Raw genomic sequence first — 54,454 nt, 5'->3', positions numbered from 1 at the left:
ACCGCGCGACGCTGGAGCGCGAAGCCAAGGCGCTTGGTTCCCGTTAAGCCGGAATCACCTGGCGCGGATGCGTCTGGCTGAAGCCGCCGGCGAAGGGAATGCGCGCGCAAAGCCAGTGTGATTGACCGAAGCGCCAACGCCTCCAGACGTGTCGTTGCAGCGCTTCAAAGAATTTCCACCTCCCTCTCATGGGTTAATGCGCGACCGTGAGACCGGGAGCATTCGTTGGCTGCAAGAGAAATAAAGCGCGGCTTAGGGAGGTGCGGCGTGATCAAATATCATCCTGTCCGTCTGAACGAACTCATCGAGCACTATATGGAAACGCGTTCCTCGCACCGCTCGCCGGTGTCGGTGGCCGCGGCCACGCGGGCCATCCTTACTGTCATGCCGGATTGCTCGGTAGAGTCTCCTCAATTGAGCAACATGATCGCGCGGTCGGCCGTCAAGCACGGACACGCCGTCAGCTTCGACTTGATGTCGGTTTAATCCGGCGAGGATCTCTCAAGGGGCCGCAAGGCCGGCGCGCCATGTCCAGCGGGTGACGCGCCGGATTGGTCGGCAGTGGGCTTGTCCAGCTGCGATTGGCAACACGAGAGGGGCGCGGCTGCGTCGTAGCCGGTGGCGGACACTCGCGGCAGCCGCTTCTCAGCGCTTGGCACACGACGCATGATCAATCGCGGCTCCGGCCCTCGAGATCGGTCATGCCCATTTCGACGCGATCTTGACCAGGCGCTTCCAAGGCCTCGTGGCTGGCCGCGACGGGATCGATAGCCGTGAAACCGAGCGCGAAAATCGCGGCTGTGATATCCTGCTCAGGAAAATACGCGTCTCCAGGACGGTGCACGAGCATCGGCGACTTTGTCGTCCATATGCGCTTCCTGCTCGCAGTCGTCCGCGGCAAACGGACGTTAACATAGGTAAGGTCGTTGCCCGATCGTTCTGTGTATCACGGACAAGAAGGATAAGGATGAGGCGGCCTCTGATCCGGAAGCTCGAGAAGTTCACGCGGCTCTCGCAGGCCGACAAGGACATGCTGCTCAGAATAGCGGCGCAACGGGTTCGACGTTTCGCCGCGCGCGAGGATATCATCCACGAGGGCGAGAAGCCCGAATTCATCAATCTGATCAGCGAGGGCTGGGCCTGCCGCTACAAGACCCTCGAAGACGGGCGCAGGCAGATCATCGCATTTTTCCTGCCTGGGGACCTGTGCGATCTGAATGTCTTCGTCCTGAAGGAAATGGACCACTCTATCGGCGCCATCACGCCGGTCGTGGTGTCGGAAATCTCGCGCACGGCCTTCGACGAAATGATGATCGGGCATCCGCGCATCACCCAGGCACTGTGGTGGGAATCGCTCGTCGCAGCGGCGATACAGCGCGAGTGGACGGTCAATCTCGGGCAGCGCGATGCACTGGAGCGCATGGCGCATCTGTTATGCGAGCTGTTCATCCGGCTGGAGGCCGCCGGCTGCACGAGCAATAGCAGTTGCGAGTTCCCGTTGACGCAGACGGAACTGGGCGAGACGCTGGGCATGTCGACGGTTCATGTGAATCGCACCCTGCAGGAGCTGCGCGCCTCGAACCTCATCGTGCTGAAGGACAGGACGCTGACCATTCCCAACCTTCAGGCATTGCAGGACGTCGCGCTGTTCAATCCCAATTATCTGCATCTCGATCGCGAAGGCAGGCATCTCGATGCCAATGAAGAGTGATGTCAAAGGGTCCGCCCAAAAAGCCGCTTGAACGCAGCCTGGCCGAGGTCAAGGCGGCCCTGCACGAGCATGCGAGTGCCGAAGCAGGGCTGCGCGCAAGCGAGGAGAACCTGCAGGATTTCGGAGAGGCCGCCTCGGACGTGCTTTGGATCCGCAACGCCGAGACGCTGCAGTGGGAATATCTGAGCCCGGCTTTCGACGCCATTTACGGCATGAGCCGTGAAAAGGCCCTGGCCGGCGACAACTTCGCCAGCTGGATCGACCTTGTCCTGCCTGAAGACCGCGAGCATGTGCTGGCCCAGATCGAGCGCATTCGCGACGGCGAAAGCGTCACCTTCGAATACCGTATATGCCGGCCGGCCGACAATGAGATACGCTGGCTGCGCAACGCCGATTTTCCGATGCGCGATGAAGGGGGAAAGGTCGCCCAGATCGGGAGCATCGGTCACGACATCACGCGTCAGAAGGAATGCGAGGAACAACACCAGGCCCGCTTCGCCGAATTGCAGCATCACGTGCGCAACACGCTGGCCATCATCCGCTCGATCGTGCGGCGCACGATGGAGAAGAGCGAATCCCTGGACGAAGCCGCGGCCCATCTGGAAGGCCGCATCAACGCCTTCGCCCGGGTCCAGGCGGCCATCACACGCCGCCCGTCGATCGGTATCAGTCTGGCATTGATCGTGGCGGAAGAATTGCGTGCTGCGGGCGGCCGGGAAGGCGAGAACCTGACGATCGACGGTCCGCCCGTGACGCTTGCGCCCAAGGCCGCCGAGACAATGGGGCTGGCCATCCACGAGTTAGCGACCAACGCCCTGAAATACGGAGCACTGTCTAGCCGCGCAGGCCGCATCGACATCCAATGGCAGCTGACAGAGGACCTGCTCCATTTCAAATGGATGGAGAGCGGATCCCACGATTTCAAACCCGTCGAGCGGCGCGGCTTCGGCTTGGAGGTCCTGGAGCGCACCTTGCCCTACGAACTCGGAGCGACAGTGGACTTGCGGCTCGCGCCGAGCGGGCTCAATTTCACGGCTGTCATCCCGCTTGGCGCCATAGGCGGCCAGTAGCACGACCACCGCTGTCGGCGACATGGTTGCCGCCCTCTTCCAGACTAGGCGCGATGTCCGTCAGCTGCTTCTGGAAAAGCGAGCCTCGTCCTCGTCCCTTTGCCGGCCGCCAAGCACTCCCGCAACGGCCGCGATGAAGGCGCCGATCACCAGCGACAATGCGCCAACCAGAGCAGTGGTGGCGCTTGCCTTGCGGGCCTTGTCGGCGGCCGCCTTGGCTTTGTTCTTGGCTTCCTCGACGCTGGCGAGGACCTCGTCCACCCGCTTCTGCGCATCGGCCTGTGGAAGGCCCGTCCGCGATGCCACCAGGCGGGCGAGATATGCCTTGTCATTCGCGCTCATTTCGCCGTTCGCAGCGCTGATTGCCAGTATGCGTGTCGCCTGCCCTGCGGCATCGGCATTGTTCTGAGGCGTGCCGGCCGGAGGTGTTGCAGCGGCTGCGTTATCGGCCGGCCGGAACAACGCGTCGACGAAATATCCAGCCAAATCATTGGCGGATGGCGACTGGGCCGACGAGGCCTGCGAAGCTGCACCGGCTGCGGCGCCGCTCAACAAGCCGGTCGTCGCCTGGGCGCCAGTGCCGACAATTCCCGAGATCGCCGAACCAAGGACGGTGGCCACCAGCAAGGTGGCAAGCGCCCAGGCCAGGAACCCGTGCGCGGTATCGCGGAAATACACCTCATCGGTATGAACGTTGACCCACTTGGTGCGAAGCCGTCCGGCAACATAGCCGCCAAGCGCGGATGACAGCCATTGCACTATGACCAGCCAGACCGCGGTCGACACGGCGAAAGTCGTCAGCGAAGCGCCGCCCCAGGGCGACATCATCGTCAGACCAAGCCCGGAACCGACGAGCATGAGAACAAGCGTCAAAGTGGCCGCGGCGAAAGCGCCTGCCACGATAGGTCCCCAATTGACGGCAGACGAAGATGTTTCGATCGCGGCTTCGTCGACCGCGGAAAAGGCATTGGTCATTGTCCGCTCCTACCGCGCGAAAAGCATCAAAAGGATGATGATCGGAATCGGAACGCCGAGCAGCCAGAGTAGAATACCTCGTCCCATTTCTTCCTCCTGCAAGTAATCTTCAGTGCTTGTAGGTAATTCCCGGATTCGGCTTTCGTTCCACCCACGAGCAGAGCTCTGAGACAAAGGCCGGTTTCGCCTCGACTCCGAGCGCTTGATTGAGGCAAAGGCCCGTCCCCGTTGTGAAAAAGGGCCGATCCTCGTCGACGAATTCACCGGCTCCTCTCTTGCCCGCTGACCGGGCTTCGCCATGGTCGACCGATCAGAAACCCGCCCGGCCAGAGCTGGCGGATTCCATTTTGGCCTTTTGAAACGGCACAAGTCTGTCGCGGAACAAAGGCCGGGAATAGCGGTTCGGGCCCCATCAAACAGCAAGGAGCCTTCAGCCATGAGCTTGCGTATGTTGCTCGTTCCATCGACGGCCGTCGCGTTGATGCTTGCCCTTCCGGCCTTCGCGGCCGACGACGCGCAGACCTTCGTCGACAAGGCTGCCATCGGCGGGATGTTCGAAGTGGATTCCAGCAAGATCGCGCAAGACAATGCGAAGGATCAGCAGATCAAGGATTTCGCCAAGCGGATGATCACCGACCACGGCGCGGCGAACGCCAAACTGCAGAAGATCGCCGCCGAGCAGAAATTGCAGGTACCGACGCGCTCCGATGCGGAGCATAAGAGCGATCTGGAACGGTTGCAGAGCACGACGGCCTCGCTGGATCAGCCTTACGTGGAGATGCAGCGCAAGGCACATGCGGACGCGGTCGGCCTGTTCGAGGCCTACGCCAAGGACGGAGACAATCCCGCGCTCAAATCTTTCGCGGCGGAAACCCTGCCGACACTGAAAATGCATCAGGACATGATCGAGAAGATCGCCCGCGCCAGCGCGAGCATGCCGGCGGTCAAATCGGCATCGACACCCAAACCACCCGCTCCGGTTCCCGGCGCAAACAGCTTCACCGAGGCGCAGGCGAAGAAGCGCATCCAGGATGCCGGTTATGCTGACGTGTCAGCGCTCGCCAAGGACGAGCAGGGCATCTGGCGTGGCCAGGCGACGAAGGACGGCAAGGGCACCTCCGTTGCACTCGATTATCAGGGCAACGTCTTCGCCGGCCAACAATAGACAGGAGAACCGACATGCAAACGATGACCGCGCTGTTCGACGACTATGACGACGCCGCTGACGCGGTAGGCGAGCTGGAATCCATTGGCGTCCCGTCATCCGACATCAGCATCATGGCCAACAATGCCCGCGGCTGGTATCGAAACACGCCATCCCCGGCCGCCGAGGATGCCGCCAGCGGCGCCGGTATCGGCGCGGTCGTGGGCGGCGCCGGAGGCTTGGCAACAGGCCTAGGCGCCATGGCGATACCTGGCGTCGGGCCGGTCGTCGCGGCCGGCTGGCTGGCGTCGACAGCCGCGGGCGCCGTCGCCGGAGCGATTGTGGGCGGCGCGGCCGGCGGCATTATCGGCAGCCTGACCGATGCCGGCGTGCCGGAGGAAGACGCGCATGTCTATGCCGAAGGCGTCCGCCGCGGCGGCACGCTAGTGACGGCTCGCGTCGAGGACGACCTCGCTTCGGAAGCCCGGGAAGTCCTTCACAGCTCCGCGTCGGTCAACATCGCCGACCGCCGCAGCGAATATGAAGCGGACGGGTGGGCAGCCTTCGATCCGGCTGCCGGCGATTACTCGGCTGAGGATGTCGAGCGGGAAGCGGCGCGCCGAAGGGCGACCTAACCTCGCCGTCGGCGGCCACAACAGACGCAAAGCCAGCCAGGAGTTCGACATGAGACGGGTGCTTCTGCCACTGATATTGGCTGCGGTGGTCCTGGTGCTCTGTTATTGGGCCTTCGTCTATGTCGGCACAGGCTGGCAAACAGCGCCCGTCAAACGGACGCCAGAGCAAAACCAGGGCGGGAACGCGCCGCAGGATACCTCGCCGGCCGCCGGCATCACGAAGAATCCGCAGGATGCCAGCAAGATGCCGGGGGCTCAGTGACAGTTCGAGCGCGATATCCGTTCTTTCCTAGAGGCCTATTCGCGCGCGATGAATTTGTTGAAGCGGCTGATGGTACCCTCCGCGGTCATGTCCTGGTGGACGAACGCCAAATTGTCGTCGTCCAGCACTTTGAAGAAGTCTTCCCATTCGATCGGTCTCAGATCTTCGTCGCCTGCGCCGAAATCGACCCGCAGGATCGCGCCCTTCCCCGCCCCGGCGACGACGGCAGGCCTGCCCTCGCGCGCCTCGATCCAAGCTCGGATCACTTCGTGATTTGAGGTCGTCATAGCCTCGCTCATTGCGGCCTCCTGGTTGACAGTTCCCGCTATCTCAGAGGAACCCGAAGATATCCCGCTTGTTCCCCTGCGCCCGGTTCGGGAGCGACGCGGCGATCCAGACGAAGAAGGCCCGCTGCCTGCATGCGGCAACGGGCCATGGGCCTGATGGGACCCTGGATCGCTAGAGGGAGGGCGATCGGCTTTCGAACCGGCAGGCGACAGAAATGTTCCGGAGAAAGTTTCACGTTTCCAGCGCGTCGGGTACTGGGAAAACTTTCTTCGGCATTTTCGGTGTCGCCTCGCGCCCGCTGAAATGATGTTGCCGAACGGCAATCGGGACGAATGTTTCAGCCGCCGGAGCGGGCATGCCCTGGCTTGGCTATCTTGGACCTTCATCCGATACTTCCCCTGCCCCGGTCGCTTGGGAACTGTCCGATTTTACCCGCGAGAACACACGAACCGGCGCTTGCCTCGGTGCCGGGGCGCGAGATTTTCGGCGCCACCATCGCGGCAGGAACTCGGCAATCAGGCTTTGAATTATGCCCTTCATCCGATCGCCTCATGGAAGGTTTGGAGACGAACAACTGCCGGCCATGATTGTTCCGCATCGTCGCGATCGGAACGTCGCAGTCGACAATCAATTCGGGCGGGTCTTGCGCGTCCGCAACGCTATCGCGGCGTCGAGCTTACGCGCCAGTGCCAACATTCGAGACGGTGCATTCTCGCATCTCAGCGCCTCCAACGCGACGCTCGTCTCGCGCTCCGGCGTCGTGATCTTGGAGGGCTCCTCCTCCGATCCGAGCACTTGACGAATCTTGCGTGTCACGGCCGTTCCCCTAACATGGGTTAATGCCTTTCTCACTAACCCACTGATGGGAAAAAGGTTCCTGTCTCGCCAGTCTGCTGGACCGACGAACTTCCTCTCGGGGCAGCTGTCCCGAATATCGTCGGCGCAGCCTATTGCCTGCCGAAGCTTGTCAGGAAGCTCTCCAGCGCCTCTCGGGTCTGCTCAGGCGCCTCGCGGGTCGGAAAGTGGCCGACGCCCGGCAGAAGCTCACGTTCGTAGCTTGCCGAGAAATACTCCTCCTTGCCTTCGGACGAACCCGGCAGAACGACGCGGTCGTCATCGCCATGAAGGACCAGTGTCGGCACCGAGATGACCTTCGCCTCAACCTGCTTGCGCGCGAGTTCAGCGTAGCGCGGATCGGGATCCGCCTCCCCCCAGCGCACGCGATAGGAATGCAGCGTCACATCCCGCCAGTCCGGATTTTTGAAGGACTTCGCCACACGTTCAAACAGCGCGTCGTCAAACCAGCCTGGCGGGCTCCAGCTGCCCCATTGGAATCGCGCGAAGGAATGGCCGTGCTGTCGCACGAACTCCTCGCCGCGCTCGGTCGCCATGAACCAATGGTACCAGAAGGCCCTCGCCTGCTCCAAAGGGGGCGTCGGAAGCGAGCCGGGTTGCCATCCCAGCGAAAGCGCCGCGCAGCATCTTATCCTCTGCGGAAAGACGGAGGCGAGCAGGTAGGCGATGCGTGCCCCCCAGTCGTGGCCGACAACCGCGAATCGTTCAAGGCCGATGGCATCGGCAAAGTCGAGCGCGTCCTGCGCCATGGCGGCGATCTCGCCTGAGCGCATCGTTTCGCTGGAGTGGAACACAGTTCCTCCAAACCCGCGCAGCCATGGCGCGAAGGTGCGAAAGCCCGCGGCGTGAAGAAATGGCGACACGTCCACAAAAGTGGTCGCATCGTCGGGCCAGCCATGAAGGAGCAGCACAGGCGCTCCGTCCTCGGATCCGCCGCTCACATAGGCGACCCGCAGCAGCGGCGTGTCGCAGAAAACAGGCTCTTCCACAGACCCTCCTCAGAGCAGCACATTGCAGTGGCCGCCCAACCCCTTGCAATCGGGTTTGTTCCTTGTGACCGCCGGCCCGGCCCGATCCGACGAGGGAACCAACCGTGGTCTTGCCGGTTCGGAAGCCAACAGCGGAGCCTCGCCATGCCCAACGCAGCCGAAATCCTCGTCGACACCCTGATTGCCTGGAACGTCGAAGTCGTGTTCGGCCTGCCCGGCGACGGCATCAATGGCGTCATGGAGGCGCTGCGCAAAAACCGGGACAGGATATCCTTCGTCCAGGTGCGGCATGAGGAATCGGCCGCTTTCATGGCTTGCGCCTACGCCAAATGGACAGGCAAGCTCGGCGTGTGCCTCGCAACGTCGGGGCCCGGCGGTACTCACCTTCTCACCGGCCTCTACGACGCCAAGCTCGACCAGGCGCCGGTGCTGGCAATTACCGGCATGCAGTTCCATGACCTGATCGAGACATTCACGCAACAGGATGTCGATCTCACCCGCGTCTTCAACGACGTCAGCGTCTACAACGTCCAGGTCTCGGACGCGGCGCATATGGAGAACGTGGCAAGCCTCGCCTGCCGCACCGCGCTCGCCCGCAAGGGCGTCGCCCATCTTTCAATCGCCAGCGATATCCAGGAACAGCCCGCCGACGCGGCCAAGCGATCCAAGCGCAACCGGCCGGCGCACACGCCGCAGGGCATGTTCGCTCCTCACTGCGTCGCGCAAGACGCGGAGTTGGACAAGGCCGCGGCCATTCTCAACGACGCAGCGCGCGTGGCGATCCTTGCGGGACGCGGAGCGATCGGCGCGGCGGCCGAGCTTGAAGAATCGGCGCGGCTGTTGCAGGCGCCGGTGGTCAAGGCGCTGCTGGGCAAGGCGGTGCTGCCGGACGACCATCCTTACACCACTGGCGGCATTGGCATTCTGGGCACCTTGCCATCGCAGGAGGCGATGGAAGCATGCGACGCCGTGCTCATCGTCGGCTCGACCTTCCCCTACATCGAGTACTACCCCCGGCCGGGCAAGGCGCGTGGCGTCCAGATCGATTGCGATGCGCAGCGCATCGGCCTGCGCTTTCCGGTCGAAGCCGGTCTGGTCGGCGATGCGGCGGAGACCTTGCGCGCCCTCAACAAGCGGCTGAAGCAGAAAGCTGACGGCGGGTTCCTGGCGACGGCGCAAAGCTCGATGCGCAAATGGCGCGAGATGATGCGCCAGTCCGAAGACGCCTTGGCTCATCCTCTCAAGCCGCAACGCGTCGCGCGCGCCTTCGGCGAACGTCTTGCGGAGAATGCGATTCTGGCCACCGATTCCGGTCAGAACACGGAGCTTGCCGCCCGTCATGTCGATCTCCGCGCGGGGCAAGCCTTTAGCGTTTCCGGTGCGCTTGCCTCCATGTCCTGCGGCCTCAGCTATGCGATCGCCGCCGGGATAGCCTTTCCCGGCCGCCCTATCGCGGCGATCGTCGGCGATGGCGGGCTCGCCATGCAACTGGGCGAGTTTTCGACGGCCGTGCGCTATGGCATTCCGCTGAAACTCCTGGTCATCAAGAACAACATGCTGAACCAGATCGCCTGGGAGCAGATGATGTTCCTCGGCAATCCCCAATTCGGCTGCGAGCTGCAGCCGATCGATTTTGCCAAGGCCGCCGAGGCGATGGGTGGAAAAGGGTTCAGCATCGAGCGGGCGGAGGAGGTCGAGCGCGTGCTCGACCAGGCTTTCGCCGCCAGCGGGCCGGTGATCATAGAAGCGCTCGTCGACGCCTATGAGCCGATGATGCCGCCGAAAATGCCGCCCGATTACGCCAAGAACTTCCGCAAGGCGCTGCCTCGGACTCCGGGCCGCGACCAGATCGAGGAAAACGTGGCCCAGGAGCCAGCCAAGACGATGATGGAGGCCGGCGAATAGGCGGGAATTCTGACACTCGACCATTCCCGCCAGCGCCGTCGAATGTCGATGTGCATCTCGGCCGCCGCGGCACCCCGGATCGGGAAATCCTGGCGGCGATGCGGCAGGTTCCGCGTGAAGTCTTGATGGACCGGGCTACGAGGAATGGTCATCAGGGAAACCAGCGCCTGAAATCCAAAAAATCCGAGCGACGCTGATATGAAATGATCCCGGCATCGGCACCTCTAAGGGCACTTTCAAGGAGCCATCGCGGGACACGGTCGAAGGCGATGTGAAACGACTTCACATCGCGGCCTGGATCGACCCGAGGCAGAAAGTTCGAACAACAAATAAGCCTAGTTGTTCTATGACGCGCATTCGATATGGCAGCATTGTTGGTTTCAGGTGTAATCGACAAGAAGTTATGGATAGCACCTGCCACTCTGGAACATCGACAGGGATTTCTTGTTTGAGACATATCGCAATCAGGCGATCAAACAGGAGACTTCCCCATGATTAGACTTCTCTCGGCTTCCGCTGTCGCAATTGTCCTGGCTACATCCGCAATGGCCCAATCCAGCGGCTCTGGAACCAGTGGCAACGGGTCTGGAACAGGCACCACGACCGGAACCAACGGCATGAACAACAACGGCAATGGCGGCACGGTCGATCCCAACGCCACAAACAGCACGACCACAAAACCGTCCGGCGGCATGGGCGACCGGTGCAAGGACGCGGCTGGCAACGACATCGACAACAATACCGCTAGCGGCAACACCACATCCAACATGCAGAATTGCAACAAGTAGCCGTTCGTGCCTGTAGCTTTCGCACACCGAGGAGGTCCGCCTGTGTCGAGGACGGGCCTTCTTGGTCGCGATTTGGGATCTAACCGCTGCGCCTCACATCCCGCGGTCCGGAACATAAAGGCAGAAGGAGTGCTGGGAACTGGTGTCGCCCCCGGGCTTGCACTCGTGAAAATATTCGTCACGTGATCGCTTGATGCGGTGGTCGCTGTAGGGGATCAGCTCGCCGGTCGAGAGTTGGTAGCCGTATTTCGTCTCTTTCACGTCCGAAGGTGGGGCCTGATAGCAATCCACTCCGGCGCAGCAGGAAGGATCGTACTGCCAGCCCGCCGGCGCCTGGTGCGCCGATGCCGGGGCACAAAGAGAACCTGCCAAGAGGCTTGCCGGCAAAACCAGCCAAGCCGTCGTTCGGCGCTGAACAGGCGGGCGACATGTCATCGCGCCCGCTCGTTTCCGGAAATGTATGCTTGGGGCTTTTCTGTTCATCGTCGGTCCGCCGTTTTACAGCAACCGGATGGTCTCGGAGCCTGGCTACTCGCCGCCTCGATGCCGGAACCGGCGGAGACGATTGCTACCGAACTTAGAATTCAAAGCTATGTTCCAGGGGGCGCGCCGCCGTTCATTCCTTTACATACGCGCCGGGTTGACGGCCGCTCCTGGGCGCCTTGGCGTCCTTGGAATGCTCCGCGACAGCGGGACCTGCCCCTGAGCTCTTTTCCGTCGCCGTGCTTGGCGTCGGCTGTCGCGGCGGATTGCGGCCCTCAGATTGACGGGTCTTGTCCTCGACCTCGCCCTGCTTGCGGCTGAGGCCCGGATCGACAAGGGGCCTTTCATTGCCGGCGGCGTCCTGGGAAAATTCGTCGCTCGGATCCGGATCGGTATTGGCGGGATATTTCGTGGCGCCGGTCTCGCGACGGTTCTGACTGTTCTTCATGACTCTATCTCCGGTTGGATGAAAGATAACACCGGCGCGAGAGCGGCGTTCCCAACTGCCGGGCAGTCCGTTTCAAGTCCGGTGGAACAAACCTCCAGGCATCCGATTAGGCGCAGACAATGCAGTTCAGCCGTGCGAGAGGAGCCAGGCATGGACAGGGAAGAACGCATCAGGCAACGCGCCCATGAGATCTGGGAGCGTGAAGGCCGCCCCGAGGGCCGCCAACAGGAACACTGGGATCAAGCCGTGCAGGAGATCGAGTCGGAAGGTTCGGAAGTCGAGCGCGGTCCGGTGGCACCCGATCCCGCGGTTGGCGCCGGCTCTGATCCGGCCGCCAACCGGCCAGGCGGCTGAAGCAGGTCGGCCCGGGGATGCGTCGTATCCTAATTGCGCTCGGCATTCTGGTGATCGTTCTGGTCGCCGTTTGGGTCTGGGCTGACCAAAACGGCGGGCGCCCGAGCGGTGGCGCCCAGCAGCCCTCGCCGCACGCTATCGACCAGAATGGCTGAGAGGATCAGCCAGCCTCAGCGCGTCGCCGTATCGCCGGGCTCATGCCGCCTCGCCTTGTCAGGCACCAACCGGCCTGAGTTGGCGCGCAGGCCTCTGAAGAACTCTTCCACATAGGGCAGCAGCTCGAACAGCACGATCACGATCATCACGACGGCAATGTATATCACCGGCAGTTGCTGTTCTTTCCAGGTCAAATCGAAGCGAGCCTTTTCCGTTCCGGCGCCGAACAGCGCCAGGAATTGGCCCCAATGCAGCGCCACCACTATGACCAGCCCCATCAGCGGAATCATTTCCAGAAAGCTGTGCACGTGCTGCTCGACGGGACTCACCGTGCGAGCCGTGATCGCATAGCGGACGTCCCATATCGCCGTCGCTTCGTGAATGAAGAAGGTGACGATCATCACGGCGATGACCAGGGCGTTTACCTCCAGGAACATTGCCGCAAGCAGCGGGATTCCAACCTCGGCGAACATCAGCAAGTGAATGAGCGATTCCTTCGCACCGGTCGTCGATTCGATATGGGTGGCGCGATGGCAGAGCCAGTCGGCAAAGCCCGCAACCAGCCAGACCGGCAGGATGAAGTACATCAGGATGAGGACCATGGGATCGGCCACAACACGCCGCAGCTCCCTGTCTGCCGCCGTTCTTCGCGTCGCGCCTGAACTTTGCAGCCTCGCGATCGAGCACGTTCGGCTCGTTGCCGTATTTCAGGATCAGCGCCAGCGCCAACCCGCTTGGAATTCTCGTTCTTTCCGCAAGGTCGCGGATACGGTCGGTATCTTGGCGCTCGCTGTCTTCCCTGGAAGCTTCGCCCTGCGGCGTCATGGGTCCTCGTTCCCGGCCGACTCCCGCCTGGTGTCGAACCGCCGGCCGGCGGAATGGTTCCATAGCTGTCAGATCCGGCGCGGCGAACCGCCGGAACGGTTCACCCATCGCCGCGTTCTACCAGTTGGCTTTCCTGCGACCTCATGAATACACGCGTCGGTTGCGACGCGACCACTGAGATCTCACCAACGTCAAAACATGAATTTCAGAATATGAACTAAGGAGCTTCGTGTGCGAAACCTCAGGGGACTTCACCTCTTGATCGCGGAGGACGAGTGGCTGCTGGCCAGCGATCTGGCGACCTTCTTCGCTGGGATGGGCGCTATCATCCTCGGACCGGCAGCGACAGTGGAGCAGGCCGGGCGACATGCAAAAGCGGCGGACGCAGCGATTCTGGATGTCAACCTGCATGGTCGCCTCGTCTTCCCGGTCGCGGACGAATTGATGCGGCGCAACGTGCCCTTCGTCTTCTTCAGCGGTTATGACGAGATCGCCATCCCCGAGCGTTTGCGTTTCGCGAGCAGCCTGAGCAAGTCGTCGAACGGCGCCGTCGTGGTCGATGCGCTGTTCCCGCCGGAACCCTTTGCGGAGCCGGTGACCGTCGCGCAGCCGGCGCCCGCGGCGGAGGACGTCGTTGCGCTGCTCCCCAAGCTCCGGCTCACCGCGCGTCTGCTGCTGGACGATGCCGGCGCTTCCGACCGCCTTGTCGAGCACACTTTGGAGCAGGCGCTTGAAGATATCGACAAAAGGCCCGCCGGGTCATCGATCGCCGACTGGCTGAACACCATCATGCGCAAGATAGCGCGGCTGCGCGGAGCTTGTCTGCTGCACTAATCGCAAGCAGCCGAGCCGCCGGCGACCTGCGCTCGCCTGGCGACCAGCATTCTCAATGCGTCAGGCGGCTTCTGAGCCAGGCAATGATCCGGTTGCCTTTTATGATCCGACGGACCCGCGCGGCAGCCCAGCTGGCCTGCATCGTCGCGCCGGCATGGCAGCTGCACACGACGTCATGCAATTGCCAATCGGACAATTCGAAAAAGCGCTTCGCCTCGCCGTAGGTGTCGGACTGCAAACCGGCCGCGCGCAGCAACGGATCATCGAAAGCAACCGCGAGCGGCGATCCGTCCGCCCGCACCTTTTCGCGAACCTCGGGATCGACATATTCAGTGCCCGTCAGCGCGGAGAGACACCGAAGCGGATTGCGGTCCAGCAGTTCCGCCCACCGCTCGATCCGCTGCGTTCTCGTGGCAAGGGGGATCAATCCAAGCCGGTCGACGACCGCCACCGATTGAAGTTCATATGAGGTTTGATGCTTCATTGCTGTCTCCTGTGGTTTTGGCGGCGACATCTGTACAGCGGCGCGGCAGGCCTGCCGGGCCTGAAGCCCGCGCTTGCAAGGGACAGGCGCAGACCGATCAGGTGTTGCCCACCGATCTTCGACAAACGCCTGGCATGGCGTCTGAGGCGAACCCCAACTGCCAGTCATCCCCTATGTTCCCGCCATCCTTCGCGACGAGCCTGGGCCGGCAGCGAACGGAACTTCGTGCAGGTTGCAGGGTTAAACATCTGACCTGTCGCTGAACCGCGATGATGCCGTCACCCCAACGGAACACTTCTTACAGCCCAGTTTGGAGGCTCGTAGCGGAATGGCCCGTTCCAAAGGTCTATCCAACCATAACATCATCGTCATCGGCGCGTCGGCCGGCGGAATCGAGCCGTTGAAGCAGATCGTCGCCAACCTTCCGGCCGATCTGCCGGCGGCCATCTTTGTCGTGTTGCATATCGGCCAGGTCAGCTGCCTGCCGGAGATCCTGGACCGCGCGGGCACGCTCAAAACGCAGCCGGCAACGAACGGCGAAGAGTTCAGGACCGGCTGCATCTATGTCGCGCCGCCCGGGTTCCATCTTCTCCTTCACGATGATCATATGATGCTGCGGCGCGGCCCGCGCGAGAATCTTGCCCGGCCGGCCATCGACCCCTTGTTCCGCTCGGCGGCGCTGAGCTACGGCGCGAGCGTCATCGGGGTTCTGCTGTCGGGCGCGCTTTCTGACGGCACCGCCGGGTTGAGGGCCGTCAAATCAGTCGGCGGGCTGGCAGTCGTCCAGCACCCCAAGGACGCGCTGGTGCCGGCAATGATTGAAAGCGCGCTGCGCTATGTCGAGGTCGACCACTGCCTGCCCGCTGCCGAGCTCGGCCCTTTGCTGGCAAAACTTGCGGTCGAGCCGGCCGGAGAATCCTTTCCTCCCCCGCCGGCGGTTAGATTGGAAGCGGCCATTGCCGCGCAGGAGCATTCGACGATGCAGGAAGCGGATCGACTTGGCGAATTGTCGGTGTTCACATGCCCGGAATGTCACGGGCCGTTGTGGGAGATCGAAGACGGTGACATGCTGCGCTATCGGTGCCATACCGGGCATGCCTTCACCACCGACGCGGTGATGGAGATGCAGGCGGTGGAGGCCGAAGAGATCCTGTGGAGCCTGCTCCGCTCGCATCAGCAGCGGGCGGCGTTTGCCAGGCGTATGGCAGAGCGGGAGCGGGCGAAGCGCCGCTCCGGACTCGCCGCCGAAATGGGCAGGCGGGCGAAGGAATATGAGGCGGATGCCGCTGTGATCGAACGCATCCTCGGAAGCAGGCGGGTTTAGGTAAGGGGCAATGGCGAAGTCAGCGCGGAAGGCAAGTACTCACAAGGCAAGGGTTAGTTCGCGCGACGACGAAAAGCAGCCGGCGTCCTTCCCCATTGTCGGCATCGGCGCATCGGCGGGTGGCATCGCGGCATTGCGGAGCTTTTTTCCCGAAGTGCCCGCCGACAGCGGCTTCGCCTATGTCGTCATCCAGCATCTCGACGCCGAGCATGAAAGTGCGCTTGCCAGCATCGTCCAGCGCTCAACCGCGATCGCAACGCAAACAGTTGCCGAAAGCGTAGAGGTCAAACCCGACAACATCTACGTGATCCCGCCAGGTGTTTCGGTGAGGATTGAAGAGCGGCGCTTTCACTTGGTCAAGATCGCGGCCGCGCGCGACAGACGGGCGCCGATCGACGATTTCTTCATCTCGCTTGCGCAGGAGCAGGCCGAGAACGCCGCCGGGATCATTCTTTCCGGAACCGGCAGTGACGGCACCGTCGGCTTGAGGGCCATCAAGGAGCGCGGCGGGCTGACGCTTGCGCAAGAGAGCGCCGAATATGACGGCATGATGCGCAGCGCCGTCCAGAGCGGCCTGGTCGACATGGTGCTTCCGGCTGAGGAGATGGCCGGCAAGCTGGTCAGCTATTTCACCCACGCGAGCCGCACCGAAACCGAGCGGGACCGGCGCAAGCGCGAAGTGACCGAACAGCTTTCGCGCATCGCCGCCCTGCTTCGCTCGCGCACAGGACATGATTTCAGCGGCTATAAGGACAACACCATTTTGCGGCGCATCCAGCGCCGCATGCTGGTGCTGCAGATCGACGATCCCACCGTCTTCTACCAGCGGCTACGCGAGGACCCGCAGCAGGTTGATCTTTTGTTCCAGGACCTGCTGATCGGCGTCACCAGCTTCTTCCGCGACCCGCAGGCTTTCGACGCTCTCGAGCGTGTGGTCATTCCCCGGCTGTTCGAGAACCGCAAACCCAGCGAGACGATCAGGGTATGGGTGCCGGGCTGCGCCACAGGCGAGGAAGCCTATTCGATCGCCATGCTCTTGAAGGAGAACGCGCCGCGCGGCGCCGCCTCGCCTAACCTACAGATCTTCGCCACCGACATCGACGAGCGCGCGCTGGAAGTAGCGCGCGCCGGCCGCTACTCGGCGACGATCGCGCCGGACATAACGCCGAAGCGGCTGAAGGAGTTCTTCTCGCGCGAGGACGGTACGTACCGCATTTCCGCCGACCTGCGGGAGATCTGCCTGTTCTCAGTGCACAATCTCTTGCGCGATCCGCCCTTTTCAAAGCTCGACCTGATCGCGTGCCGCAACCTTTTGATCTATATGGGCCCGGAACTGCAGGAAAAGATCGTCCCGATCTTTCACTACGCCTTGCGCAACAACGGCTATCTTCTTCTCGGTTCCTCGGAGAACGTCACGCGCCATCCACAGCTGTTCTCGACGGTGGATAAGACAAGCCGCATCTTCCAGAGGCGCAACGGGGCCACGGCACATCGGTTGCCGGAATTCCCGCTTGTTACAGCGGCGAGATCGACGGATCCAAGTGCGCGCCGGCGGGCAACGGCCGGAACCCTGCAGGAAATCGCGGAGCGTTTGCTCGTCGAGCGCTATTCGCCGGCCTACGTGATCGTCAATGCCGCCGGCGAGATGATGCACAGCTCAGGCGGCACGGGCAAATATCTGGAGCTCGCTGCCGGCGCCCCCAGCCACAACGTCTTCTCCATGGCGCGTCGCGGGTTGCGCATGGATCTGAGGGCCGCGCTCCACAAGGCCGTAAGCACCGGACAGGTGGCGGTCCAGAACAAGATCAGCATCGGCACCAATGGCGGGCGTCAGACGATCAGCCTGGCTGTGCAGCCGCTTCCGGGCGATGGTTCTTCCGACCCGCTCTTTATGCTGGTCTTCCGGGATGTCGGCGGGATCAAGCCGGAAGCCGAGGACGAGGCCGTCCACACAACCGACGACGTCGAAAGCGCCAATGTCAGTCAGCTCGAAAGGGAGCTGAGGGAAACCAAGGAGCGTCTGCAGATCACGACGGAGGAGCTCGAATCCTCCAATGAGGAGCTGAAATCCTCGAACGAGGAGCTTTCCTCGATCAACGAGGAGCTGCAGTCGTCCAACGAGGAATTGGAGACCTCGAAAGAGGAGCTCCAGTCGATCAACGAGGAGTTGCACACCGTCAATGCCGAGCTCAGTCTGCGCGTCGACGAGCTCACCCGCGCCAACAACGACATGGCGAACCTGCTCGAAAGCACGCAAATCGCCACCATCTTCCTCGACCGCGACCTCTGCATCAAGAACTTCACGCCGACCGCGCGCGACCTGTTCCGGCTGGTGGAAAGCGATGTCGGACGGCCGCTGGCGCATGTCCGTCCGCGCTTCACTGCCGACGGCTTGCAGGCCGACATGGAACAGGTGCTGCAAAGGCTTGGCACGATCGAGCGGCAGGTCGAGGGCATGGACAACGGCCAGAGCTATATCATGAGGGTGCTGCCCTACCGGACAGTCGACAATATCATAGCGGGCGTCGTCGTCACCTTCGTCGACATCACCCAGATCACGCAGGCCGAGAAAAGGATCGGCGCGCTCTCGCATGACCTGCGCAACCGCGGCGAAAGCCTGGGAGCCCTGCTCGATCTCGTGCCGATCGGCATCTTCATCGCCGAGGATGGCGCCGGCGTGGAGATCCGCGCCAACCGGCGCGCGGCGGAGCTGTTGGGTCGGCCCGCTACCGGCACCAAGCTGATATCCGTGCCCGCGATCCTGCCGCTGACTTTCAATGGAACCAAGGTAGGCACCGATGACCAGCCGCTGCTCAAGACAATGCGCACCGGCAGGGCAATTCCGGGCTATGAAGCGAGGATCCAGCATGAGGACGGTACCGCAATCGACGTTATGATGTCGGCCAACCCGCTGTTCGACGAAAAGGGCAAGGTCCGCGGCGCCATTGCGGCGCTGGTCGACATATCCAGTCACAAGGAGGCCGAGCGCAGCCAGGAAAGGCTGCTGCACGAATTGCAGCACCGCGTGAAGAATATCCTGGCCACGGTCACCGCGCTGACGTCCCGCATGGTTCGCACATCCAGTTCGATGGGCGATTTTTTCACGTCCTTCCAGCAGCGGCTGCAGGCAATGGGTCGAACGCACGACGTGCTGTCTTCCTACAACTGGACGGATGCCGATCTCGAGCAGTTGCTGCGGGCAGTCCTGTCGCCTTACAGCAGCAAGGAGCGCCAGAATATCATCATCCTCGGAAGCCCTTTGCAGCTGGGCGCGAGCGCGGCCGCGACACTCGGCATGGTATTCTTCGAGCTTGCCAGCAATGCCGCGAAATACGGAGCCCTATCGACAGAGGACGGTCGCGTCGAAGTAGCCTGGAACACCGACAAACCGGGCATTCTGTCAATCCGCTGGAGGGAAATCGACGGACCTGTCGTCGAAGAGCCGCTAAGGAGGAATTTCGGAACGACCTTCATCCAGCAAAGTTTGGAGTACGAGCTGGGAGGGAAGGTCGATCTGAGGTTCGAACGCTCCGGACTTGAATGCGACATAGAAATTCCGCTGGCGTCAGGCACGGGTCGCTGACATTTGCCGCTGAGCGATGAGGAGTGGACACAACATGCTCTTGTCCGGCTTGAATGTCCTTGTGGTCGAGGACGTGTTTATGCTTGCGGAGGACCTCACCGACCAGTTGACCCAAGCAGGATGCACAGTGATCGGCCCGGCACCCACGGTCAGACAGGCGCTTGCACAAATCGAGGGCGTTGCTCTGGACGGAGCCGTGCTGGATGTGAATCTTCGAGGCGAGCAAAGCTTTCCCCTGGCCGAGCATCTCACGCTCGGCGGTGTCCCTTTCATTTTCCTCACCGGCTACGACAGCGTCACCGTCTTTCCCGACCGGTTTCGCGACAAGCCCAAGCTGTCGAAGCCAGTCGATTACAACCTGTTGATCGAAGCGGTGTCGCGGTTCCGCAAGAGCGATGCGCCGGACTGAGAAAGCCTCACCTACGACATGGTGCGATCGCCTATCAACCGGCTCGCAAGCTCGACCAGATGCCGGATCGGCGCAGGCTTCAGCAGAAAAGGCGCGCCATGGAAGACAGGCGACTGGAAGGCCGGATCGTAGCCCGAATGCACGACGAAAGGCACACCCGCCTCCTTGAGTCGAGCGGCGGCGGTTCCCCTTTGGCCGTCGAGCAATTGGATGTCGATGATGGCCAGATCGGGCTGGTTGTCGTCCAGCCAGGTCGCGGCTGCCCGTTCCGAGGCCACGCAGGCCACCTCGTAGCCGAGCGCTTTTAAGCCATCCGCCACGTCGCAAGCGATCAGATATTCGTCTTCAATGATCAGTGCCAGGGGCGCTTGCATGACGATTTCCTCTGACACGCTTACCTCCTCCTGGCACACGGCTTGTTGTACTCCGCCGGCCCGGGAAGCGCACGACGTTTCGTCCGCAAACGGCTGCGCGGCTGCCGATAGGATTCGGGCCGGCTTGGTCCAGGCCTGCGTCCTCGCCCCGGCTGAGCCGGATCACATCGAGGTCTGACAAGGCCGCGCGGGCCTCGAACAGGCGAAGAAATTCCGGCCTCAGCCCATCGCCGCGTGCGGCGGCAATCGCGTGCAGGGGCATAAAGGTCTTTATCGTCCGATCTTTCACAGACTTGCCTCCATCACAATGCGGCGGCCTTTTCCCGCCTTGCCTCATCGAAATCGACCGACAAGATTACGTCGCCGTCGCCGCCGCGAACCCGAACCGCCCAGCCGTCCCGCCGAGCTTCGGTAGCCGGATCGTCGAGAAGATCGATCGCCGAGCGCAACGCTTCATCATGAACAGCTTCGAGATTGGGCAATTCCACCCCTTCAAGCCGCCTCAAACTGCCACCCTCGCGATATTCGAATGTATAGAGATCCTGGCCCACGTCGGTTGGCCTCTCGACGGCGGGCCGGACGGCATCCACGGACCTGTCCTGGCTGCCTTGCGCAGACCGGCCGCCGAATGCCGCGCACTGAATCATCAACTCTTTGGCGCGATCGACAAGCGCGGCATCGCCGGGCAACGGGTCGGACACAACCATGGTGACAGCGATCTTTTCCCCGCCCTCGCCGAGAAATTCGATCGTCACGTTTCCAGGACCGGCATGTATCGCTGTGTCGAGAACTTGCATTCCTGCCTCTTCATCTCCCTGTCGAGGATACAAAGCTCCCCTGCTCCTGAAAGTTCCGCCGGAGTTCACGAATCGACTTGGATAGCAGCGCCCGACATCCCGCAACGCTCGCGATGAACTGCAAGGCAGCGCCTTATCGATATCCGTCTTAATGGCGCGGTTGGAACAGCGGGGCGGGAAGCAGGTTTGGAAACAAAGGAGGCGCCGAATGTCACCCAACCAACGCACGCCCGCCGAAGCCCGCGGCGAAATCCAGGCCGGCAGGACTCAGGACAAGACCCCTGGGTTCGACCCTGCGGCGGCGCCGCAGGAGACGGATGCCGAGGCCGGCGATGTCCCGACTTCCGCCAAGCCGGCAGGGCCGCGCGAACCGAGCTTCACCAACCAGGCAAGCTTTGCCAACGCGATGCGGCCGCCAGAGAACGCGCCCGGCCTGCAGCCGCGAAGGAACGGCCCGGTGCTGGTGATCGTGGCGCTGGTCGTCCTGGCCGCGGTTGTGTTTCTGCTCGCCGCGATCTTCCGCCAGGTATGAAAGGAACATCGTTCCCCGTCCCAGGTTTGATAGCGCAAGGAGGTAATTGCGATGCCGCGCTTGAGAAGTTTGTTTCGTCATCTATGGCGCTGGAAAGCGCAGCCGACCACGGACCCGTCTCCGGTGGACGCCATCGTGCGGCTGCTCCGCGACGCCGAAAGGCAAGGCAGATCCCGGCGTTCGGGATAACGGCTGAAAGCGTTCCTCGGCTAGCGTCTCCGGCGGATCGAGCAATCGCCGCAGTCAGTCCTCGTCATAGATATGCTCGTGGATGATGCCGAGGATCTGCAGCTTCACCGTTTCGCGGGCCTCCGGCCGCACGAAGGGCATTAGAAGGTTGACCGTCTCCTCCACCCGCCGCGGCAGGTCGGCGCTCGGATCGCTCAGATAACTGCCATGGGCGTACAGGTTTTCGGTCAGCTTCTTGTTCAGGTCGGAAAAGAGTCCCATGGTCATTGCTCCTTGCTGATCCAACAGCCGGAGCGCCCACGCGGTTCCCACTGCCGACGCCATTCGGGAACCCCGCGCCGGGGATGGCTACGATCTTGGAGCGACGCCCAGGCCGACGGACAGCCGCTCGATTGAGCGCAGCGCGGAATAGATGCGGCAGCCCGACCCCGCCTGCCGCGCGCCATTATAGGGCCTCCTCCCCCCAACGGCGCCAGGTTTTCGGCCTCTCAACCTTTCTGGCTGCGCTCGACGAACTTGTTGAAGCGGCTCGTTCCACCGCTGCCGGCTTTATCCTGATGCAGGAAGGCGAGATCGTTCTCGTCGAAGATGCGGAAGAATTCGTCCCATTCGATTGGCTCGAGCGTGTCTTCGGGCTCGCCGAAGTCGATGCGCAGAATGCCGCCCTTGCCTTTCGTGCGAACGACAGCCGGCTGGCCATTCCGTTCTTCTACCCACTTGCGGATTTCGTCGTGGTTGGTGGTCGTCTTGGCCTCGGACATGGACTTTCCTTTCTGCAGCGGGGACCCATGAGCGGTCCTAACGGCAGCCAAAAGGCAATGTTCCAGATGGTGGAACGGCTCCCTGTCGAAGCTGCGGCACCTCCTGCGACGGGAACTTTGTTGAAGCAGGGAACAAACCTTTTGCCGCGCAGTTCGGGGCGCCGGAGCCAAGTCCACAAGGGAGTCATCGTGAAACGTGTATTGGTTACGGGAGGTTGCGGCTTCATCGGCCGCCACGTCGCCCAGGAACTCACCGACCATGGCTATCAGGTGCGCCTGCTCGATGCGCTTATCGATCAGGTGCACGGCGCCGAAGCCATCAACCTCCCTGCGGGGGCGGAACTGATCAAGGGCGACGTGCGCGACCGCGACACTGTCGCCGAAGCGGTTTCCGACGCCGATGCCGTGATCCATCTGGCGGCCGAGGTTGGCGTCGGCCAGTCGATGTACGAGATCGCCCGCTATGTCGGCGCGAACGATCTCGGCACCGCGGTGCTGCTGGAGACATTGATCAAGCATCCGGTCGAGCGGATCGTCGTGGCGTCTTCCATGAGCATCTATGGCGAAGGCCTCTATCAGACTCCGGACGGCGAGCGGATCGACAATGCGCGCCGAAAGCCTGCCGATATAAAGGAGGGCCGCTGGGATTTGGTATCGGCGACCGGCCGACCACTGTCGCCTCTTCCGACGGACGAGGAGAAGCGGCCCGATCTCGCCTCGATCTACGCGCTGACCAAATATGCGCAGGAACGCGCGGTGCTGATCTTCGGCCAGGCCTACGGCGTCGATGCCGTTGCACTGCGCCTGTTCAACGTGTTCGGCGCCGGACAGGCGCTTTCCAATCCCTATACCGGGGTCCTCGCCAATTTCGCTTCGCGCCTCGCCAATGGCAAACAGCCGACGATCTTCGAGGACGGCGAGCAGAAGCGCGATTTCGTCCATGTGCGCGATGTCGCCACCGCGTTCCGCCTGGCGCTGGAGCAACGCCAGGCAGCCGGCCACGCCATTAACATCGGCAGCGGCCGCGCCTATTCGATCAGCGATGTGGCCCGGCTGCTTGCCAAGGCCATGGGCGTTCCGAAGCGCCCCGCCGAAATTCTCGGCAAGGCGCGCTCCGGCGACATACGCAACTGCTTCGCCGACATTGCCAAGGCGCGCGAATTGCTCGGCTTTGAGCCGAAGCATCGACTGGAAGATTCGCTCGGCGAATTCGCGGCATGGGTTCGCAACAGCGTCGTTATCGACCGGGGCGCCGACATGCGGCGCGAGCTGGAAGAGCGGGGATTGGTCTCATGACCCAGGGCCACCGGCATCCGCGCAAGGCACCGATAGCCGTCATTGGCGGCAGCGGCTTCATCGGCTCCAACCTGGCCGACAGCCTGCTATCCGACGGCGAGGCCGTGCTGGTCGTCGACAATCTCAGCCGCCCGGGCGTCGAGCAGAATCTCGACTGGCTGGCGCAAAAGCACGGCGACCGGCTGAGCGCCAAAATCGTCGACATACGCGATGCCGGCGCACTGGCAGCGGCGCTGGCGCCGGCAAAGGCGATCTTTCACCTCGCCGCCCAGACCGCCGTGACGACCAGCCTGACCGATCCCGCGCAGGATTTCGACATCAATCTCAAGGGCACGTTCAACGTGCTGGAGACCGCTCGCAGCACCGGCGCCCCGGTAGTCTTCGCCAGCACCAACAAGGTCTATGGCAGCCTGCCCCAGATCGCGGTGCGGCAAGCCGATGATCACTACGAGCCGCTCGACGAGAAGGTGCGTGCGAGCGGGGTCGATGAGAAGGTAGGCCTTGATTTCTGCACGCCCTATGGCTGCTCGAAGGGCGCGGCCGATCAGTATGTGCTCGACTATTCCAAATCCTACGGACTGCCGACAGCGGTGCTGCGCATGAGCTGCATCTACGGGCCGCGCCAATTCGGCACCGAGGACCAGGGCTGGGTCGCGCATTTTCTTCTCAGCGTCTTGTCCGGCCGGCCGATTACCGTTTACGGCGACGGCAGGCAGGTGCGCGACATCCTGCATGTGTCCGATGCCGTAGCCGCCTATCGCGGCGTGTTGGCCAGGATTGAGGCCCTCAAGGGCCAGGCGTTCAACCTGGGCGGCGGCCCGAGCAATGCGGTCAGCCTGCGCGTGCTGCTGGCGGAGATCGCCGACATGACGGGCAGCGATGTCGCGCTTCGCCACGACCGCGAGCGCGTTGGCGACCAACCCTTCTTCGTCGCCGACACGCGCAAGCTGCAAGCAGCGATCGGCTGGCAGGCGCGTGTCCCATGGCGCGAAGGCGTCAGCGATCTCGCCAGCTGGCTGCTTCGGCATCGGCTCCAACCGCACCCCGAAGCCGCGAGGTACGTCGCATGAAGGTAGCGCTGGTCAATCCTCATTGGACATACGAGCACAGCATCTATTTCGGCTGCCGCCAGCCGCATCTGCCGCTTGAGCTCGGCTATTCGAAGGCGATGCTGGAAGCCGAAGGGCACGACGTGCTGATGCTGGACGGCTTGCTGCAAGGGCTGGACAACGCCGCCCTTGCGGAAAGCGTTGCGGCTTTCGGACCGGACATGACCGTCGTGACAACCGCGCCGACCTATCTGTTCTGGCGCTGCGCGCCGCCCGAGCTGCGCGTGCCGGCGGAATTCCTCAATCATCTCGCCGGGCGCGGCGGACGCACGGTGGCGGTCGGACCGCATGGCTCGGCAACACCGGCGCCGACCCTGCGCAAGCTCGGCGTCGATGTCGTCGTGCGCGGTGAATGCGAGGAGGTCGTGACGGAGCTTGCACGGCATAGCGACTGGAGCAAGGTTGCGCATACGGCCCGGCTCCAGGACGACTTTCCAGTGTGCAATGGCGGGGTCCATGCCAGCCCGTTCGTCGATCATCCTGCGCTCGCTTGGCCATCCGACTGGATCGCCGCGCATGGCCACCACCACCACAGGTTCGATGCCCACCAGAAGGGCGCCGGCGCCGAGGTGGAAGCGTCGCGCGGCTGCCCCTATAATTGCAGCTTCTGTGCCAAGATCGATTTCCGCGATGCGTATCGGCGCAGGAAGCACGATGCCGTCATAGCCGAGATCGACGGTTTGATCGCTCAAGGGGTCGGCTACATCTATTTCATCGATGAAATCTTCCTGCCGCAGAAGGCGTTGCTGGAAGCGCTGGTCGACCGCGATATCCAGTTCGGTGTCCAGACCCGCATCGACCTGTGGAAGCCGGATCTGCTCAAGCTGCTCGGCGAGGCCGGCTGCGTCTCGATCGAAGCCGGCCTTGAAAGCCTGACCGTCGAGGGCCGTGCGATGCTCGCCAAGCGATGCCGGCTCGACACGGAGGATCTGGCCGCGCTTTTGGTCGATGCCCGTCGCCACGTGCCTTTCGTTCAGGCCAATCTGATCGGCGTGGTCGAGGACGACCCGGCGCTGGTGGACCATTGGCGCAAGCACCTCATCGATCACGGCGTTTGGGCGAACGAGCCCGTGCCGCTCTATCCCTATCCGAGTTCGCCCAGCTACCGCGAACTCTGGGGCGAGCCCGACGATATTGCCTGGGAGCGAGCGCATGAGCACTACCTCGCCTCCTTCCGATCCTTCAGCGACATCCAGGACCAGCGTCCGCATGCGCTGGCTGAGTTGGAGTCCTCATGCTGCAATCACTGACCCATCGTCCGCGGCGCATTCTGATGACGACCGACGCCGTCGGCGGAGTCTGGCGCTATTCGCTCGATCTGGCGCGAGAGCTGGCGGCCAGCGGCGACAGCATTGTGCTTGCCGGGCTGGGACCCGAGCCTTCCCCCGAACAGGCCCGGGAGGCGCGGTCCTTCGCCACGCTGGTTTGGCTGAAATGCCCGCCGGATTGGATGACGCGCGACACGAAAGATCTCGACCGGTTGCCCAGCGAATTGCAGGAGCTTGCGTCGGACTATGCAATCAATCTCATACACCTCAATGCGCCGGCGCAGGCAGCCGGTCTCGAACTGACTTGTCCGATCGTCGCGGTATCGCATTCCTGCGTGGTCACATGGCTGCATGCAGTGCGGGCGCAAGCGCCCGAGGGCGATTGGGCTTGGCAACGAGAGCGCAACCGGGCCGGATTCGACCGCGCCGAAGCCATTGTCGCGCCGAGCCGAAGCCATGCCGCCATGCTCGGAGCCTGCTACGGCCCGATCGCGGGCTTGAGCGTCGTCCACAATGGCGCGCTCCCCGGGCCGGCAGGCGCGCATCGCGAGTCCTTCGTTCTCGCTGCCGCCCGCTGGTGGGATGAGGGTAAAAACGGGTTGGCGCTCGATGCCGCGGCTGCCTTGTGCGGCCCTCCCGTTTTCGCCGCAGGCGAAACGGAAGGCCCGGACGGACAGCGCCTGTTCTTCGACAATTGCATCTCGCTCGGCTCGATCAGCCATTGCGAGGTTCGGCAATTGATGGCGCGGGCCAGCATGTTTGTCTCGCCGTCCATCTACGAGCCTTTCGGGCTGGCCGCTCTGGAGGCAGCCTCTGCGGGCACGCCCCTGGTGCTGGCGGACATCGCGACCTACCGCGAGATCTGGGACGGAGCAGCGACGTTCTTCGACGCGCGCGATCCCCATGCGCTTGCCGGCTGCATCGCCAGGCTCTCGCATGACGAAAGCTTGCGGCGCCATTTCGGTCAGCGCGCCGCCCGACGAGCGCGCAAATTCTCGCTCAGCGCCCAGACGGCGCGGATGCGAGAGGTCTACGATCGGGCGGCGACGGCCATGGCAGGGCTTTGACCATGCGCTTCCTGTTTTACACCCACTCCGCCGTTTCCGACTGGAATCACGGCAACGCGCATTTCCAGCGCGGCATCATGCGCGAGCTCGTCGCGCGCGGACATGAGGCGGTCGCGTTGGAACCCGCCGACGGCTGGAGCCGATCGAATCTGCTCGCCGAGCAAGGCCCTTTCGCTGTCGAGCGTTTCCGCAAGGATTTCCCGGAGCTGATGGCGCTGACCTATGGCCCCGGCTTCGCGCATGAAGCCTGGCTCGCCGGCGCGGATGTCGTGATCGTCCACGAATGGACGGACAAGGATCTTGTCGCGCGCATCGGACAGGCGCGAGCCTATGGCAATTTCACGCTCCTGTTCCACGACACTCATCACCGCGCCGTATCGGCGACGCAGGCGATAGCGGCACTTCAGCTCGAGCATTATGACGGAGTGCTGGTCTTCGGCGAGGTGCTGCGCGAGAGCTATCTTCGCGCCGGCTGGGGCAAACGGGTCTTCACCTGGCATGAGGCGGCGGACGACCGGCTGTTCAAGCCGTGCCCGGATGTCGAGCCCGTCTCCGACCTCGTCTGGATCGGCAATTGGGGCGACGACGAACGCAGCGCCGAGATCGCCGAGTTCCTGATCGAGCCGGCGAGCGCTCTCGCGCTGTCGGGAACCGTGCACGGCGTGCGCTATCCGACCGACGCCCGAGCTGCGCTTGCCGAGGCAGGGCTGCGCTATGATGGCTGGATTGCCAATGCCGACGTGCCGAAGAGCTTCGCCAGGCATCGCGTCACCATGCACATCCCCCGCCGGCCTTATCGGGAGAGCCTGCCCGGCATTCCGACCATACGCATGTTCGAGGCGATGGCCTGCGGCATTCCGCTGATCTCGGCGCCATGGTCGGATGTCGAAGGACTGTTCCGTGCCGGCACGGATTTCCTGTTCGCCCGAAACGGCGCCGAGATGCGGGATCACCTTCGCGACGTGCTGAACGACAGCCAGCGTGCGGAGGCGCTGGCTGCGTCCGGCCGGGAAACCATCCTTGCGCGCCACACATGCCGGCACCGCGTCGACGAGTTGTTCGACATCCTAGCCGCATGCGGCAATCGCGAGGTCGCTGAAATCAAACCTGCAAGGGAGGCCGTTGCATGAAGATCGCCTTTTACGGATCGAGCCTTCTGTCGTCCTACTGGAACGGCGCGGCCACCTATTATCGGGGCTTGCTCAAGGCGTTGTCGAAGCGCGGCTATGACATCGTCTTCTATGAACCCGATGTCTACGATCGCCAGAAGCATCGCGATATCGAGGCGCCGGACTGGTGCAGCGTCGTCGTCTATGAGCCGACAGCGCATGCGCTGATGCAGGTCGCCTCGCGCGCCGCGCAGGCAGACGTCGTGGTCAAGGCAAGCGGCGTCGGCTTCGAGGACGAGGCGCTGCTGCATGCAGTTCTCGACAACGCTCGCCCGGATGCGCTGACCGTATTCTGGGACGTCGATGCGCCGGCGACCCTAAGCGAGCTGCGCAATCATGCCGAACACCCGCTGCATGAGGCGTTGAAGAGGATCGGCCTTGTGCTGACCTATGGCGGCGGCGATCCCGTGGTTTGGGACTATCGCGCGCTAGGCGCCGCGGAATGCGTGCCGATCTACAACGCGCTCGATCCTGAGACACATCATCCGGTCGCCGCGAATCCGCGCTTTGCCTGCGACCTGGCTTTCCTCGGCAATCGGCTGCCCGACCGCGAGGCGCGCGTCGAGGCCTTCTTCCTCGATCCGGCCCGTGTGCTTGGCAGCCAACGCTTCCTGCTCGGCGGATCCGGCTGGGGCGACAAGCCCTTGCCGGCGAACGTTTCGTGGCTCGGCCATGTCGGTACGCGCGATCACAACGCTTTCAACGTGACGCCGAAGGCGGTGCTCAACATCAGCCGCGACAGCATGGCGGCCAACGGGTTTTCGCCCGCGACACGTGTCTTCGAAGCGGCGGGCGCGGGCGCATGCCTAATCACCGATGCCTGGCTCGGCGTCGAGTTGTTCCTGACCCCAGGCGAAGAGATCCTGGTCGCACGGGACGGCGCCGACGTCGCCGAGATCGTGCGCACGCTGACCCCGAAACGGGCGAAGGCGATCGGCGCCGCAGCGCTGCGGCGCGTTCTGGCCGAGCATACCTACACGCTGAGAGCCCGGCTGGTGGACGACATCTTCAAGGCGCATTTCGAGCGCCGGGCAATGGAGGCCGCGGAATGACGAAACCGCTCGACATCGTTTTCCTCGGACTTTCGTTATCCTCATCCTGGGGCAACGGCCACGCGACGACTTTCCGGGGACTGCTGCGCGCGCTCAACGAGCTCGGCCATCGCGTCACCTTCCTCGAACGCGACGTGCCCTGGTATGCGCATCACCGGGACCTGCGCGACCCCGATTTCTGCGACTTGCGCTACTACCAGACAGTCTCCGAGCTGCCCCGCAATCACCGGCAGGAGTTGCAGCGGGCCGACGCGGTGGTGATAGGCTCCTTCGTGCCAGAAGGCAGGGCCATCATCGACGACCTCGCTTCGCTGTGCACTGGACAGTTCTGCTTTTACGACATCGACACGCCAGTGACGCTGGCGCGGGTTGCCGAGGACGATTGCGATTACCTTGCCCGCAGGCAGATCCCCTATTTCGACGTCTACTTCTCCTTCACCGGCGGACCGACGTTGCAGCGTCTCAGATCGGAGTTCGGCGCCCGCCGAACGGAGCCGCTCTACTGCTCGGTCGATCCAAAGCGGCACCATCGCACCAGAGACGCGATCGAATGGGATCTCGGCTATCTTGGAACATACAGCGCCGACCGGCAGCTCGCCCTCGAAACGCTGCTGCTGGAGCCGGCGCGGCGCCTGCCGGAGCGCCGCTTCGTCGTCGCCGGCTCGCAATATCCGTCCGATATCGCCTGGCCGGACAATGTCGAGCGGATCGAGCACCTACCGCCCGCCGAACATGCCGCCTTCTACAGCCGCCAGCGTTACACGCTGAACCTTACGCGCGCGTCGATGATCGCGGCAGGATGGTCGCCCAGCGTGCGGCTCTTCGAGGCCGCTGCCTGCGGCACACCGATCATCAGCGACCGCTGGCCCGGTCTCGATAGCTTCTTCCCGGAATCGACGATCGAGACCGCAGCCAGTGCCGGCGACGTGCAGGAAATCCTCACAGCCAAATCGGAGCGGGCCAGACTCGATATGGCCCGTTCGGCACGCGAGGCGGTGCTTGCAAGCCACACCGGCGGCGCTCGGGCGCGTGAATTCGTTCAGGCTTTGACCCAGTCTGTCCATGCGCGCGCGGCGATCGATCTGAACGTGGAAAGTGCAGCATGAAAAGCAGACAGGAGACTTTGCAGATGCGGCGATCAAGAAGGGTTCAGCAGACACAGACGGCGCTTGTCGCCGGCGGTGCCGGTTTCCTCGGTTCGCATTTATGCGAGGCCTTGCTTCACGAAGGGTATCGCGTCATATGCGTCGACAACTTTCTTACCGGCCGAATGGAGAATGTCAGCTCGCTGATCGGCCAAGCCCGGTTCCGGCTGATCGAGCAGGACGTTTGCGTCCCGCTGGAACTCGGCGAGACTGTCGACCGCGTTTTCAACCTGGCCTGCGCGGCATCGCCGCCCCGCTACCAGGCCGATCCGGTCCACACCACGCGCACCTGTGTGATCGGAACGCTCAATCTGCTCGAGCTCGCCGCAAGCAACGGCGCCCGCTTCGTGCAGGCGTCGACCAGCGAAGTCTACGGCGATCCGGAACAGCACCCACAGCGCGAGGACTATGTCGGCCACGTCAACTGCACAGGGCCGCGCGCCTGTTATGATGAAGGCAAGCGCACCGCGGAGACGCTCTGCTTCGATTATCTGCGGGCCGAGATGGCCGATATTCGCATCGCCCGCATCTTCAACACCTATGGTCCCAGAATGGACCCGGCCGACGGCCGCATCGTGTCCAACCTGGTCATGCAAGCGATCGAGAAACGACCGCTGACGATATTCGGCGACGGCCGGCAAACCCGATCATTCTGCTATGTCAGCGACATGATCGAAGGATTGCGGCGCCTTATGGATGTCGATCCCAATCCGCGACAGCCGGTCAATCTGGGCAATCCCGGCGAGTTTTCGATCCTCGAACTGGCAAGGCTGGTTCGGGAACTGACCGGCACCAAATCGCCCGTGAAATTCCTGCCCTTGCCGCAGGACGACCCGCGCCGCCGGCGGCCCGACATAGGCCGCGCAAGGGCGCTTCTCGGCTGGTCGCCCAAGGTGCCTCTCAGGCAAGGCCTGCTGCAAACCATAGCCTTTTTCTCGAGCCTCGACGACCTCGCGATAGAGCCCATCGCTCCGGTCAACAGGACTGAGGCCGGAAAAGTTCGGAACCTTCAGCTCTGAGGCGGTGGCTTCTTTCGCCGTAGCGGAACAACCGACCGGGATTGCGGTTGGACATGACAACCGTCATGGAGAAGAACTGTGCAGCCGAAGCGACCAATCAAGGACATCGACCAGATGGCGGCCGCCGAAACCGCCGCGTTCCTGCGGCGAGCCTCCATCACCTATCTCGAATGTTGCGTCAGCCTCATGATGACACATCTGCAGCGCGAGGAAGTGGCCACAATTCTGGAACAGGAAGCGGACATGCTGCGCAGGCTGGACTGATCAGGTCCTCGCGCGCTCGATAAAACGCGAAAGCCCGGTTTGGTAGCGGTCGGCGGCGCGCGTGGCTCTTACTCGCTCATCGCCGTGTGTCGACTGTCCGGCCATCGTCCATAGCCCAAGCTGGAAGGCGAGATAGCAGGGCTCCATGTAATCCACCAAAGAATGATCGACGGCACGCGACATTTGTGCCTCGATGTCTTGGATCAGCTTCGAAAGCTCGGCGTCGGAAAGCTCATATTCCACCGTCGCGCCTGCAATGTCCCACGCTATGTCCTGACAGCCGACAATGTCATGCGAGCGGCAATGGTCGACGGCGTCCGTCTTGAGCAGGGTTCCCTCCGGGCGAACCAGAAACTCCCACGGGTGCAGCCGTCCGTCGATCTCGATTCTCCGCAGGAAGGGATGTGAGGAGTGGCGGGCGAACCAACCCGTTAATGCTTCGGCCGGCCCTTCCCCCAAGGCTTCCCTGCAGTTTTGCACGGCCATGTCCGCAAGCCCATCCAGCGAGGCGCCGGCCTCTTCGGTCGGCAACGCGGCAGCGCGCCAGCCGAGATAGCGTCCAAGCCATTCGACCAGCAGGTCCCTGGCCAGCTCTGTCCGATCCAGCCTGTCCGCCTCTGTCCAACGCTCGATCAGGAAGCCGTGGCAGAGTCCGGCGGGCTGCGTTCCAAAACCGGCCCTGTGCACCGACCTAGCCGTGTGCAGCTTGTGCTGGCCGGTCCCGCCGAGACCGGCGAACTTGACCAACCAACGCTCCGTGCCCGCCAGTGCCATGAATTTTCGCCGCTCAAAGCCGGCAAACACCGGAGGCCAATGCTCCGGTGGCGTGGAAATATGCTTGCGCCATTCGCCGCCGGAAATCTCGCAGAGTTCGACATCGGCCTTGCCGAGCAGGTTCGCCACCCAGTGGCGAAGATTCGGCGCGACCCATCCATCGAAGGCCGCTTCGAAATCCGCGACGTGACGCGAGCAGTGGCTCCAAATAGCCTGCATGTCTGCCGAAGCTTGCACGCCCGGCCCGCCGCGGTGGCTCGGGAACAGATGAATGCGCTCCTGGTCGATGCCCTGCCGGCGCAGCCAGGCAACGACAGCATGAAAGGAACTGCCGGAGAGGCCCGGACCTTCATCAACGATGGCAAATTTGGCGTGAGCTCTGTCGCGCCAGCCGCCGAGGAGTTCGGGCGCGGCGCATATGTGGCGGCTAAACGGGTGCCCGATCGGCCGTACACTGACAGGAGGCGGCGCATGCAGCGCGGCGGCGACCATCGCCGCGAGGCCGAGACCGATGCCGCGGATCCCGATGACGCAGGTGTTTGCGTCGAGGCCCGACTGCAGCGCCGCAAGCAGATAGGTTTCCGGATATAGCGCATAAAGCGCGTAGCCTTCGGCCGGGCCCGTGATTATTTCGCTGCTACAATCGATGGTGGCAAGCTTCGCAAGCAGCAACGGGTCGAGCGCTCCGCTCCGGACAAATCCTTGTTGCCAGGATCGCAGCACTTCCTCCGACAACTCGACGAGAATTTCCGACCCCAGCTTCTGTGTCGACGAATTGCAATCGGCACCCCTGGTGTCGAATTCCGCATCGGCAAGGCCTTGCACAAGTTCGGAGGCGCTGACGAAAAGATGGACCACGGCGGTGTGACGTTCGATACCGGCGGGCAGATCGCCGAGTGCTGCCGCTGCGGCCAAGGCAGCTTCCCTCAGCTGTTGTGCGCTGCGCGTTCGCTTGTGGTCGCCGAAGACGATCATGCGGCTCCTATCCCGCTGTCTGGCCGCCAACGCGAAGCGGCGCCTCTTTGATCCGAGATCCGGCTCAGCAATTTTTCGCGGCGCGAAGGAACATTCGAGGTCGCTCCCGGTTCGGCGCGAGGAACTTACCTTCAGCAAAGAGGCAGCGGTTTCGTGACATCGAAGAAAGTTCGCATCGGCATCGTTGGCGTGGGCAATTGCGCGTCATCTCTTGTGCAAGGTCTCTCCTACTATCGCCACGCCAACGGCAACGAGCCGATCCCCGGGCTGATGCATGCCGACCTCGGCGGCTATCATGTCGACGACATTGAGGTCGTCTGCGCCTTCGATGTCGCGAAAAACAAGGTTGGGCGCGATGTGGCGGAAGCGATCTACACCGCGCCCAACAACACCTTCCGTTTTGCTGATGTCGCGCCGACCGGCGTCCGTGTGGAGCGCGGCCCAACACTCGACGGCATCGGCAAATATCTCCGGGACGAGATCGAAGAGTCGGATGAACCGGTCGCAGACGTAACCGGCCGGCTGCGGGGGAGCGGGGTCGAGGTGCTGATATCCTATCTTCCGGTCGGCTCCGAACAGGCGACGCGCTTCTATGCCGAATGCGCGCTTGAGGCCGGCTGCGCCTTCGTCAATTGCATTCCTGTCTTCATCGCCTCGCGGCCGGAATGGCGCCAGCGCTTCGAGGAGCGCGGTCTTCCCCTCGTCGGCGACGATATCAAGAGCCAGGTCGGCGCAACAATCGTGCACCGGCTGCTCGCCAATCTCTTCCGGGAGCGCGGCGTGCGCATCGATCGCACCTATCAGCTCAACTTCGGCGGCAACACCGACTTCCTCAACATGCTTGAGCGCGAGCGGTTGGAATCGAAAAAGATTTCCAAGACGCAATCCGTCACCAGCCAGATCGACGTCCCGCTCGAGGCCGGCAACATCCATGTCGGTCCCAGTGACCATGTCCCGTGGCTGACTGACCGCAAATGGGCCTATATACGGGTCGAAGGCACCACCTTCGGCGGCGTGCCGCTCAATGCCGAGCTCAAGCTGGAGGTCTGGGATTCGCCCAATTCCGCGGGGGTGGTCATAGACGCCGTCCGCTGCGCAAAGCTGGCCCTCGACCGTGGCATTGCCGGCGCGCTCACAGGTCCCAGCAGCTACTTCATGAAGTCGCCGCCCCAGCAGTTCACCGACGCCGAGGCGCGCCTGCGCACATTGGCCTTCATCGCCGGCGGGGACGAGCCGTTGCTCGATGCCGCCGAATGACCACGACTTTCTTTCTCATCCGCCATGCGGCTCATGATCATGTCGGGTGCTACCTGGCCGGGCGGCTCGATGGCGTTCGCCTCGGCGAGGCCGGACAGGCGCAGGCGCTGCATCTCGCGCGCCGCATGGCGCGCGAGCCGCTCGCTGCCATCTTGAGCAGTCCGCGCGAACGCACGCTGGAGACCGCGAAGCCGATCGCGATCGCCTGCGAGGTCGAGAAGATCGCGATCTGCAAAGAACTCGACGAGATCGATTTCGGCGAGTGGTCCGGCAAGACCTTCGAAGAACTGAACGGCGACGCAAGCTGGCGGCTTTGGAACGACCAGCGCCAGAGCGCCCGCACGCCGAGCGGCGAGACGATGCTGGATGTCCAACACAGGATCGTCGGCCTGATGGATGCGTTGCGCGAGAATGGGCAGGGTCAGTGCATCGCTCTTATCAGCCACGCCGACGTCATCAAGGCGGCCGTCTGCGCGATTCTCGGCCTGCAGCTCGGCGACTGCTTCCGCTTCGATATCGCGCCGGCCTCGATCACCACAGTCGTTCATGGCGACTGGGGTTCCAAGCTCATCCGCCTCAACGAACTCCCCTGACGGAGCGGCTGGCGATGCGCATGGTCATATTCGGTCTCACCGTCACGTCCTCATGGGGCAACGGCCATGCCACGCTCTGGCGCGGGCTGATAGGCGCTCTGGCCCCATTTGGCTGGTCGATCAGCTTCTTCGAGCGCGACACGCCCTATTACGCCGGTGCCAGGGACCTCGACCGGCTCGATGCTTGCAACATCATTCTCTACCCGGACTGGGAGAGTATCCGCCATGAGGCTGAGGCTGCGATACGGCAGGCCGACGTGGTGATAGTCACCTCTTATTGTCCGGACGCCGTGAGGGCCTCGCGGCTCGCCAACGAGAGCTGCCGCGGGCTGAAGGTGTTCTACGACCTCGATACACCGGTAACGCTGGCGAGAATCGAGCAAGGTGACTATCCGGCCTATTTCGAGCCGGATGGCCTGCGCGATTTCGACCTGATCCTGAGCTATACCGGAGGACCGGCGATCGATGCGCTGAAGGGTATTCTCGGCGTGCGCCATGTCCTGCCGCTATACGGACATGTCGACCCCAACCGGCACCGGCCGGCCCGGCCACGGTCCGAGTTCGCCGGCGACCTCTCCTATCTCGGAACCTATGCCGAGGACCGGCAGGCGGCCGTGGAAAGACTGCTCGTAGCTCCAGCGGCCCAACTGCCGAACCGCCGCTTCATCATCGGCGGCGCACAATATCCAGCGGACTTTCCATGGAGCGGCAATATCTTCTTCGTCAGGCACCTGCCGCCGGCGGATCACCCCGCCTTCTTTTCCTCCTCGCGCCTGACGCTGAACGTCACCCGCGAGGCGATGGCGCGCAAGGGCTGGTGCCCGTCAGGCCGGCTGTTCGAGGCAGCCGCCTGCGGCGCCGCGATCATCTCCGACGATTGGGCCGGCCTCGACAGCTTCTTCACGCCCGGCAGCGAGATTCTGTTGGCACACACCACCGGCGATGTCGTCGCCGCGCTTGGCCTGTCGGACAACGAAATCGAGGCGCTTGGCCGCCGCGCCCGTGAACGCGTCCTCGACGAGCACACGTCCGCGCACCGCGCCGCCGAACTCGATCGCGTCTTGAACGCCGCCGCGTCCATGGCAGGTGGAGCAATGGAGGAAGCCGTCTGATGTTGGGGATCGTGCCTGCCGCGGGCCGCGGCAGCCGCATTCAGCCGCTGGGTTTTTCCAAGGAGCTGCTGCCGGTCGGCAGCCGGCTGGACGGGCAGACCGAGCGCCCCTGCGCGGTGAGCGAATATCTGGTGCGGCGGATGGTCCGAAACGGCGTCGACCGCATCTGCTTCATCATCGGTTCCGGCAAGTCGGACATTCTCGAATATTATGCCGCGGGTTACGACACCGCCGCAGCAATCTTCGTCGCGCAGCCCTCCCCGATCGGACTGTGCGATGCGATCTTCCGTGCCGAGCCGCTGGTCACGCCGGAAGAAACGGTCCTGATCGGCCTGCCGGACACGATCTGGTTCCCCGAGGACGGCTTCTGCCGGCTGGCCGACGACCGGCTGTCCTTTCTGATGTTTCCGGTCGATCGCCCGGAACTCTTCGATGCCGTCGTCCTGGATCAGAGCGGACGTGTCGAGCAAATCCAGGTCAAGCAAGCTGATGCCGCAACAAACTGGGTCTGGGGCGCCTTCAAGATGCCTGGCCGTATCTTCCACCAGCTCGCGGCACTGTGGCGCCAGCGCGACGGCTTCGACGAGTATTTCGGCACGCTGATCAACGCCTATCTCGCAGCCGGAGGCGAGGCTTACGGCGTCAAGGCCGGAACGGCCTATGTCGACGTCGGCACTTTCGATGGATATCGCACGGCGCTCAGGCTGCTCGAAAGCAACGATGTCGTTGAAGATGAGACCCCGCCGATGTTCGCATCGCAAGATCTCTCAACGGTGCCAACCCTTCCAGGCGAAGGAGCTTAGCCATGCTGCATTCCAGCACGGAAATACGCCGCCGCATCGACGCACTGGGACCGTGGTTCCACAATATGGAGCTTGCGGGCGTGGAAACCGCGCCGGATCATTTCCTCGGCAATTATCCCCTGATCAAATGGCGCAAATTCGCGGATGCCATTCCGACTGACCTTTCGGGCATGTCCGTGCTCGATATCGGCTGCAACGCCGGCTTCTATTCGATCGAGATGAAGAAGCGCGGCGCCGATCGCGTGCTCGGCATCGATTTCGACCAGGCCTACCTCGCCCAGGCGCGCTTCGCCGCCGAGATCGCCGACTGCGATATCGAATTCCGGGAAATGTCCGTCTACGACGTCGGGGCGCTTGGCGAGCGCTTCGACATCGTGCTGTTCATGGGTGTGCTCTACCACCTGCGCCATCCGCTGCTGGCGCTCGACCTGATCCGTGCGCATGTCGCAGGCGACCTGATGATCTTCCAGTCGATGCAGAGGGGCAGCGGGGAAGTCCTGCCGCTCGAACAGAACTACCATTTCTGGACACGCGACCTCTTCGATCGACCTGAATTTCCGAAACTGCACTTCATCGAGCATCGCTATGCGGACGACCCGACCAACTGGTGGATTCCAAACCGCGCCTGCACCGAAGCGATGCTGCGCAGCGCCGGCTTCGAAATCGTGCTGCACCCTGAGGACGAGGTCTATTTCTGCCGTGCGGCGGGCAATCCGGCCGACGGCGCCGCCGTCTATCCCGCGAAAGGAGAGGCCGATGATTGAAGCCGCGATGATCTGGAACGAGCCCAACAACAAATCGCATTGGGATCCCGAGCTCGATCCGGACTGGAGCCGTTTTGCCTCGATGGCAATCCTGGCCGCCGATGCGATCGACCGGGAAAACCCGGCCGTCACGAAGGTGCTGGGCGGTATTTCGCCGATCGATGCCGGCTTCATGACACGCATGAAGGATTTCGGCGTGCTCGACCATGTCGACGCCGTCGCGGTGCATGGCTTCCCGCTCGACTGGAATCTCTGGCAAATCGACGAATGGCCGCAGAAGCTCGGCGAGATCGCCGCCATCACCGATCTGCCGATCTGGGTCAGCGAAGTCGGCGTGTCGACCTTCGGCGCCGAGGAGATCCAGCTCTGGGGCCTGCGCCGCACGGCCGAGTTGCTGCTTGGCATCGCGCCGCGGGTGCAGTGGTACAGCCTCTATGACCTGCCGCGTTCGTGGGAGGCGACGACGCGCCATCGCGAGGCGGAAGGCTCGTCCTATTACAGGCACTTCTACATGGGCCTGCTGCGCGAGGACGGCACGCCTAAGCCGGCGCTTGAGGAGTTCGTGCGCCACACCCCGCAAATGGGCCTGGTACAGTGGTTCCATTTCGAGGACCATCGGCTGGATGATGCCGTTGCCTGGATGCACCGACTGGGCGTGACGCACCTGCGCACTGGCCTGTCCTGGGCGGACAGCTTCCGGCCGAACGCGCTGGACTGGTTCGATCGCCAGATGGAAGCGCTCGCCGACTTCAACGTCACGGTGACCTTCTGCTTCACGCCCGAGCACCGCGGTCTCCAGCCCCACCACACAAGTCCGCCGCAGGTGCCCGAGGAATTCGCCGAATTCTGCGCCGCGATGATCCGCCGCTACGCTCCTGCGATCAGCGACGACATGACACGAACGCGGCGCGTGTCGGCGGCATGGTGAATTCCGGCTCGATCGGCGATGACACTGACTGTCCTCAACGTCGCCTACCCCCTCGCGCCTGTCGGGCCGGATGCGGTCGGCGGCGCCGAGCAGGTGCTGTCGGCGCTGGACCGGGCGCTGGTTGAGAAAGGCCACCGGTCGGTTGTCGTCGCCTGCCATGGGTCAAAGACGGCCGGCGTCCTGGTGGAAACACCGGCCGAAGCAGGCGTGCTCGATAAGGCGGCGAAGGACCGGGCCCAGCAGGCGCATCGCGACGCGATCGCGGCCGCCCGGGCGCGCTGGCCTATCGACGTCGTTCACCTCCACGGTATCGACTTCGACGCCTATCTGCCCACCGACGGCCCAACCCTGGTGACGTTGCACCTGCCGCTGGGCTGGTATCCCTCCGAAGTGCTTGCGCCGTCGCGCGAGGAGCTGTGGCTGCACGCGGTCTCAGAGGCGCAGCACAGGACGGCGCCGGCAGGGTCGAGACTCGCGAAGCCTATTCCGAACGGCGTCGATATCGATGCGCTGAACGAGCCCCGGGTGCGGCGCGATTTCGCTTTGGTGCTCAGCCGCATCTGCCCCGAAAAGGGCATCCATCTCGCAATCGAGGCAGCCAAGCGCGCCGGCACTCCCCTGGCGATCGCCGGCCAAGTCTATCCCTACGAGACCCATTTGCGCTATTTCGCCGACGAGGTCCGTCCTCGCCTCGATCGGCAGCGGCGTTTTCTCGGGCCGCTGGGGTTTCGCGCCAAACGGCGGCTGCTGAACGCCGCCCGCTGCCTGGTCGTCCCCAGCCTTGCCGCCGAAACAAGCTCGCTTGTCGCAATGGAGGCGCTTGCCTGCGGCACGCCGGTCGTCGCTTTCCCGAATGGCGCCCTTCCCGACGTCGTCCAGCATGGCAGAACCGGATTTCTGGTCAATGACGTCGAGGAGATGGCTAAGGCCATCGTCCATTCTGGAGCGCTGGACCATGAGACCTGCCGGGCCGAGGCGCGCCGCCGCTTCTCGCTTGAGCGCATGGTCACATCCTACATGGATGCTTACGAAGCGCTGGCGAAGCTTGGCACCCGCCGCGCCTTGCTGGGGACCGCCTGATGGGCGGTCTGCGCACCGAGATCATTCGCGATCCCGGGACGTTCGAGGACCTTGAGCCGTGCTGGTGGCAGCTCTGGGGACGGAGCATCTCGGCCACGCCGTTCCAGTCTCCTGCCTGGCTCATCCCCTGGTGGCGTACATTCGCGCCAGGCGATCTCACCGCAATTGCCGTGTGGAGCGGAGACGAACTCGCCGGACTGGCGCCGCTCTATATCGAAAGGCATGATGGCGGTCAGCGCATGCTCCCCATCGGAATTTCGCTGAGCGACTATCTCGACATTTTGTGCACGCCGGAACTGGAGGCGGAGACTGAGGCCGCCATAGCCGAAGCGGCGCTGTCGCTGGAATGGTCGCAGTGGATCCTGCCCGATCTCTCGGCCGACGCCATATCGCTGAGCCTTGAGCTGCCGAATGCCGAAGAGCGCCGATCGATGGCGCACGCGGCCTGTCCTGTGCTGTTGCTCGACGGCGATCGGACTCTGGCCCGCTCGGTTCCGGCGAGACGGAGGCGTCAGTTGCGCCGCGCCGAGAGAGCTGCCCGGCGAAGAGGAGCCGTCATTGTCAGCCGCGGCGAATCCGATCCGCAGACATTTCTCGACAGGCTCATCCGACTGCATGGCGCGCGCTGGACCCGCCATGGCGGTGGCGTCCTGTCCGACACGGCTGTGGAATTTCATCGCCGGGCCCTGCCGCGGCTTGCCGATAACGGCATGGCGCGATGCTTGACGATCCAGATCGACGATGCCGTCGTCGGCGCCTATTACGGTTTTCATCACCGCGACCGGGCCTATGCCTATCTTGGCGGTTTCGATCCGGCCTATGCCGACGAAAGCCCCGGCGCGATTCTGATCGGGCATGCCATCACCGGAGCCGCCAGCGAGGGCGCGCTGGAGTTCGATTTCCTGCGCGGCAGGGAAGGTTACAAATATGGCTGGGGCGCGAAGGACCGCTGGACGGCGCAGAAGGTGTGGACCAGGAGCGCGTCGCCGTGAACGTCGCGAGCCAACCCGGTGCGATTGCCAGGCGCTTGCTCGAGGATTGCATGACGGACGGCCTTTCCGTCGACAACGCGCTGGCCAGATTGGCCGTTTATACCGACAAGACGACCAGCGTGGCGCAATTGGCGGATATCGCGCTGGACATGCGTCCAAGCCATGCTCCCCGGCGATGCTGGCTGGAGGAGGTCGCCACGATGCTTCGTGGCAAGGCGGACGCCTTCGACAAGGTCCGCAGAGCGGCTGCCTGCGTGTCGCATGACTGGCCGGATAGCGAACCGACCGCCATGACCGTCAAACGGCTGGCCGGCAGCTTCGATCGGGCGGCCGCCATATCTCCCGCGGCCAGCGTCCAGTTGTCCTCGCTTGGCGACGAGCACAGGCTGTCGACCACCACCGCCGAGATTGTCGCATGGCTGGAACAGCAGGGTTTCCTTGGTGCCCATAAGCACATACTCGACATCGGCTGCGGCATCGGGCGTCTCGAACATGCGCTCGGCACCCACGCAGGATATGTCATCGGCATCGATATTTCGTCGCGGATGATCGAGATCGCGCGCCGGCGATGCGCCGGCCTTGCCAATGTGGAATTTCACCTGACCTCAGGCCTTGATCTCGGTGATTTCGCCGATGCAAGCTTTGACGGCGTGCTGGCCCTGGACAGTTTTCCTTACCTGGTGCTCGCCGGGATTGCCGAGCGGCATTTCATCGAGATCGCGCGCGTGCTGCGGCGGGGAGGAATGGCAGCGATCCTCAACTATTCCTATCGGACATCGCCGGGTATCGATTCCGGCGACATCAGCCGTCTTTCTCATGCATGCGGCATGGACCTCGTGGTCGACGGCGAAATGCCGTTCGGCAGTTGGGACGGCATGGTCTTTCTTGTCCGTCGTGACGGCGGAACATAACGCACCGGCGGCAGTTCGGTCACCGAACAGTTCCAGGCCAGCAGAACAGGGAGAAGCAGATGGCATCCGGCGGTAAGAAACAGATGGGCCGCGGCAGCCAGGGCAAGGGTTCCGGAACCGGAGCCAAGACGACGCTTGCAAAGGACATGGTCGGCGAGAACGACGTGCTGTCCAACCGGGACAAGAAGCAGCACACCGAGCAACGAGGTCTGGACGGCAACCGGATCAAATCCGATCAGTATCAGGATCACGCTGCGAACCGCCTTCCCAAGGATTGAGCTGATGTTTCCAGATCACCTCTTGCCGCAAAATCCGGGGACAACGGACCGGAAACCCCACAGCCTGCGGCAAGCGCCTTGCATAGGCCGGTCGGCTATGCCTCTGTGAGATTTGAAGGGGCCTCTGTTTGTTAAGAGAATGCCATGTCTCACAGGAGTCAGCGCGACCTTTGCGCCCAGGTAATCCAGAGCTTGGACCAGGAGATCGCATCGCTGCTGAACGCTATCGAGCGGGAGGAGGTCCCTGACCGGCTGACAAGGCTTGCACTCGAACTGCAGAACGCTCTGATCGAAAAGCGCAAAGGCGACATAACGGGTGAGCGCGGTTGAAGATGTCACCAGCAAGGATGCAGCATTCCTTGGAGTCGGGAAGGCGTCGATATCGCCCGCTGTCGCGTGATCGGTGGAACCTTAACATAAGTTAGTCGTTGTAGCCGATTGGGGATCATCCCGATGGCTGGCAGAACTCCGGAAGTGGACGAACTCGTTCGGCGTCTGGTCGCGCAGACGGGCATCACCGAAGCGCAAGCGCTCGAACTTGTTTCTCTGCTCGGCCTGAATTGGGCCTCGTTGATGAGAGAGGCCAAAGTCATGACAGCAGCCCAGCGCCGGTAGGATTTGGCTGGGCTTAGCGCCTTGCGCCCTCTGTATCCCAATGATCGTCCGAAAGTTGACGTCGTGGCTCGATCAGCGCCTGCGGCGAGCTTTCTCCGAGGAATTCCAGAACGCCGGCACGGGCGCGGTTGAGGCGGCTTTTGACGGTGCCGACAGCGCAACCGCATATTTGCGCGGTTTCTTCGTAGCTTACGCCCAGTACGCCGATCAGCATCAAGACCTCACGCTGATGGGACGGCAGCTTCTGGATGGCTTGATGCACTTCCCTGCTTTGCACGGACCAATCCTGGGACGGTTCCGAAATCGGCCGGCTGGAGGCGCAGTCGAGCAGCCCGGGGGCCTCCCTGGCCGCCGCTTTGACACGCGTGTAGTGCGTGTTGCGCATGATGGTGAAGAGCCAGGACTTCAGGCGCGTGCCGGGCTCGAATTTGTCCAGGTTGGAGAGCCCTTTGGTCAACGTTTCCTGCACAAGATCGTCGGCATCGTCAGGCACGCGACAGAAGGTTCGCGCAAAAGCCCGCAGGGCAGGAATGAGGTTGACGATGGAGATCTCCTCGGTGCTGGGGTTCGGCAGATTATGCTCTCTGAATGACAATGTTCCGGCCCCAGCAAGTAGGAATTACGCAGTGCAGACTAGGGAGAATGTTTGAGAAATCGGAACGTTCCTGTTTTCCATCGCTCGGCCAAACTTTTGGTGAGGTGGCGTGATCGAAGGGAGCGGCAACATTCAACGGGCCGCCTCGATCTTCGGTTCCTCGATATACCAAGGCATGGAAATGATCACGATGTCCGATCCGCCGAACTCGAGCAGTTTGGCGTGCAATCGGCGAGCGCGCTGCGTATGCAGCATATATTGCCACCAATTGGGCGGCACGACCTCTGGGAGCAGCACCGCAATGGTGCGGCCGTCGAACTCGCCGCGCAACGCCTTGATCTCCTTCAATAACGGCTCGTACATCAGCCGGTAGTCGGCATTGAGGAGAAGCAGGCGCGGCGGGCGCAGGCCAGCCGCCTTCGCCGGCGCTTCCACATCCTGCGACCACCTCCCGCGAATTGCGCGCTCTTCGTCGCTCTCTTCACCCGACAGCCGCGCCACATGGACGGCGATGACATCTTCGGACAGGTGAAAGGCAAAGCTGAGCGCCTTGTCCGCCATCCTGTTCCATTGCTGGGTCACGACAAGAACGACAGGGGGCTCGGTGCTGCTCAAATCGACTTTCCCGGGCTCGCGCAGACTTGCCTCGAGCTGGTCGTAATAGCGCCTCACCAGCCGCAGCAGGAGGATCACAACCGGGATGACGATCACCGTGATCCAGGCGCCTTCCCTGAATTTGGCGACGACAATCACGATGAGCGCCAGCGCGGTGACTATGCCGCCGAACGCGTTGATCGCCAGATGCATCCGGTTGCCCGTCCGGTTCGTGTCCTTGGTTGTGCGAAGCGCCCTTACCCAGTGCATCACCATCCCAGTCTGCGACAGCGTGAAGGTCAGAAAGGCGCCGATGGCGAAAAGCGGGATCAGATGGTCGGTGATGCCGCCGAACACGACCAGCAGCAGTCCCGTCGACGAGGCGAGGTAAAGGATGCCGATGGAGAAAACGAGCCGGCGGCCAACCATGGCGAAGGGCTTGGGAAGATATCCGTCTTCCGCCACCATGCGGCAAAGGCGGGGGAAATCGACGAAGCTTGTATTGGCCGAAAGCGCCAGCACGCAAAGCAGGCTACCGATGGCGACATAGTAGAAGACCCCGTCGCCAACGACGGCATGCGCAAGCTGCGACAGCACGCTCTGATAGCCGTCCTTCTCCTGATCCATCGCACCGATGCGGTAGCGTGCCGACAGGAAGGCAATGCCGCCGAGCAGCAGTCCAAGGAGCAGACAGATCGCCGCCAGCGTGCGCCGGCCGTGCCTGACGGGCGGATCCTTGAATGCAGTCATGCCGTTGCTGACCGCCTCTACGCCGGTCATCGCCGTACAGCCGCTGGCAAAGGCGTGCATCAAGAGGAGCAGGCTTACCGTTTCGGACGGCTGCTGCAGGGGCGGCGGTGGAATTGCGGGCACCGGCTGACCGCCGGAGGCAAGCGTCTTCGAGACGCCGATCGCCAGGATCGCCAGGAAGCTGGCAACGAACAGATAGGTCGGCAAGGCAAACAACCGGCCGGCATCGAGCGTGCCGCGCAGGTTGACGACGGTTACCAAAAGCAGGATCCCGAGGCAGATCCAAAGCGTGTAGGCATGCAGCGAAGGCAGCGCCGACACCAGCGCGCCGACGCCGGCAGAGATGGCTACGGCGACATTGAGCACGTAGTCGACCATCAGCGCGGCGGCGGCAAGCAGGTTGGCATTGCGGCCAAGATTTTCGCGCGAGACGATATAAGCGCCGCCATTGCCGGGGTAAGCGGCGATGGTCTGGCGGTAGGAAAGATAAAGGACCGCGAGCAAACCGACTATGGCGCCCATGATCGGACCGATATAGCCGAGACCCGCCGCGCCGAGCGGGATCAGGATCGTGAGCGCCGCTTCTGGCCCATAGGCCGACGAACCCAGCCCATCGAGGCCCATTGCCGGCACGCCCTCGAACACGCCGATCTTGCGTTGCGACTGTTCCTGATTTGCCAGGCGCCGGCCGAGAATCCAGCCCAGTATCGACATGTCGTTGTCCCGAGAAACTTCTCCCGAATAGCGCGGGGAGAAGAATGTTCCTCGACTGCGCCTTCCGATTCTGAGGGCAGGCGTGAATGGGCCGGTCGCTAGGAATCACCGGCCGCGAGCGGATCTCGTGGCGCTATGGGCGGTCGCGCAGCGCGAGCGCTCGGATTGCTTGTCTGCTTGGTTTCAGCGACTGTGGCATCAAGTGCGGCCACGCACTTCAATGCCAGCCGGGCAGCTCCCTCAGCTACATTCGCTCGGACTTGCGAAGCGCATGAACATGAACGTCGTTGTTGACGATCTGCGCGCCCATTCATTTCTTCTTGAATTCAAACAGCTCAACCAGATTGCCCGACGGATCTTCCAGAAGTCTGGCGCGACCAGCTCCCGCCTCGCTGATTTCTCCTTTGAATTTGACGCCTGCATCGTTCAACCGGCCGACGACGACATCTATGTCCTTCGTGACGATCATAAATCGGTTCCACCCGCCAGGTTCTGGTTTGCCGCCAGCAGTTCCTCCACTGCCTGCCCCCGGAGCGCTAAGGTAAAGCGTGAGATCATCGCGAATGAGCGCTGCGAACTTGCCAGGATTGTGCATCTCAACCTCGAACTCGAGGTTATCGCGATAAAACGCGACCGAACTGTCAACGTCTGTCACAATGTATCGGACGGATGCCATGGCCCGTGCTCCTTTCACCATAGAAAGTGAACTGGCCGATGGGAATGTGGTTCCTTGGCATTGGCGGTCAACAGTCTGCCAGTCGGCTGATGAGGACACGACCTGGGCTTCTACCGCCTGCGGAGCAGCGTCGCTCGATTTTTATCTGTCGCTGGTCTCCGATCGCTTATACATCCTCCTATCCCATGCCTACTTCATGGCGATCCCCTTCACTCCCACTCGATCGTCCCCGGCGGTTTCGACGTCACGTCATACACCACCCGGTTGATGCCGCGCACCTCGTTGATGATGCGGGTGGCTGCGGAGGCGAGGAAGTTCATGTCGTAGTGATAGAAATCGGCCGTCATGCCGTCGACGGAGGTGACGGCGCGCAGCGCGCAGACGAATTCGTAGGTCCGGCCGTCACCCATAACGCCCACCGTCTGCACCGGCAGCAGCACGGCGAAGGCCTGCCAGATGGCGTCGTAGAGGCCGGCTTTGCGGATCTCGTCGAGATAGATGGCGTCGGCCTCGCGCAGGATCTCCAGTTTTTCGCGCGTGATGCCGCCCGGGCAACGGATAGCAAGGCCTGGACCGGGGAAAGGATGGCGGCCGATGAAGCTTTCGGGGAGGCCGAGCTCCTTGCCGAGCGCCCTCACCTCGTCCTTGAACAATTCGCGCAGCGGCTCGACCAGCTTCATGTTCATGCGCTCGGGCAGGCCGCCGACATTGTGGTGCGATTTGATCGTCACCGACGGACCGCCGGAGAAGGAGACGCTTTCGATGACATCGGGATAAAGCGTGCCCTGGGCCAGGAAATCGGCGCCGCCGAGTTTCTTCGCCTCTTCCTCGAACACTTCGATGAACAAGCGGCCGATGGTCTTGCGCTTCTTTTCGGGGTCGGCCTCGCCTTCCAGCGCCGAGATGAAACGGTCGGACGCGTCCACCAGGATCAGCGGCAGATTGTAATGCTGGCGGAACATTTCCACGACGCCCTTGGCCTCGTCCTTGCGCATCAAACCGTGGTCGACGAGAATGCAGGTCAGCTGATCGCCGACCGCCTCGTGGATGAGAAGCGCCGCGACGGAGGAGTCGACGCCGCCCGAAAGCGCGCAGATGACCTTGCCCTTGCCGACCTGCTTGCGGATCGTCTCGACTGCGTGCTCGCGGTAGGCGCGCATCGTCCAGTCGCCTTCGATGCCGGCGATGTTGTGGACGAAGTTCCGGAGTAGCCTGGCGCCGTCCGGCGTGTGCACCACTTCCGGGTGGAACATGATGCCGTACATCTCGCGCTCGATATCGCCGAAGATGGCGAAGGGCGAGCTTTCCGACTTTCCGAGCACCTTGAAGCCCGGCGGCAACTCGATGACCCGGTCGCCGTGACTCATCCACACCTGGTGGCGCTGGCCAGGCGCCCACAGGCCTTCGAACAGCGGGCTCTCCTTCTCGATCTCGACGAAGGCACGGCCGAACTCGCGGTGGTTTGAGCTTTCGGCGACGCCGCCCATCTGCACGCAGAGCGCCATCTGGCCGTAGCAGATGCCGAGCACCGGCACGCCGGCGTCGAAGACGATCTGCGGCGCACGCGGGCTGCCGATATCGGTGGTCGAGGCCGGGCCGCCCGACAGGATCACCGCTTTCGGCTTGATGCGCTTGAAGGCCGATTCGGCCGATTGGAACGGCACGATCTCGGAAAAGACGCCGGCCTCGCGGATACGGCGGGCTATGAGTTGCGTGAACTGGCTGCCGAAATCGACAATCAGAACGGTGTCGGGATGATTGGCTGTCGTCGTCATGGCGAGCCTTTAGAGAAAGAAACGAGTCGGCGCAATGGGTTGGCGCGGTCGCGCCGTTCACTTCGATGCTGGTGCTTCTCCCGATGCATCGCCCTGCCCGGCGTCAAGTGAGCGCAAGGCGTCCATCAGCGCCGCGAACCGCTGCTCGCCGATGCGATCGATATAGCTGCGTTCGATCTGAAGCTTGATGCGATCGCCGTCGCGCAAGGCATCCAGGCCTTTGCGCGTATAGCGCACGAGCTTGCCGCGCCCGTCCCGTGGATCGGGCAATCGCTCCAGCACGCCTTCCGCCTCGAGCCCGTCGAGCAATTGCTGAACCGCTTGCTTGGAGGTCGCCGCGCGCTCGATCAATGCCGACTGGCGCGTGCCGTTGCGCGGGATGTGTCCAAGCAGCCCGGCACGCGCTTCGCTGAACCAAGCGTGGCCGGCGGCCCGCATGGCAGCGGCAAATTCCGCCTGCCAGGCACGGCTCGCCTGCCACAGCCGCCAACCGACGTGATCGGGCAGCCCGTCAGTTTTTTCGTCAAGCTCCTTGACCATTTAATTCGAACTCCGTATGGTCAAGATACTTGACGATCTTCTTGGCGTCGAGGCCATTCGAGAAACGCAAACCCGCGGACAGGAACAATGACGATACTGAACAGGGACACGCTGGCCATTATCATGGTCGGAACCACGCATGTCATCGATATGGGCGGCAAGAACGCCTTCATCCACTATGAAACCGACGATCGGGCGCACATGCTCCTGCCGGATGGCACGCGCTTTCACGGGACCTGGACGCTGCTTGACGACGGCTACAAGGTCGAATGGAAAAACGGCCCCGCCGGCGCGTGGAAACTCGATCATACAGCGGGGGCAATCGACTATATCGATGCGACAGGCGCCTCCCGTGGACGCATTTCACGCATCGATTTCGGCGATCCGCAACGCCTTGCTGCCTGATCCAACGGCAGTCAGCCACCAAGCAGGCCGCCGCCGATCGCCTGTTCCAGCAGGGCGACGGCCGCGGCGAGCTTCTCGTCGATGACGTGCAGATATTCCGTCCAGTCGTTGACGTGCCTGAGATCGGCCGCGCCGTCGGAAATGCCGCGGAGCCCAATCAGCGGCAAACCGAACAGCTGGCAGGCACGCAGGCAGGCGAAGGTCTCCATGTCGACCATGTCGGCATCTATGGCGTCATAGGCAACGCCGGAGACGATCGCGCCGCCGGTCGAGAGCGTGGCGGTCTTGATGCCTGGAATGACGAAGGGCAGCGGCACCGACACCGGCAGTTCGAGGAAAGGCGTCGCGCCCTTCTCGAAGCCGAGCGGCGAAGCATCCATGTCGCGATAGCTCACCGACACGGCCTGGTAGATCTCGGTCTGCTCCAGCCTGCGGCTGCCGGCCGAGCCTAGCGAGACGACCAGGTCCGGAAGCGCGCCTTCAGCCTTCAACGCCGCGAGCTCGGCGCCCAGCCTGACCCCGGCCTCGACCGGACCGACCCCGGTCATCAGCGGCGTGAACAGGTTTTTCAGGTGCGGACCGTATTCGGCCTCGACCGCCATGACGAAGAGAACGGATTTTTGCGACAGGCGTGACACTTCGATAGTCATGAAGCTTTACCCCTATTTGCTACGACGACGCGAAAGGGACGCCGTGCTCTCGACGCCTTCGCTATGGCTCCGGGCGTTCGTCGCTCGAAAAGCCCATTTGGGGGCTTTTCGACCGCTGCGCGGACCGCCTGCCGGCCCTTCGCTATGGCTCTGGGCGTTCGTCGCTCGAAAAGCCCATTTGGGGGCTTTTCGTCCGCTGCGCGGACCGCTCCTCACCCCTCTATCCCGTCGCGGCCGACCACCGTCATCATAGTGCCGGTCATGGTGGCGATCAGCTTGGCCTCGCCGTCGGCGGCGAAGGCGTAGGCCTGGCCGTCGGCGACGATGATGGTGCGGCCGGGTTTGGTCACGGAGCCGCGGAACAGGAACCGCTCGCCCCTGCCCGGCGCGAGCAGGTTCACCTTGAACTCGATGGTCAGCACGCCGGAATTCTCCGGCATCAGCGAAAAGGCCGCGTAACCGCAGGCGGAGTCCAACGCGGTGGAGATGACGCCGGCATGCAGGAAACCGTGCTGCTGGGTCAGCGAGGCGGAATACGGCATCTCGATCTCGATGATGCCGGGCGTCACCAGTGTCAGTTCGGCGCCGATTGTCGCCATCGCCTCCTGGCGGGCAAAGGACGCCCTGACGCGTTCCTCAAAATCCGGAGCGGGTACGATCTTGGCTGCCGCCATGGCGCTTTGCCTCACATTGCTGGCGAAGTTTATTGCAGAGCCAGGCAAGACAGGCAATCTTTTATGCTGCAGCGCAACAAAAGCCCGGCTGTCTTCAAGAGGCAGTCCTGCGCAAGGCGTGGAGATAGAACCCGTCGGTGCCGCTGAGCGCCGGCGACAGCGAGATACCGCCGGTATCGGCAATGCGCGCGGCCCCTTCATGGCCCGGGAAGCGGCTGTCCCACAGCTGGCGATGATCGACCGGCGCGAAGCCTGCATGGCGTTCGCGGAATGCGGCGACCTGCTCGCCGTTCTCGGCGTCGAACACCGAACAGGTGATGTAGACCAGCAGGCCGCCCGGCTTGACGAAGGCTTGCGCGGTGTCGAGGATCGCGTGCTGTTCTGCCTTGCGGGCATCGAGCTGCCTTTCCGTCAAACGCCATTTGGCGTCGGGCCGCCGCCGCCAGGTACCGCTGCCGGTGCAGGGCGCGTCGATCAGCACGATGTCCATATGGTTGGTGAGCGGCGCAAGCTCCGCGGGCTTGCTGACGACCTGGACGTTGCGGTTGTGTGAGCGGCGGATGCGCTCGAAGATCGGCGCCAGCCGCACCTTCTCCGCGTCATGGGCAAAGAGCTGGCCCCGATTGTCCATCTCGGCCGACAGCGCCAGCGTCTTGCCGCCGGCGCCGGCGCAATAATCGAGCACCTGCATGCCGGGCTCGGCGCCGGCAAGCGCGGCGGCAAGCTGCGAGCCTTCGTCCTGCACCTCGAACCAGCCTTTCTGGAAGGCAGGCTCGGCCTGCACGTTCGGATGCCGGCCGTCGCCGTCGATCGGCGGGATGCGGATGCCATGCGGCGCGATCGCCGTTGGCGCGGCTCCAGTGCCCTGGAGCTCGGCCAGCACCTTGGCGCGATCGGCCTGGAGCGTGTTGACCCTCAGGTCCAGCGGCGGGCGCTGCGCCAGGGCGGCGCCTTCCTTGACCCAGGCGTTGCCATAGGCTTGCTCGAGCAGCGGCGCGCACCAGTCCGGGATATCGGCCCGTACCACATCGGGGGCCTCGCCAAGCCTGCGCTCGGCAGCCGCTTTCAACTCGGACGCGCTGAGCAGCGGCGGCGCGAATTTGTCGCCGTCGAGCGCGTCGTTGAGCGACTGCGCCGTCTGGCCCCATTCCAACAGAAGCGCGCCGAAGCCGATAGCGCGCGGCGTGTCTTCGCCGAACAGCCAGCCGGCCGAGCGTTTGCGGCGCAGCGCATCATAAACGATGTTGCCGATCGCGGCGCGGTCGCCGCCGCCGGCGAAACGATGCGACAGGCCCCAGTCGCGCAGGGCGTCGGCCACCGGCCGGTGGCGCCGGCCGATGTCTTCAAGAACCTCTATGGCCGCCGCCAGCCTTCCGCCCAGTCGCATCCCGTTTTCCGTAGCTGTTACAAATCGGTTCCAGCCCGCTCATAAAGCCTTTCCGGCCAGGATTGAAACAGTTCCGTTCGGTTTGCCGATGAAATGGCGTTTCAAGACCGGCCGATTTGGCCGAACGATTTTTCCGTTGGTGGGAGCCCGAGTCAGGAAACAAGAACAATCGATCAGAACATGAAAGACTTCTAATGTTTTTGATTGACGCCTGCAAGAAAGCAAACCGGCTTAACCTCCAAGCTTTTCAAGTGTTTCCGGCAGGAATACTCTTCCGGTAGTGATTCGCGACGCAGGAAACGCGGTTTCGACGGATCCTATGAGGAGAGGGCAATGAAGACTTATCTGGCAGAAGTTCTCGGCACGTTTCTGTTGGTGTTCATCGGCACCGCCTCCGTGGTCACGGGCGGCTTCGGCGGCGCGCTGCCGCTCGGACAGGAAGGCATCGGCCTGGCGTTCGGCATCGGCCTGATCGCCGCGGCCTATGCGATCGGCCCGATCTCGGGCGCGCATCTCAATCCGGCGGTGACGCTCGGCGTGTTCCTGGCGGGGCGGATGCCGGCCAAGGATGTCGTCCCCTACTGGATCGCGCAGATCATTGGCGCCATCATCGCCTCGCTGGCGCTGTGGATCATCGTTTCCGGCCAGGTCGGCGGCCACATCGGCGGCTTCGGCGCCAATGGCTGGGACGAAACGAAATGGGGCATGAGCTCAGCCTTCCTGTGGGAGCTGATCGGCACCTTCACCTTCGTCACCGTGATCCTCGGCGTCACCAACGCCAAGCACACCACCGCCTTTGCCGGCCTGGCCATCGGACTGACGCTGGCGGGCATCCACTTCGCCATGATCCCGGTGACCGGCACCTCGGTCAATCCGGCGCGCTCGATCGGCCCGGCGCTGTTTTCGGGCGGCGCTGCGCTCAGCCAGCTCTGGCTGTTCATCGTCGCGCCGCTGGTCGGCGGCGCGATTGCCGGCGTCGTCGCCAAGGCCGGCGTCTTCGAAAAAGACTGACCGCAGTTCGATAAAGTAAAAGGCGCGGGCATGACCCGCGCCTTTTTTGCTTGGGAGGTACGACCTTATCTCGCGATGTCGAAGCGGTCGGCGTTCATCACCTTCGTCCACGCCTTGACGAAATCCTTGACGAACTTGGCCTTGGCGTCGGCCGAGGCGTAGACTTCGGAGAGCGCACGCAGCTGCGCGTGCGAGCCGAAGATCAGGTCGGCGCGGGTGCCGGTCCACTTGACCTCCTTGGTCTTGCGGTCGCGCGCTTCGTAAACCTCGTCCGAGCCCGGCTCTGACCCGGCCGCCGGATCCCAAACGGTCGCCATCGAGAGCAGGTTGACGAAGAAGTCGTTGGTGAGCTGGCCAGGCCTGTCGGTGAAGACGCCATGCTTGGAACCGCCGGCATTGGCACCGAGCACGCGCAGGCCGCCGACCAGTACCGTCATTTCCGGCGCGGTCAGCGTCAGCAACTGGGCGCGGTCGACCAGCATCGCTTCGACCGACATCGGCAACCTGCCGCGGGCATAGTTGCGGAAGCCGTCTACCTTCGGCTCCAGCGCGGCGAAGGAGGCGACGTCCGTCTGCTCCTGCGAAGCGTCCATGCGGCCCGGCGTGAAGGGTACCTTGACTTCCGTGCTGCCGTCCTTCGCCGCCTTCTCGACCGCGGCGACGCCGCCAAGCACGATGAGGTCGGCGAGCGAGACCTTCTTGCCGCCGGCCTGCGCGGTGTTGAACTCCTTCTGGATGGCTTCCAGCTTGGCCAGCACCTTGGCGAGCTGAGCCGGCTCGTTGACCTCCCAGTCCTTCTGGGGCGCCAGACGGATGCGGCCGCCATTGGCGCCGCCGCGCTTGTCCGAGCCGCGGAAGGTCGAGGCCGAGGCCCAGGCGGTCGAGACCAGCTCGGATACCGACAGGCCGGAGGCCAGGATCTTCGCCTTGAGCGCAGCGATGTCGGCCTCGCTCACCAGCTCATGGTCGATGGCCGGGATCGGATCCTGCCAGATCAGCTCTTCCTTGGGCACGAGCGGGCCGAGATAGCGCACGACCGGGCCCATGTCGCGGTGCGTGAGCTTGAACCAGGCGCGGGCGAAGGCGTCGGCGAACTGGTCCGGGTTCTGGTGGAAGCGGCGCGAGATCTTCTCATAGGCCGGGTCGAAACGCAGCGCGAGGTCGGTGGTGAGCATGGCCGGCGCGTGACGCTTGGAGGGATTGTGCGCATCCGGAACAGTGCCGGCGCCGGCGCCGCCTTTCGGCGTCCATTGATGCGCGCCAGCCGGGCTCTTCGTCAGCTCCCATTCATAGTTGAAGAGATTGTCGAAGAAATTGTTGCTCCATTTGGTCGGCGTCGTCGTCCAGGTGACCTCGAGGCCCGAGGTGATGGCGTCGCCGGCAATGCCGGAGGCATATTTGCTCGACCAGCCGAGGCCCTGCGCCTCGATGCCGGCGCCCTCCGGCTCGGCGCCCACCAGCGAGGCGTCACCGGCGCCGTGCGTTTTGCCGAAAGTGTGGCCGCCGGCGATCAGCGCCACGGTTTCCTCGTCGTTCATCGCCATACGACCGAAGGTCTCGCGGATGTCGCGCGCGGCCGCGACCGGATCCGGCTTGCCGTTCGGGCCTTCCGGGTTGACGTAGATCAGGCCCATTTGCACGGCGCCGAGATGGCCGCGAAGCTCACGGTCGCCCGAATAGCGCTCGTCGCCAAGCCACTTGGTTTCGGAGCCCCAGTCCACGTCCTGCTCCGGCTCCCACACGTCGGCGCGGCCGCCGGCGAAGCCGAAGGTCTTGAAGCCCATCGATTCCAGCGCGACGTTGCCGGTGAGGATCAGAAGGTCGGCCCAGGAAATCTTGCGGCCGTATTTCTGCTTGACCGGCCACAGCAGCCGGCGCGCCTTGTCGAGATTGGCGTTGTCCGGCCAGCTGTTCAGCGGCGCGAAACGCTGCTGACCGGCGCCGGCGCCGCCGCGGCCGTCGCCGATGCGATATGTGCCGGCGCTGTGCCAAGCCATGCGGATGAAGAGCGGGCCGTAATGGCCGAAGTCCGCTGGC

At 63.2% G+C, this 54,454-nt stretch carries 60 protein-coding genes (2 of these 60 running past the window's edge); 38 read left to right on the top strand and 22 right to left on the bottom strand.

The features are described 5' to 3' along the window. Positions 1-47 carry the final stretch of a DUF3606 domain-containing protein gene (locus LB520_RS19150; protein WP_095768840.1) on the top strand. 142 nt of this gene lie to the left of the window's left edge, so 47 of the gene's 189 nt are visible here — the last part of the coding sequence; the start codon falls outside the window, past its left edge; its stop codon occupies positions 45-47. A gap of 220 nt (positions 48-267) precedes the next feature. Beyond that, a complete protein-coding gene (locus LB520_RS19145; protein WP_224544276.1) occupies positions 268-486 on the top strand; it encodes a hypothetical protein in 219 nt (72 codons plus the stop codon). 184 nt (positions 487-670) lie between these two features. On the opposite strand, the gene LB520_RS19140 is transcribed toward LB520_RS19145, so the two are convergent. Then, the gene (locus LB520_RS19140; RefSeq protein WP_224638492.1) at positions 671-850 is read right to left on the bottom strand and encodes a hypothetical protein; all 180 of its coding nucleotides are present in this window, start codon (positions 848-850) and stop codon (positions 671-673) included. Between the two features lie 117 nt (positions 851-967). Here LB520_RS19140 and LB520_RS19135 point away from each other — a divergent pair, with 117 nt between their 5' ends. Together LB520_RS19135 and LB520_RS19130 are read left to right on the top strand one after the other, a co-directional pair. After that, a complete protein-coding gene (locus tag LB520_RS19135; RefSeq protein ID WP_224527746.1) occupies positions 968-1,711 on the top strand; it encodes a Crp/Fnr family transcriptional regulator in 744 nt (247 codons plus the stop codon). Next, the gene (locus LB520_RS19130) at positions 1,711-2,781 is read left to right on the top strand and encodes a sensor histidine kinase (RefSeq protein ID WP_224638491.1); all 1,071 of its coding nucleotides are present in this window, start codon (positions 1,711-1,713) and stop codon (positions 2,779-2,781) included. The genes LB520_RS19135 and LB520_RS19130 overlap by 1 nt, the downstream gene beginning before the upstream one ends. Before the next feature lie 60 nt (positions 2,782-2,841). On the opposite strand, the gene LB520_RS19125 is transcribed toward LB520_RS19130, so the two are convergent. Further along, complete coding sequence (locus tag LB520_RS19125; RefSeq protein WP_224638490.1) at positions 2,842-3,756, bottom strand: hypothetical protein; 915 nt, start codon at positions 3,754-3,756, stop codon at positions 2,842-2,844. A 436-nt stretch (positions 3,757-4,192) separates the two neighbouring features. Between LB520_RS19125 and LB520_RS19120 the strand changes: the two genes are divergently transcribed. Genes LB520_RS19120 through LB520_RS19110 form a run of 3 tightly spaced genes read left to right on the top strand, consistent with a single transcriptional unit; the run spans position 4,193 to position 5,797 of the window. Beyond that, positions 4,193-4,921: a DUF4142 domain-containing protein gene (locus LB520_RS19120; RefSeq protein WP_224638554.1), complete on the top strand. Its 729-nt coding sequence runs from the start codon at positions 4,193-4,195 to the stop codon at positions 4,919-4,921. Between the two features lie 14 nt (positions 4,922-4,935). Next, positions 4,936-5,535 carry a hypothetical protein gene (locus tag LB520_RS19115; protein ID WP_224638489.1) on the top strand — a complete coding sequence of 200 codons (600 nt, stop codon included), beginning with the start codon at positions 4,936-4,938 and terminating at the stop codon, positions 5,533-5,535. A gap of 49 nt (positions 5,536-5,584) precedes the next feature. Next, entirely contained in the window at positions 5,585-5,797 is a 213-nt protein-coding gene (locus LB520_RS19110) for a hypothetical protein (protein ID WP_224638488.1), read from the top strand. A 35-nt stretch (positions 5,798-5,832) separates the two neighbouring features. On the opposite strand, the gene LB520_RS19105 is transcribed toward LB520_RS19110, so the two are convergent. The 3 genes from LB520_RS19105 to LB520_RS19095 form a co-directional block, all read right to left on the bottom strand. After that, positions 5,833-6,096: a hypothetical protein gene (locus LB520_RS19105; RefSeq protein WP_095768848.1), complete on the bottom strand. Its 264-nt coding sequence runs from the start codon at positions 6,094-6,096 to the stop codon at positions 5,833-5,835. A gap of 616 nt (positions 6,097-6,712) precedes the next feature. Then, positions 6,713-6,901 (bottom strand): hypothetical protein, encoded by a 189-nt coding sequence (locus LB520_RS19100; protein ID WP_224638487.1) that lies wholly within the window; start codon positions 6,899-6,901, stop codon positions 6,713-6,715. A 131-nt stretch (positions 6,902-7,032) separates the two neighbouring features. Continuing rightward, positions 7,033-7,929 carry an alpha/beta fold hydrolase gene (locus LB520_RS19095; protein WP_224638486.1) on the bottom strand — a complete coding sequence of 299 codons (897 nt, stop codon included), beginning with the start codon at positions 7,927-7,929 and terminating at the stop codon, positions 7,033-7,035. Between the two features lie 144 nt (positions 7,930-8,073). Between LB520_RS19095 and LB520_RS19090 the strand changes: the two genes are divergently transcribed. Both LB520_RS19090 and LB520_RS19085 read left to right on the top strand, forming a co-directional pair. Further along, positions 8,074-9,834: a thiamine pyrophosphate-dependent enzyme gene (locus LB520_RS19090; protein WP_224638485.1), complete on the top strand. Its 1,761-nt coding sequence runs from the start codon at positions 8,074-8,076 to the stop codon at positions 9,832-9,834. Positions 9,835-10,451: 617 nt separating this feature from the next. Further along, on the top strand, positions 10,452-10,622 hold the full coding sequence (locus LB520_RS19085) for a hypothetical protein (protein ID WP_224638484.1): 171 nt from the start codon (positions 10,452-10,454) through the stop codon (positions 10,620-10,622). Between the two features lie 616 nt (positions 10,623-11,238). Here the strand turns inward: LB520_RS19085 and LB520_RS19080 are convergent. Continuing rightward, positions 11,239-11,553, bottom strand: coding sequence for a hypothetical protein (locus tag LB520_RS19080; protein WP_224544268.1), 315 nt, complete (start codon positions 11,551-11,553; stop codon positions 11,239-11,241). A gap of 150 nt (positions 11,554-11,703) precedes the next feature. Between LB520_RS19080 and LB520_RS19075 the strand changes: the two genes are divergently transcribed. Next, the gene (locus LB520_RS19075; RefSeq protein ID WP_095768854.1) at positions 11,704-11,907 is read left to right on the top strand and encodes a DUF2934 domain-containing protein; all 204 of its coding nucleotides are present in this window, start codon (positions 11,704-11,706) and stop codon (positions 11,905-11,907) included. A gap of 170 nt (positions 11,908-12,077) precedes the next feature. On the opposite strand, the gene LB520_RS19070 is transcribed toward LB520_RS19075, so the two are convergent. Further along, positions 12,078-12,665, bottom strand: coding sequence for a diguanylate cyclase (locus LB520_RS19070; protein ID WP_224638483.1), 588 nt, complete (start codon positions 12,663-12,665; stop codon positions 12,078-12,080). 481 nt (positions 12,666-13,146) lie between these two features. Here LB520_RS19070 and LB520_RS19065 point away from each other — a divergent pair, with 481 nt between their 5' ends. Then, a complete protein-coding gene (locus LB520_RS19065) occupies positions 13,147-13,722 on the top strand; it encodes a response regulator (RefSeq protein ID WP_224527718.1) in 576 nt (191 codons plus the stop codon). Between the two features lie 52 nt (positions 13,723-13,774). On the opposite strand, the gene LB520_RS19060 is transcribed toward LB520_RS19065, so the two are convergent. After that, positions 13,775-14,206, bottom strand: a complete 432-nt coding sequence (locus LB520_RS19060; protein ID WP_224629475.1) for a hypothetical protein — start codon at positions 14,204-14,206, stop codon at positions 13,775-13,777. Between the two features lie 328 nt (positions 14,207-14,534). Between LB520_RS19060 and LB520_RS19055 the strand changes: the two genes are divergently transcribed. The 3 genes from LB520_RS19055 to LB520_RS19045 are packed head-to-tail and all read left to right on the top strand — an operon-like array spanning position 14,535 to position 19,522. Next, positions 14,535-15,530: a chemotaxis protein CheB gene (locus LB520_RS19055; protein ID WP_224638482.1), complete on the top strand. Its 996-nt coding sequence runs from the start codon at positions 14,535-14,537 to the stop codon at positions 15,528-15,530. Positions 15,531-15,540: 10 nt separating this feature from the next. Further along, entirely contained in the window at positions 15,541-19,113 is a 3,573-nt protein-coding gene (locus LB520_RS19050) for a CheR family methyltransferase (protein WP_224638481.1), read from the top strand. Between the two features lie 34 nt (positions 19,114-19,147). Next, a complete protein-coding gene (locus LB520_RS19045; RefSeq protein WP_140696581.1) occupies positions 19,148-19,522 on the top strand; it encodes a response regulator in 375 nt (124 codons plus the stop codon). Between the two features lie 11 nt (positions 19,523-19,533). Here LB520_RS19045 and LB520_RS19040 read toward each other — a convergent pair whose 3' ends face one another. Together LB520_RS19040 and LB520_RS19035 are read right to left on the bottom strand one after the other, a co-directional pair. Then, complete coding sequence (locus LB520_RS19040) at positions 19,534-19,896, bottom strand: response regulator (RefSeq protein ID WP_095768859.1); 363 nt, start codon at positions 19,894-19,896, stop codon at positions 19,534-19,536. A gap of 302 nt (positions 19,897-20,198) precedes the next feature. Beyond that, entirely contained in the window at positions 20,199-20,693 is a 495-nt protein-coding gene (locus LB520_RS19035; RefSeq protein ID WP_224638480.1) for a DUF6894 family protein, read from the bottom strand. Positions 20,694-20,901: 208 nt separating this feature from the next. On the opposite strand from LB520_RS19035, the gene LB520_RS19030 reads away from it, so the two are divergent. After that, positions 20,902-21,225 (top strand): hypothetical protein, encoded by a 324-nt coding sequence (locus LB520_RS19030; RefSeq protein WP_140542275.1) that lies wholly within the window; start codon positions 20,902-20,904, stop codon positions 21,223-21,225. 243 nt (positions 21,226-21,468) lie between these two features. Here the strand turns inward: LB520_RS19030 and LB520_RS19025 are convergent, their stop codons facing one another. Then, a complete protein-coding gene (locus LB520_RS19025; RefSeq protein WP_095768905.1) occupies positions 21,469-21,675 on the bottom strand; it encodes a hypothetical protein in 207 nt (68 codons plus the stop codon). Positions 21,676-21,902: 227 nt separating this feature from the next. Next, the gene (locus tag LB520_RS19020) at positions 21,903-22,175 is read right to left on the bottom strand and encodes a hypothetical protein (RefSeq protein ID WP_140833344.1); all 273 of its coding nucleotides are present in this window, start codon (positions 22,173-22,175) and stop codon (positions 21,903-21,905) included. A gap of 189 nt (positions 22,176-22,364) precedes the next feature. On the opposite strand from LB520_RS19020, the gene LB520_RS19015 reads away from it, so the two are divergent. The 9 genes from LB520_RS19015 (at position 22,365) to LB520_RS18975 (ending at position 31,564) form a co-directional block, all read left to right on the top strand. Then, positions 22,365-23,471 carry an NAD-dependent epimerase/dehydratase family protein gene (locus LB520_RS19015; protein WP_224638479.1) on the top strand — a complete coding sequence of 369 codons (1,107 nt, stop codon included), beginning with the start codon at positions 22,365-22,367 and terminating at the stop codon, positions 23,469-23,471. Continuing rightward, positions 23,468-24,541 carry an NAD-dependent epimerase/dehydratase family protein gene (locus LB520_RS19010; RefSeq protein ID WP_224638478.1) on the top strand — a complete coding sequence of 358 codons (1,074 nt, stop codon included), beginning with the start codon at positions 23,468-23,470 and terminating at the stop codon, positions 24,539-24,541. The genes LB520_RS19015 and LB520_RS19010 overlap by 4 nt, the downstream gene beginning before the upstream one ends. Further along, entirely contained in the window at positions 24,538-25,830 is a 1,293-nt protein-coding gene (locus tag LB520_RS19005; protein WP_224638477.1) for a TIGR04295 family B12-binding domain-containing radical SAM protein, read from the top strand. Before LB520_RS19010 ends, LB520_RS19005 begins: the two co-directional genes overlap by 4 nt. Further along, on the top strand, positions 25,815-26,915 hold the full coding sequence (locus LB520_RS19000; protein WP_224638476.1) for a glycosyltransferase family 4 protein: 1,101 nt from the start codon (positions 25,815-25,817) through the stop codon (positions 26,913-26,915). The genes LB520_RS19005 and LB520_RS19000 overlap by 16 nt, the downstream gene beginning before the upstream one ends. A gap of 2 nt (positions 26,916-26,917) precedes the next feature. Then, a complete protein-coding gene (locus tag LB520_RS18995; RefSeq protein ID WP_224638475.1) occupies positions 26,918-28,045 on the top strand; it encodes a glycosyltransferase in 1,128 nt (375 codons plus the stop codon). Then, positions 28,042-29,136 (top strand): glycosyltransferase, encoded by a 1,095-nt coding sequence (locus tag LB520_RS18990; protein WP_224638474.1) that lies wholly within the window; start codon positions 28,042-28,044, stop codon positions 29,134-29,136. The genes LB520_RS18995 and LB520_RS18990 overlap by 4 nt, the downstream gene beginning before the upstream one ends. Continuing rightward, complete coding sequence (locus tag LB520_RS18985; RefSeq protein WP_224544255.1) at positions 29,133-30,242, top strand: glycosyltransferase; 1,110 nt, start codon at positions 29,133-29,135, stop codon at positions 30,240-30,242. The genes LB520_RS18990 and LB520_RS18985 overlap by 4 nt, the downstream gene beginning before the upstream one ends. Further along, a complete protein-coding gene (locus LB520_RS18980; RefSeq protein WP_411969905.1) occupies positions 30,239-31,300 on the top strand; it encodes a UDP-glucuronic acid decarboxylase family protein in 1,062 nt (353 codons plus the stop codon). Before LB520_RS18985 ends, LB520_RS18980 begins: the two co-directional genes overlap by 4 nt. Before the next feature lie 114 nt (positions 31,301-31,414). Beyond that, complete coding sequence (locus tag LB520_RS18975; protein WP_224544254.1) at positions 31,415-31,564, top strand: hypothetical protein; 150 nt, start codon at positions 31,415-31,417, stop codon at positions 31,562-31,564. Here LB520_RS18975 and LB520_RS18970 read toward each other — a convergent pair whose 3' ends face one another. Continuing rightward, the gene (locus LB520_RS18970) at positions 31,565-33,313 is read right to left on the bottom strand and encodes a hypothetical protein (protein ID WP_224638473.1); all 1,749 of its coding nucleotides are present in this window, start codon (positions 33,311-33,313) and stop codon (positions 31,565-31,567) included. It abuts the gene before it with no gap. A gap of 153 nt (positions 33,314-33,466) precedes the next feature. Between LB520_RS18970 and LB520_RS18965 the strand changes: the two genes are divergently transcribed. From LB520_RS18965 to LB520_RS18910, 12 genes are all read left to right on the top strand, one after another. Then, positions 33,467-34,570: an inositol-3-phosphate synthase gene (locus LB520_RS18965; RefSeq protein ID WP_140844510.1), complete on the top strand. Its 1,104-nt coding sequence runs from the start codon at positions 33,467-33,469 to the stop codon at positions 34,568-34,570. Next, on the top strand, positions 34,567-35,163 hold the full coding sequence (locus LB520_RS18960; RefSeq protein ID WP_140844516.1) for a histidine phosphatase family protein: 597 nt from the start codon (positions 34,567-34,569) through the stop codon (positions 35,161-35,163). The genes LB520_RS18965 and LB520_RS18960 overlap by 4 nt, the downstream gene beginning before the upstream one ends. Positions 35,164-35,177: 14 nt before the next feature. After that, the gene (locus LB520_RS18955; protein WP_224638472.1) at positions 35,178-36,275 is read left to right on the top strand and encodes a glycosyltransferase; all 1,098 of its coding nucleotides are present in this window, start codon (positions 35,178-35,180) and stop codon (positions 36,273-36,275) included. Further along, the gene (locus LB520_RS18950; RefSeq protein ID WP_095768876.1) at positions 36,275-37,078 is read left to right on the top strand and encodes a nucleotidyltransferase family protein; all 804 of its coding nucleotides are present in this window, start codon (positions 36,275-36,277) and stop codon (positions 37,076-37,078) included. Before LB520_RS18955 ends, LB520_RS18950 begins: the two co-directional genes overlap by 1 nt. Before the next feature lie 2 nt (positions 37,079-37,080). After that, a complete protein-coding gene (locus LB520_RS18945; protein ID WP_224638471.1) occupies positions 37,081-37,842 on the top strand; it encodes a TIGR04290 family methyltransferase in 762 nt (253 codons plus the stop codon). Continuing rightward, positions 37,835-38,770 (top strand): beta-xylosidase, encoded by a 936-nt coding sequence (locus LB520_RS18940; RefSeq protein ID WP_224629499.1) that lies wholly within the window; start codon positions 37,835-37,837, stop codon positions 38,768-38,770. Before LB520_RS18945 ends, LB520_RS18940 begins: the two co-directional genes overlap by 8 nt. An 18-nt stretch (positions 38,771-38,788) precedes the next feature. Continuing rightward, entirely contained in the window at positions 38,789-39,850 is a 1,062-nt protein-coding gene (locus LB520_RS18935; protein WP_224638470.1) for a glycosyltransferase family 4 protein, read from the top strand. Beyond that, the gene (locus tag LB520_RS18930; RefSeq protein WP_224638469.1) at positions 39,850-40,842 is read left to right on the top strand and encodes a GNAT family N-acetyltransferase; all 993 of its coding nucleotides are present in this window, start codon (positions 39,850-39,852) and stop codon (positions 40,840-40,842) included. Before LB520_RS18935 ends, LB520_RS18930 begins: the two co-directional genes overlap by 1 nt. A 50-nt stretch (positions 40,843-40,892) precedes the next feature. Then, entirely contained in the window at positions 40,893-41,753 is an 861-nt protein-coding gene (locus tag LB520_RS18925; protein WP_224638468.1) for a class I SAM-dependent methyltransferase, read from the top strand. A gap of 59 nt (positions 41,754-41,812) precedes the next feature. Further along, positions 41,813-42,031: a hypothetical protein gene (locus LB520_RS18920; RefSeq protein WP_095768881.1), complete on the top strand. Its 219-nt coding sequence runs from the start codon at positions 41,813-41,815 to the stop codon at positions 42,029-42,031. Positions 42,032-42,223: 192 nt separating this feature from the next. Beyond that, entirely contained in the window at positions 42,224-42,361 is a 138-nt protein-coding gene (locus tag LB520_RS18915) for a hypothetical protein (protein ID WP_224629510.1), read from the top strand. Between the two features lie 123 nt (positions 42,362-42,484). Next, positions 42,485-42,646 carry a hypothetical protein gene (locus LB520_RS18910; RefSeq protein ID WP_176477115.1) on the top strand — a complete coding sequence of 54 codons (162 nt, stop codon included), beginning with the start codon at positions 42,485-42,487 and terminating at the stop codon, positions 42,644-42,646. A gap of 13 nt (positions 42,647-42,659) precedes the next feature. Here LB520_RS18910 and LB520_RS18905 read toward each other — a convergent pair whose 3' ends face one another. The 5 genes from LB520_RS18905 to LB520_RS18885 form a co-directional block, all read right to left on the bottom strand. Then, positions 42,660-43,220, bottom strand: a complete 561-nt coding sequence (locus tag LB520_RS18905; protein ID WP_224629563.1) for a sigma-70 family RNA polymerase sigma factor — start codon at positions 43,218-43,220, stop codon at positions 42,660-42,662. Positions 43,221-43,373: 153 nt separating this feature from the next. Next, positions 43,374-45,299 carry an APC family permease gene (locus LB520_RS18900; RefSeq protein WP_224638467.1) on the bottom strand — a complete coding sequence of 642 codons (1,926 nt, stop codon included), beginning with the start codon at positions 45,297-45,299 and terminating at the stop codon, positions 43,374-43,376. A 310-nt stretch (positions 45,300-45,609) separates the two neighbouring features. Next, a complete protein-coding gene (locus LB520_RS18895; RefSeq protein WP_224638466.1) occupies positions 45,610-45,975 on the bottom strand; it encodes a VOC family protein in 366 nt (121 codons plus the stop codon). Positions 45,976-46,184: 209 nt separating this feature from the next. Then, positions 46,185-47,750 (bottom strand): glutamine-hydrolyzing GMP synthase, encoded by a 1,566-nt coding sequence (guaA, locus tag LB520_RS18890; RefSeq protein ID WP_224638465.1) that lies wholly within the window; start codon positions 47,748-47,750, stop codon positions 46,185-46,187. Between the two features lie 57 nt (positions 47,751-47,807). Further along, positions 47,808-48,290: a MarR family winged helix-turn-helix transcriptional regulator gene (locus LB520_RS18885; RefSeq protein WP_140839396.1), complete on the bottom strand. Its 483-nt coding sequence runs from the start codon at positions 48,288-48,290 to the stop codon at positions 47,808-47,810. Between the two features lie 87 nt (positions 48,291-48,377). Between LB520_RS18885 and LB520_RS18880 the strand changes: the two genes are divergently transcribed. Next, a complete protein-coding gene (locus tag LB520_RS18880; RefSeq protein WP_224527552.1) occupies positions 48,378-48,695 on the top strand; it encodes a hypothetical protein in 318 nt (105 codons plus the stop codon). Between the two features lie 11 nt (positions 48,696-48,706). On the opposite strand, the gene LB520_RS18875 is transcribed toward LB520_RS18880, so the two are convergent. The 3 genes from LB520_RS18875 to LB520_RS18865 all read right to left on the bottom strand — a co-directional run bounded on the left by LB520_RS18875 (position 48,707) and on the right by LB520_RS18865 (position 51,406). Beyond that, positions 48,707-49,345 (bottom strand): 5'-methylthioadenosine/S-adenosylhomocysteine nucleosidase, encoded by a 639-nt coding sequence (locus LB520_RS18875; RefSeq protein ID WP_224638464.1) that lies wholly within the window; start codon positions 49,343-49,345, stop codon positions 48,707-48,709. 212 nt (positions 49,346-49,557) lie between these two features. Further along, positions 49,558-50,019 (bottom strand): PaaI family thioesterase, encoded by a 462-nt coding sequence (locus tag LB520_RS18870; RefSeq protein WP_140635058.1) that lies wholly within the window; start codon positions 50,017-50,019, stop codon positions 49,558-49,560. Positions 50,020-50,113: 94 nt separating this feature from the next. After that, on the bottom strand, positions 50,114-51,406 hold the full coding sequence (locus LB520_RS18865) for an RsmB/NOP family class I SAM-dependent RNA methyltransferase (protein ID WP_224638463.1): 1,293 nt from the start codon (positions 51,404-51,406) through the stop codon (positions 50,114-50,116). A gap of 333 nt (positions 51,407-51,739) precedes the next feature. Here LB520_RS18865 and LB520_RS18860 point away from each other — a divergent pair, with 333 nt between their 5' ends. Next, positions 51,740-52,417: an MIP family channel protein gene (locus LB520_RS18860; protein ID WP_224527544.1), complete on the top strand. Its 678-nt coding sequence runs from the start codon at positions 51,740-51,742 to the stop codon at positions 52,415-52,417. 65 nt (positions 52,418-52,482) lie between these two features. On the opposite strand, the gene katG is transcribed toward LB520_RS18860, so the two are convergent. Continuing rightward, positions 52,483-54,454: the 3' portion of a catalase/peroxidase HPI gene (katG, locus tag LB520_RS18855; protein ID WP_224638462.1), read on the bottom strand. It continues 236 nt past the right edge of the window; the window shows 1,972 of its 2,208 coding nt (coding positions 237-2,208); the start codon falls outside the window, past its right edge — the gene reads right to left on this strand; it ends in the stop codon at positions 52,483-52,485.

This window comes from Mesorhizobium sp. CA12, assembly GCF_020165255.1.
Classification (GTDB): domain Bacteria; phylum Pseudomonadota; class Alphaproteobacteria; order Rhizobiales; family Rhizobiaceae; genus Mesorhizobium.
This window is presented reverse-complemented; position numbering and strand designations above follow the sequence as displayed.

What these genes read in the sequence shown, in the direction of transcription:
- LB520_RS18935 (WP_224638470.1), top strand. Translation starts at nt 38,789, where the DNA reads ATGACACTGACTGTCCTCAACGTCGCCTACCCCCTCGCGCCTGTCGGG.
- LB520_RS18975 (WP_224544254.1), top strand. Translation starts at nt 31,415, where the DNA reads ATGGCGGCCGCCGAAACCGCCGCGTTCCTGCGGCGAGCCTCCATCACC.
- LB520_RS18995 (WP_224638475.1), top strand. Translation starts at nt 26,918, where the DNA reads ATGCGCTTCCTGTTTTACACCCACTCCGCCGTTTCCGACTGGAATCAC.
- LB520_RS19035 (WP_224638480.1), bottom strand. Translation starts at nt 20,693, where the DNA reads ATGCAAGTTCTCGACACAGCGATACATGCCGGTCCTGGAAACGTGACG.
- LB520_RS18860 (WP_224527544.1), top strand. Translation starts at nt 51,740, where the DNA reads ATGAAGACTTATCTGGCAGAAGTTCTCGGCACGTTTCTGTTGGTGTTC.
- LB520_RS19090 (WP_224638485.1), top strand. Translation starts at nt 8,074, where the DNA reads ATGCCCAACGCAGCCGAAATCCTCGTCGACACCCTGATTGCCTGGAAC.
- LB520_RS19125 (WP_224638490.1), bottom strand. Translation starts at nt 3,756, where the DNA reads ATGACCAATGCCTTTTCCGCGGTCGACGAAGCCGCGATCGAAACATCT.
- LB520_RS19105 (WP_095768848.1), bottom strand. Translation starts at nt 6,096, where the DNA reads ATGAGCGAGGCTATGACGACCTCAAATCACGAAGTGATCCGAGCTTGG.
- LB520_RS19050 (WP_224638481.1), top strand. Translation starts at nt 15,541, where the DNA reads ATGGCGAAGTCAGCGCGGAAGGCAAGTACTCACAAGGCAAGGGTTAGT.
- LB520_RS19135 (WP_224527746.1), top strand. Translation starts at nt 968, where the DNA reads ATGAGGCGGCCTCTGATCCGGAAGCTCGAGAAGTTCACGCGGCTCTCG.
- LB520_RS18980 (WP_411969905.1), top strand. Translation starts at nt 30,239, where the DNA reads ATGAAAAGCAGACAGGAGACTTTGCAGATGCGGCGATCAAGAAGGGTT.
- LB520_RS19085 (WP_224638484.1), top strand. Translation starts at nt 10,452, where the DNA reads ATGAACAACAACGGCAATGGCGGCACGGTCGATCCCAACGCCACAAAC.
- LB520_RS19040 (WP_095768859.1), bottom strand. Translation starts at nt 19,896, where the DNA reads ATGCAAGCGCCCCTGGCACTGATCATTGAAGACGAATATCTGATCGCT.
- LB520_RS18895 (WP_224638466.1), bottom strand. Translation starts at nt 45,975, where the DNA reads ATGGCATCCGTCCGATACATTGTGACAGACGTTGACAGTTCGGTCGCG.
- LB520_RS18960 (WP_140844516.1), top strand. Translation starts at nt 34,567, where the DNA reads ATGACCACGACTTTCTTTCTCATCCGCCATGCGGCTCATGATCATGTC.
- LB520_RS19115 (WP_224638489.1), top strand. Translation starts at nt 4,936, where the DNA reads ATGCAAACGATGACCGCGCTGTTCGACGACTATGACGACGCCGCTGAC.
- guaA (WP_224638465.1), bottom strand. Translation starts at nt 47,750, where the DNA reads ATGACGACGACAGCCAATCATCCCGACACCGTTCTGATTGTCGATTTC.
- LB520_RS18930 (WP_224638469.1), top strand. Translation starts at nt 39,850, where the DNA reads ATGGGCGGTCTGCGCACCGAGATCATTCGCGATCCCGGGACGTTCGAG.
- LB520_RS18920 (WP_095768881.1), top strand. Translation starts at nt 41,813, where the DNA reads ATGGCATCCGGCGGTAAGAAACAGATGGGCCGCGGCAGCCAGGGCAAG.
- LB520_RS18985 (WP_224544255.1), top strand. Translation starts at nt 29,133, where the DNA reads ATGACGAAACCGCTCGACATCGTTTTCCTCGGACTTTCGTTATCCTCA.
- LB520_RS19120 (WP_224638554.1), top strand. Translation starts at nt 4,193, where the DNA reads ATGAGCTTGCGTATGTTGCTCGTTCCATCGACGGCCGTCGCGTTGATG.
- LB520_RS18885 (WP_140839396.1), bottom strand. Translation starts at nt 48,290, where the DNA reads ATGGTCAAGGAGCTTGACGAAAAAACTGACGGGCTGCCCGATCACGTC.
- LB520_RS19060 (WP_224629475.1), bottom strand. Translation starts at nt 14,206, where the DNA reads ATGAAGCATCAAACCTCATATGAACTTCAATCGGTGGCGGTCGTCGAC.
- LB520_RS18900 (WP_224638467.1), bottom strand. Translation starts at nt 45,299, where the DNA reads ATGTCGATACTGGGCTGGATTCTCGGCCGGCGCCTGGCAAATCAGGAA.
- LB520_RS18940 (WP_224629499.1), top strand. Translation starts at nt 37,835, where the DNA reads ATGATTGAAGCCGCGATGATCTGGAACGAGCCCAACAACAAATCGCAT.
- LB520_RS19070 (WP_224638483.1), bottom strand. Translation starts at nt 12,665, where the DNA reads ATGGTCCTCATCCTGATGTACTTCATCCTGCCGGTCTGGCTGGTTGCG.
- LB520_RS19020 (WP_140833344.1), bottom strand. Translation starts at nt 22,175, where the DNA reads ATGTCCGAGGCCAAGACGACCACCAACCACGACGAAATCCGCAAGTGG.
- LB520_RS19045 (WP_140696581.1), top strand. Translation starts at nt 19,148, where the DNA reads ATGCTCTTGTCCGGCTTGAATGTCCTTGTGGTCGAGGACGTGTTTATG.
- LB520_RS19080 (WP_224544268.1), bottom strand. Translation starts at nt 11,553, where the DNA reads ATGAAGAACAGTCAGAACCGTCGCGAGACCGGCGCCACGAAATATCCC.
- LB520_RS19010 (WP_224638478.1), top strand. Translation starts at nt 23,468, where the DNA reads ATGACCCAGGGCCACCGGCATCCGCGCAAGGCACCGATAGCCGTCATT.
- LB520_RS18945 (WP_224638471.1), top strand. Translation starts at nt 37,081, where the DNA reads ATGCTGCATTCCAGCACGGAAATACGCCGCCGCATCGACGCACTGGGA.
- LB520_RS18990 (WP_224638474.1), top strand. Translation starts at nt 28,042, where the DNA reads ATGAAGATCGCCTTTTACGGATCGAGCCTTCTGTCGTCCTACTGGAAC.
- LB520_RS19000 (WP_224638476.1), top strand. Translation starts at nt 25,815, where the DNA reads ATGCTGCAATCACTGACCCATCGTCCGCGGCGCATTCTGATGACGACC.
- LB520_RS19005 (WP_224638477.1), top strand. Translation starts at nt 24,538, where the DNA reads ATGAAGGTAGCGCTGGTCAATCCTCATTGGACATACGAGCACAGCATC.
- LB520_RS19030 (WP_140542275.1), top strand. Translation starts at nt 20,902, where the DNA reads ATGTCACCCAACCAACGCACGCCCGCCGAAGCCCGCGGCGAAATCCAG.
- LB520_RS18925 (WP_224638468.1), top strand. Translation starts at nt 40,893, where the DNA reads ATGACGGACGGCCTTTCCGTCGACAACGCGCTGGCCAGATTGGCCGTT.
- LB520_RS18950 (WP_095768876.1), top strand. Translation starts at nt 36,275, where the DNA reads ATGTTGGGGATCGTGCCTGCCGCGGGCCGCGGCAGCCGCATTCAGCCG.
- LB520_RS19025 (WP_095768905.1), bottom strand. Translation starts at nt 21,675, where the DNA reads ATGGGACTCTTTTCCGACCTGAACAAGAAGCTGACCGAAAACCTGTAC.
- LB520_RS19130 (WP_224638491.1), top strand. Translation starts at nt 1,711, where the DNA reads ATGTCAAAGGGTCCGCCCAAAAAGCCGCTTGAACGCAGCCTGGCCGAG.
- LB520_RS18875 (WP_224638464.1), bottom strand. Translation starts at nt 49,345, where the DNA reads ATGACTATCGAAGTGTCACGCCTGTCGCAAAAATCCGTTCTCTTCGTC.
- LB520_RS19075 (WP_095768854.1), top strand. Translation starts at nt 11,704, where the DNA reads ATGGACAGGGAAGAACGCATCAGGCAACGCGCCCATGAGATCTGGGAG.
- LB520_RS18865 (WP_224638463.1), bottom strand. Translation starts at nt 51,406, where the DNA reads ATGCGACTGGGCGGAAGGCTGGCGGCGGCCATAGAGGTTCTTGAAGAC.
- LB520_RS18880 (WP_224527552.1), top strand. Translation starts at nt 48,378, where the DNA reads ATGACGATACTGAACAGGGACACGCTGGCCATTATCATGGTCGGAACC.
- LB520_RS19140 (WP_224638492.1), bottom strand. Translation starts at nt 850, where the DNA reads ATGCTCGTGCACCGTCCTGGAGACGCGTATTTTCCTGAGCAGGATATC.
- LB520_RS19055 (WP_224638482.1), top strand. Translation starts at nt 14,535, where the DNA reads ATGGCCCGTTCCAAAGGTCTATCCAACCATAACATCATCGTCATCGGC.
- LB520_RS19110 (WP_224638488.1), top strand. Translation starts at nt 5,585, where the DNA reads ATGAGACGGGTGCTTCTGCCACTGATATTGGCTGCGGTGGTCCTGGTG.
- LB520_RS18970 (WP_224638473.1), bottom strand. Translation starts at nt 33,313, where the DNA reads ATGATCGTCTTCGGCGACCACAAGCGAACGCGCAGCGCACAACAGCTG.
- LB520_RS18870 (WP_140635058.1), bottom strand. Translation starts at nt 50,019, where the DNA reads ATGGCGGCAGCCAAGATCGTACCCGCTCCGGATTTTGAGGAACGCGTC.
- LB520_RS18910 (WP_176477115.1), top strand. Translation starts at nt 42,485, where the DNA reads ATGGCTGGCAGAACTCCGGAAGTGGACGAACTCGTTCGGCGTCTGGTC.
- LB520_RS18955 (WP_224638472.1), top strand. Translation starts at nt 35,178, where the DNA reads ATGCGCATGGTCATATTCGGTCTCACCGTCACGTCCTCATGGGGCAAC.